The following is a 57,065-nucleotide window of genomic DNA, read 5'->3' on the forward strand; positions in this document are numbered from 1 at the left end:
CCTGCAGGGTTTCTATACGTGCGCGTTCAAATGTGCTAAGGTGTTGATAGCTCATGACAGCACCTCCGTGATTTGTTTGTGTGGTAACTAACATTTTACACGAAGCTGTCATGAGCTGCTTTTTTGGGGAGGGCTCTCCTTTCCCACCCTTATGGTTAAGCCGTTCAAAACGATCTATCGTCGCTTTGAACGCCGCTTCCAAGGGTGGGAAGCAGATAAGCCGTCAAGACCTTTCGCGGCATATCCTCGTTTCACTCCGGTATTCCACGATATCTTGACGCCTCCCCCAAAACTTAAAGAGTGTTGCACTTGATATTACAATCTGTCTTAACTAAAAAAGATCACCCCACCACAGATCAGGCTGTTGGCGGGGCTGTATCAAAAGACCGTTTACAGTCAAAAGAATCGATGAACAAGGAGGGATGCGCTGCAGGCGGACATTCTTTCCGTTCATTCCTTCCGTTTCCCTGTTTTAAAAGGATGTGTGGACTTCTGTTCCGCTATTTTTCTTTTTGTTTTAGGAAAGCAGGAGTTCTTTCAACTTCTCCGGATTGACGGTCACATCCTGCAGGGTGTAACGGTCCAGAACCTGTAGGTAGGCGTAGAGTGCTTCATGGAGAATGCTCTGCAGCCGGCAGCTGCCGGTGAGAACACACATGCTGTTTTCCGGATCAAAACATTCCACCAGATCGAGGTTATCCTCCGTCCGTCTTACCACCCAGCCGATATTAATATCTTCGGGGCTCTTAGCAAGGCGGATCCCCCCGTTTCTTCCTTTCACTGTTTCAATCAGTCCCAGTTTGGATAGTTCATGTCCCACCTTTGTCAGATGGTTATATGATATGTGGTAGGCATTAGAAATCTGCTTAATGCTTGATAGTTTCGGGTGGTCGACAGCTGCAAGGTAAATCAGCATACGCAGGGAATAATCGGTATATGACGTCAATTGCATGATAAACTCTCCAATGTCTCATCTTGTTATTGCTACAATCGTACCACATTTTCGCAGAATCGCCACATCATCTGCTTGTTGTCTGTGCTACAATTAAATATGTATTATATATGCATATTTAAAGGAGGAGAACAAAGATGTCTTCAAATCAGACCTTACTTAAAGAGAGCACCATAGAAACCGTAAAGGCAACGGCTCCTGTACTGAGGGAAAGAGGAGCAGAAATTACCAACCACTTTTATAAAAGAATGTTTGAACAGCATCCGGAACTTCTTCATATTTTCAACCAGACAAACCAGGAAAGCAAAAGGCAGCCGGAAGCACTGGCAGGAACGGTCCTTGCTGCGGCAGAAAATATTGATCAACTGGAAACAATACTTCCGGTGGTCCGGGAAATTGCCCATAAACATCGGAGTCTGCAGGTGAAGCCTGAGCATTATCCAATTGTTGGAGAGAATCTTCTGGCTGCCATGAGGGAAGTATTGGGAGAAGCAGCAACGGATGACATCATTGCAGCGTGGGGGGAAGCTTACAATGTGATCGCCGATGTGTTTATTTCGGTGGAGCAGGAGATGTATCAGGAGGCAGCTGCTCAGACAGGCGGATGGGATGGTTTTCGTACCTTTACCGTGTCACAGAAAGTCAAGGAAAGCGACGTCATTACGTCCTTCTATTTAAAGCCGGTGGATGGCGGAACGCTGCCGTCATTTTATCCAGGACAGTATGTTACCGTCAAAGCTGACATTCCCGGTGAAAAATACCTGCATCTGCGGCAGTATTCCATGTCGGATGCACCGGGGCAGAATCATCTTCGTATCAGCGTAAAGCGTGAAGACGGAACAGATACGCTGCCTGATGGAAAAGTATCGACCTTTTTGCATCGACAGGTAGAAAAGGGAGATACGATGGAGCTGACGGCTCCTGCTGGTGATTTCCAGCTTCAGGATGGAGAGCGGCCGGTTGTTCTCATCAGCGGCGGCGTTGGTCTGACTCCGTTAATGAGCATGTTCCGCACGCTTGTTTCTGAAACGTCCCGGCCTGTCACTTTTATTCAGACAGCACGATCCCGCTCTATACATGCTATGCATGCGCACACCTCAAAAGCAGCGGAGGAACATGACCACGTATCGTACCATGTCTGCTATGATACGTGGACAGAGGAAGATCATGGCGATGTTTATGTACAAAAAGAAGGACATCTCGACGCGCAGTGGCTTCGTTCCATTGTCCCGGACGAAGAGGCGGATTATTATTTCTGCGGTCCCATTCCGTTTTTACAGGCGGTGAACAAAATGCTGAAAGAAGAACTTAACATTCCTGCTGAGCGCAGACATTTTGAATTCTTTGGTCCTGCTGCCGACCTGGACGGGTGATAGATAAGAAAACGCCAGTTTCCCGGGGTTTTTATCGTATCCGGAAAAGAAAAAACCGGTCCGCTTTCCACGGCGGCCCGGTTTTTCTGCATTATTTTTTCAGCAAAAGAGGTTGGGTTTACGTGTTTTCTTCAAACCGTTTCAGGTCATTTTTGTGGCCGATGACGATAAGAATATCATTCGCCTGTATCTCGTCTTCCGCCCGCGGGGAAATATTGAACTGTTTTCCGCGTTTAAGCCCGAGAATGGTGACGCCGAATTTAGCCCGGATATCCAGATCAATGAGAGATTTCTGGTTCATAAACGAAGGTGCCGCAATTTCTGCAATCGAGAAATCATCGGAGAGTTCGATATAGTCGATTACTTTGTCCGATACCAGGTGCTGGGCAATCCGGTTTCCCATGTCATGTTCGGGGTGGATGATTTTATCTGCGCCGATTTTATCGAGTACTTTATGATGATAATAGTTCTGGGCTTTCACCCAAACGGATTCAATACCCATTTCTTTTAACAGCAGTGTACATAGAATGCTTGCCTGGATGTTGTCTCCGATGGCAACGATGACATGGTCAAAGTTTGTAATGCCGAGGCTGCGCAGGGATTTTTCGTCGGCGCCGTCGGCCACGGAGCTGTAGGTGGAATCGTTGACCATCTCATTCACTTTTGTTTCATTAATGTCGACCGCCAGTACTTCGTGACCGAGCTTATGCAGCTCTGTGCTCACACTGACGCCGAATCGTCCCAATCCGATAATGGCAAATTGTTTTTTCACGGTTCCTGTCTCCTCCTCCGTCTGCCTGTATTATTTCACGGGCAGAGTAACGAACGCGATGCAGCAAAGATAATTGTAATGTACTCTTTGCGTCCGTCGTTTGTCAATCGTAGATAAAACGAAATATTCTTCCAGTGATTTCAGCTCACTCATGGAGGATAGAGTCTGAATGAAGCGGGGAACGTTTCGAAAAATAAACATCCATACAACGTCGGGCCTGTCGTTTTAAATTGGCGTTCAGGTAGCTGCTGGTTCCTTCGTAGCCCCGGCAGACGTAGGAGTAGCGTGAAAATATCCCGTCATTTTGCTCAAACTGAACCCTCATTCGGTGTTTTTGCATATACGCTTTGATGGTGCGCATATCCTGATGAAGCAGCTGCAGCGCCTCCTGTATGACGCCGAGATACGGATCTTTTACTTTGAATGCTCCATGTACGAACAATTCTCTGTCCTTTTCGAGCACTTTTTTGACAAGAGGAAGCAGAATATAGTAGTGAACCGTAATATGCTCTTCTTCTTTGATCTGCATGACAGCCCTCCTGATAAGAACGTTTGTTTGTGTTTATTATACCGAATGTACGTTCCTTTATACAAGTGTTTCTTTTTGGTTAGAGTGGACAAACATTCCGGTTTGGGAAAAAGATTTTTTTTATGAACCGGGCATTTGATTCTTTTAAAGGAGCAGGGGGATGCGTTATACTATAAGAAAGCGCATACAAAAACGTTTGAGGAATAACACATGTGGGTATGTTACCAGTAAGCACATAAAATAACACAGAGTCAGACGTAATGTATGTGGAAAAAACAGGAACAGCAGTCGACCAGCCGGCTTAAAATCGGTGGAAAAGATAGGGGGTTCCGCGAAAATGTTACATCCTACGCATGAACAGCATTTCATGAAGAAAGTAAAATCCGATAAACATGGAAAAAGACCGTCAAGACAGGTTCTCCAGTCTTTGTATGCACAGATGATGATGGAACACGCCGTGTATCATTTTAATGAAGAACGTCTGCGCCGCTTGATTGATGAAGCACTGGATGCCGGGGATCCGGAACTGTTTCAGGAACTGACATCACACTACAATGCGTTAATTGGCGAATATAGAGAGGGAAAAGTCATTTCCGAACAGGGATATGAACTGGAACTCGATTTTAAAACGAAGTAAACAGTACAGTAAAGGGAATCTGGGACAAAAGTAAAATAGGTGGAGGACAACACGAATGTCTTGCATCGTTGCTCAACAGTCGAATGGTAGCGGAGCCAAAATGCTTCGACTCCTGCGGGAACAGCACGAGTCTCGGGGACCCCGCAGGAAGCGGTTTTCTTCCGAGGAGGCTTGAGCCGTGCCCGCGGCAAAGAAGACACGGTGAGCCCCAGCGAACCGATGTCGCCCTTGTACTCTGGAGTGAAAGCGAAGCATTTTGGCGCAGCGGTTTGTCTCAGCAACGAAAAATGCCGAACGATTTTTTAAAATCGTTCGGCATTTTTCTATCTTATACAGGTTTTGTCCCAGACTCTTTTTTTGGTATACAGGAAAACACTATGTTTCCGCCCGGCAGCCAAGGCGTGCGGACGTCCTTTTACCGGTATGTAGTGTTCAAATCCGCTCTTCCATTCTGAAAAAGCACAGGGGATTCAGACACAGGGTCCCGCGCATCCAAAAATGTAATATACTGTAACATGTAAGAACGGAAAGACCTTTCGCGCTGGATGTTCTCTTTTTCCGGCTTGTCTCATAAAATAATTGAAGCTGGAAAAAAGGAGAGTCTGTCATGTCCTCCGTACTATGGAAAAATATATGGCTGCTGATGGGAGCGGCACTGCTCGGAGAGTGTCTGGAATTTACCATTAATATTGTGCTGGCACGGGAGCTTGGGGAGACAGGGTTGGGGCTTTATATGTCGATCCTTCCGGTTATTATGTTTCTTGCGGTCATTGCCGGTCTGGAGCTTCCTGCCTCTCTTTCTAAAGCAACGGCGGAAAAAGATCCAATGTATCACCGCAGTATACTGCAGCACACGTTTTACTTTGCATCAGGATTCACTATTGTCTGCCTGGCTGTTGGTACACTCATTTTTCCGCTGCTTCCAGTTTTCAATGATTACCACCCGCTGCTTTCCTACCTTCTTTTGCTGCTTGTTCCCATCACTTCTTTTTCCTCTGTGGCCAGAGGGTATTTTATGGGCGCGAAGTACATGGGGAAGATTGCAGCAGCTAATGTATTACAACGGGTCACGCAGCTTGTGCTTCTTGTTATCGTATTCCGTTTTTTTCATGTTGAAACAGAGGCCGCGATTCTGCTCAGTCTGGTTACGCTGATTGCATCAGAGCTTGCGGTATGTATGTACTTGCTGCCGGCCTGTTTTCGCAGCATCAGACAGATGAAACAAAAGCCTCGGAAGCCGATTGAAAAAAGATCGGTTCTGCGTCTTTTACTGTCGGTGTCCCTGCCGGCTACGGGGCTTCGAATTTTTCACGCAGCTTCATTTGCGGTGAAACCTTTTTTGATAAAAGCAGCGCTGGTGCAGGCAGGAGTGGGGGTAGAAATGGCTGTCGTTCAATACGGGAAGCTGGCCGGGGTGGCATTTACAATCGGCTTTTTTCCCGCGTTTATCGCCCATTCGCTGCTTCTTGTTCTTATCCCAGCCGTATCTGAAGCGTATGCCAAAAAAGAAATTCATCAACTGGAAACGATGCTCCGCCGGATGGCTGGTTTTACGCTTATTTACGCAGTGCCGGCAGTGTGTCTGTTTTTCTTCTTTGCGGACGAATTGACAGCTCTTTTCTTTGAAGAGTCTCCCGCATCAGTTTATCTACAGCTCCTGACCCCTTATTTTTTCTTTCATTTTTTCGTTATTCCGATGCAGGCGTTTCTTATCGGGCTTGGGCTCGTGACAGATGCGTTTGTTCATTCAGTCTGGTCAACTTCTGTATCCTTTCTTCTTATGTATGTTCTTGGATCCATGCCTGAGCTTCGGATGGACGGCATTATTCTCGGGATGAACACGGGGGTTGTTCTGTTGGCAGGACTTCATGCAGCAACCATTCGGCACCGCCTGCAGGAGCCGATCGGCTGGAAGCTTCGGGAAATCTAAAAAATATCCGTACCGTGCATGGCGTTTCCCGGCAGAAATCGTTATACTGGTGAATAGTAGAATGACATGTAAACAGGGGGCATACCGGTGATCTTATCAGATCAGACGATAAAGCAGATGATAGAACAGGAGACATTGCAGATTGACCCGGTGGATGATCATCAGATTCAGCCGGCTTCCGTGGACATCCGTTTAGGAACCCACTTTCTTAAAATAGATGAAAATGCGATAGAGGCGATTGCTCTTGATGAACCAGCACGTTATGTAGAATTCGAAAGCGAGGAAGTCATTATCCCGCCTCATTCGTTTCTGCTCGCGACAACAAAAGAATACATCCGCCTGCCGCATCACGTCACAGCGTTTGTGGAAGGCCGGAGTTCCATCGGGCGGATGGGGCTTTTTATTCAGAATGCCGGCTGGGTGGATCCAGGCTTCGAAGGCGAAATCACACTTGAATTGTATAATGCCAACCGGCTTCCCATACGGCTGAAAGCACAGCGCCGGATTGCCCAGCTCGTTTTTGCATTTATGGATCAGAAAGCTTCATCCCCTTATGACGGGAAGTACCAGGGACAAAAGAAAGCGGTCGGAAGTCAGGTTTATTTAGATAAAGACTCCGACTGATCTGGTCTTCACCGGAAAGGGGTTTTCTGTGCGCGGAAATCTCACTTCACGCTTAAAAAAATACAATTCCTTCATAATTTTCTTCATATGTCCGAAATAAAGAGTAGGACGAACCTGCTGTTTTCAGCAGAGAGGAGTAAAGAATGAGAAAGAAGGCTTTGTTTATTACGGGTTTTTATTTTGCAGCAGGACTGTTATGGATTGTGATGAGCGATCGTCTGCTGCCTGGGGAAACCGCCCTGCAGACACTCAAAGGGTGTCTGTTTGTCGGAGCTGCTGCTATGCTTCTTTACTTCGTACTGCAAAACCGGCTGGCAGCCAATCAGAGGCACCGCGAAGATAAAGAAAAAGCAGACCTTATGTATGAAGCGGTGTTTGACAACGTCACGGATTTTCTGTTTATTGCGCACCTGCCGGAAAAAAACGCCCCGCTTCGTTTCCATAAATGGAACAAACGGGCGTCGGAATGGCTCGGTGAAAAGGGAGTACGCCCCTATTTGACTTTTCAGGAACTTTCCAGCAGAACCTGGGAAAAGGAAGCACTTCTGCAGCAGCACCGAATACTGGATAATAAACAGCTGACCTTTGACTGGGAGATTACAGACGATTCAGCCCGGGAACTGCCGGTAAGAGTGAAAACCACCAAAACAGGGTTTTCAGACAGCCAGGTCATTATTGCAGCCTTCAAAGATGTGAGTGCCTATCAGGAAGCAGTACATAATATCTATGAGTTATCTTATTATGATAGAGCAACACAACTGCCGAATAAAGATTTCTTTGTAAGACACCTTCAGGAAATGGACACAAGACAGAACCGGATGGTCATAGCCATTTCTTTTCACCATTTCCGCCGTATCAGTGAAACAATGGGGGTGGACACAGAGCACAGGGCAGCAGCTGCAACAGCCGCAAAGCTCCAATCTGTCATTGGGGAGCAGGAAGCACTCGCCCGTAAGAACAATCATGAATTTCTGATGCTTCTTCTTCCGGAGAAAAACAGTACAGAGCAGATTGTACATGCGTTGGACCGCGCCTTTGAAAAGCCGGTAAAAATAAACGGCCGGGAGATTTTTGTATCCTTTACAGCTGGTATTACGCAGGATGAAGATGGAAGCAGGAAAGCAGATCTTCTGCTTCAGCAGGCTGATATTGCTTATTCCCACGCGGAGCGGAGCAATCAGCGGTACGGGGTTTACCGGCCTGGTATCGAACAGGAAGCCCGAAAAAAATACGAGTTAGAAAATGATTTATATTTTGCAGTGGAGCGCGGGGAACTGTTCGTCATGTACCAGCCGTTTGTTTACGGTAATAAGAGTGAAATCAAAGGAATGGAAGCGCTTCTTAGATGGAGGCATCCGGTCCACGGAATGATTCCTCCGTCCACGTTCATCCCGATGGCTGAAGAGAACGGATTGATTCATCAACTGGGATGGTGGGTGCTGAAGGAAGTATGCAGAGAAGCTGGTCCTGTACTGAAGCGTCACCGAAACTGGACAGCAGCTGTGAATCTTTCCAGCAGGCAGCTCGAGCATTCAGGCTTTATCAAAAAGCTCCCTGACCTTGTCCACGCTTATGAAATTGCGCCGCATCAGCTGGAACTTGAAATCACCGAGCGTACGATGATGCAGCCGGACCGGATGCTGCCTGTGCTAAAGCGTCTGAAAGAATACGGGTTCCGCCTGAGTCTTGATGATTTCGGGACAGGATACAGTTCATTGAGCCAGTTAAAAGAACTTCCGGTCGACACATTGAAAATCGACCGGTCTTTCATCGAAGACATGAATGAAAAACAGAAGAACGCTGCGATTGTCAAAACGATTATCCACGCGGCCGGAAATCTGAATATGAAAGTGGTAGCCGAAGGAATCGAAAAAGCAGAGCAGGCACAGGAACTGCTGGCGATGGATTGTTTTTACTTCCAGGGGTACTATTTTTCCGTGCCGAAAACGATACAGGAGTTTTCGTGGAGCAGGGAAGCGTAATTTTCAAGCGGTCCGGAGCTTTAATAAGCCGGACCGTTGTTTTTATGTGTGCAGAGGCACACAAAAAGCCGGGGTTGCGTGAAAATGTTATAATGGGTTCGTTACAAAACACAGAATGGTACCCGGTACCGGGATTAGATAGAAAGAGGGATGGAAATTGAGTTTTGCAGAGGAAAAGGCGGTAGTCGTATTCAGCGGCGGCCAGGACAGTACGACCTGCCTGTTCTGGGCGCTTGAAAGGTTTCAGGAAGTAACAGCTGTTACATTCGATTACGGTCAGCGGCATGACAACGAAATACAAACGGCCAGGGACATTGCGGCTGATCTTGATGTGGAACATCACGTGCTCGACATGAGCTTGTTGAATCAGCTTGCTCCGAATGCCCTGACGCGGGATGACATGGAAGTGAAAGAAGGGGAGGAAGGAGAACTTCCGTCGACGTTTGTGGAAGGACGGAACCTGCTGTTTTTCTCCTTTGCTTCGATCCTTGCTTCGCAAAAAGGCGCAAAACATGTCGTGACCGGCGTATGTGAAACAGACTACAGCGGTTATCCGGACTGCCGCGACGTATTTGTGAAATCATTGAACGTGACGCTGAACCTGGCAGTGGGCAAAGAGTTTGTTCTTCACACTCCGCTTATGTGGCTTGATAAAAAAGAAACGTGGGAACTTGCTGATAACCTTGGCAGGTTGACGTATGTGAAAGAGAACACATTGACATGCTACCACGGCATCCGCGGCAGCGGCTGCGGGGAGTGTCCGGCCTGTAAGCTGCGTCAGGCCGGCTATGAGCAGTATATACAGGAAAAGGAACGGGAACTCGGATGATTCACCAATTTTATCCACAGGTGCCGCACACCTACCGCTATGAACTGAATAAGGATATGCAGCTTGCCGCTGCGCATTTTATTCCGGCAGCAGCTGCCGGGAAATGCGCGAATATACACGGGCATACGTACGTGATTAACGTGACGATAGCGGGAGACGAGCTGGATGATACCGGATTTTTAGTTGATTTTAAAATGATAAAAGAACTTGTTCATGACCGCTTTGATCATTCGCTTTTCAATGACGATGATGCTTTTGCTGATACGCCTGACAGTGATTCAGAAACGTTTCCAACGACGGAGGTCGTCGCGCGTACCATCTGGCAGAGCATCCAGAAAGAACTGGATACACGCTTCAATCAGCCCCGCTGTCTCCAGGTTATTGTCCGGGAAACGCCGACAAGTTATGTTGTGTACCGGGCAAAGGAAGGAGATTTCACGTCATGAAGAAGGTTCCTGTACTTGAAATATTCGGTCCGACGATTCAGGGGGAAGGGATGGTCATCGGCCGGAAAACGATGTTTCTGCGCACCGGCGGTTGTGATTACCGCTGCTCCTGGTGTGATTCGGCGTTCACATGGGACGGCTCGCAGAAACCGGATCTTCTGGAGGCTTCTGATATTGTGGAACGGCTGGAAATGGAAGGAGGATCCTTTTTCAATCACGTTACCATTTCCGGCGGCAACCCGGCCCTCCACGAAGGTCTTGGTGAAGTGAACCGCCTGCTGCAGGAGAAAGGCATTCAAACAGCAGTGGAAACCCAGGGGAGTTTCTGGCAGGAATGGATGACAGAAATTGATGATGTGACGATTTCTCCTAAACCTCCCAGTTCCGGCATGAAGACAAACTGGGAGCAGCTGGATGCGTATATCAGACGCCTGAAAGACCGGGATACAAAAAAGGTGAGCCTGAAAGTTGTTATATTTGATGACACCGATCTTTCCTATGCAGCTGATGTTCATGAGAGGTACCCGGAAGTAGAGATGTTTCTGCAGACGGGAAATGACGAATTAAGTACAGCCGATGATCAGTGGCTGCTCTCTCATCTTTTGACCCGATATGAGTGGCTGGTGGAGCAGGTACTGCATGCCAACCGGCTGAATGATGTAAAAGTACTGCCGCAGCTGCACACACTGCTGTGGGGAAATAAACAGGGGGTATAATCCATGCCGGAACGAAACGATATCGAGAACCTTTCCCATCTGGGGCAGGAAGAGACGTCCTATACGTTTCATTATGATCCTTCGCTCCTTGAAACATTTGAAAACGGTCATCCAAACCGGGATTACTTCGTTAAATTCAACTGCCCGGAATTTACAACACTTTGTCCGAAAACAGGACAGCCTGATTTTGCTGCGCTGTATATCAGTTATATACCTGATGTACACATGGTGGAGAGTAAGTCATTGAAGCTGTACTTGTTCAGTTTCCGCAACCACGGCGGATTTCATGAAGATGCCATCAACACGATTGTTAATGATCTTGTCGATCTGATGAATCCTCGCTATCTTGAAGTGCTCGGGAGATTCACTCCGCGCGGAGGAATCTCCATTGATCCGTATGCCAATTACGGGCGCGCCGGCACAAAATATGAACAAATGGCAGAGACGAGACTGCTGTATCACGACATGTATCCCGAAAACATTAATAACCGTTAAATGGATCTGGCAGCAATACGATTAATAAATAGTCAAAAAGAGACTGGGACAAAACCTGTATAAGATAGAAAAATGCCGAACGATTTTAAAAAATCGTTCGGCATTTTTCGTTGCTGAGACAAACCGCTGCGCCAAAATGCTTCGCTTTCCGCGGGCACGGCTCAAGCCTCCTCGGAAGAAAATCGCTTCCTGCGGGGTCTTGAGACTCGTGCTGTTCCCGCAGGAGTCGAAGCATTTTGGCTCCGCTGCCATTAGACTGTTGATCAACGATGCAAGACATTCGTGTTGTTCTCCATCTATTTTACTTTTGTCCCAGACCCTTTTTTGTGTCTAAAACAAACAGCTGCAAACACCTGGATCCGCCTGGAATCCGGGTGTTGTTTATGGTTATGATTCTTTGTCGGCATCGGCAGCGGCCTGCTTTGCTTCTTTTTTCAGAGCATTTAAATCTTCGGTCCATTGTTTGTACCGCCCTCTGCCGAATTCATACGTTTTTTCCCTGCGGCCGCGGTAAGCAGCATTTACTTTGGAAGGAACATTGACTGTCCATTCCCACAGCCCGGCCATTTGTCTGCGTGTTGTTTTTCCATTCTGGGGAGCCGTCAGAAGCGCAGCGGTAAAAGCGGAAAAAAAACCTGCGGCAGCACTAATCCACCGTACCTGTTTACTCATGATGTTTCGTTGCCTTCTTTAAATCCTTTGAGTGCCTTGCGCTTTTGAAACAGATAGTAGACAAGAGCAGCACCGCCATACAGCCCGCCTAAATCCCGGTTATCCGCTTTTTCTTTGGCTTCGTCCGTATTTTTCTTCATGGAATCTGTCATATCGACAAGAGAAGAGGATAACTTTCTTGAAGCTTCACCGGCATCCCCGAGAATATAGAATAACGGATTCAATGTGCGCATTTTTTCATTTAAATCAAGGAGCGTCTCATTACTGTTATGAATGACCACACCGGTTTCTTTCATTACGTCATCAAGCTGATCCGGGAGTTTTTCAACTGTTTTATTTACTCCTCCGAGCACGTTGGTAAGATTGTGAAGCGTGCGTGCAAGGAAGATGACGAGTACGGCAAATGCAATAGCAATAATAAGTACACTAATTCCTACTAAATCCAACATAATCCCTCCTAATGTATCTTTTTCCTATTCTATCATGAAACGCACAGTCTATGTTTATGATTCCCTTTGATTTGCAACAATATCCAGCATATTTCTGATGTATTCACCAACAACCGGTATTCCCGCCAGCTGGGTAAGAAGAAAAAACAATAAAGCAAGAAAAAGGGCGGTGCCAAGTGTTAACCCGACGCCGCGTGAGACACCGGCAATCAGATTCGTTTTAATAACCTCCGATGTTTTCGTATAATGATAGGCTAAATCTTTCATCCGTGAGTTTGTTGTTATTTCTTCCAGTTTACTCACCAGCATCTCCATTTTTTTCATTTCATCCCGTTCCGGCGGCTCCCTGCGTTTTTCAAGTTTTCTGTTTTTTGTCTCCTGTTCTTCAGACATACTCATCCCCCTTCATACATTCGACAAATTCCAATCTTCACATACCCCTTTTCTGCTGTACGTAAACGAAAAAAAACTCCGGAAAAATCCGGAGAAAAACACTTTAGGATGTTATTTCGCTGAAAATCCGGTTGCAGGCTGCGGCGGAATCCATATCTTTTTCAGTAATGCCGCCCTGATCGTGCGTGGAATACCGGATGGTAATGGTTGTATGGTCAATCGTAACATGAGGGTGATGCTGTACTTCTTCGGCGTATTCCGCTACTTTGTTGACAAATGAAATACCTGTCAGAAATTCTTCAAAAGAAAAGGTCCGTTCAATGGTCTTCGCATCAGAACGTTTCCAACCGTCCAGTTCATTGAGTCTGCGTTCGATGGCTTCATTGTCGAGTGTACTCATGGAACACCTCCTTCATTATATTCACAGCAAAACTCTTCCCTGAAACAAACTGTCTTAAACCTCAAAGGTGCATACTAAACCATGCGTAGGAAATAAAAGAACAGGGAACCTTTTATGTATAGAAGGAAAGGAGAGAAACATTCAGTTATGCAACATGGATTTGCAGAAAATGAATACGGACGTCTGACGGAAGTGCTGATGTGCAGTCCCGAGCAGATGAAAATCGTGGAAGTTATCAATGACACTCAGAAAAGATATAAAATGAAGAACATTAATCAGGAAAAGGCGGCAGCCCAGCATCAGGAACTAAGAACCGTCCTTGAAAATCACGGGGTACGTGTGCATCTGCTCCACCCAAAAGAAAATATGCCGGAACAGGTATTTACAAGGGATCTTGGATTTACATCAAGCAAAGGAATTCTTATCGGAAACATGAAGGAAAAAATAAGAGAGCCGGAAACAGCAAGTGTGAAACAATGGCTGGATGCAAATAGCTGGAGTTATAAAGAAATGGAAAAAGGAGCCATGGAAGGGGGGGATATTATTGTTGATGACCCCCTGCTCTTTGCTGGAGAAAGCAGCCGGACGACCCCGGACGCGCTGGATGAACTCGAAAGCTGGTTTCCGGAGAAAAAACTGGTCCGCATTCCACTGAAAAAGCATTATCTGCATCTGGACTGTGTATTTAATATCCTTTCTCCAGGCACGGCTGTCATTTATGAACCGGCATTGACCGATGAGGCGCTGCGTCATATCAGAATGCATTACCGGACGATTTCCATAGGGAAGGACGAACAGTTCCACCTGGCTGCAAATGTGCTTGGAATCGGTGCTCACACTGTTATCGCCCTCCCGAAGAATAAAAGGGTGAACGATCACTTGAAACAATGGGGATTTCACGTTATCGAAGTCGACCTTTCAGAAATTATAAAGTCCGGGGGCGCATTTCGCTGCGTAACATTCCCTCTCAAGAGGATGACCGAGATATGAGAATGTTCTATATGGTTAAAGAGATAACGGCAGACGGCTCTAAGGTGTACAATGAACACGTATCGGTAAAATGTGCATCTTACCCCTCTGCTATCTTTTACAATGCGGCCATCCTGACAAAAAAGGGACTCTTGGAATCCGCCTGAGCGGCACAATCTCCAGGTATTTGTTCCAATGAACACGGTATAACCCAAATCAGCGCTGATTTGGGCCGCGATGCCGTGTTACCGGGTACTTACCATTTGAAAATGTCCGGTATTCTAAAAAAACACTTGTAATAAAGCAGAATGGTACGTAAAATATGAAAGGAAAACTTGTCTTTATAGACGAAATAAGTGTTTCTTCTGTTATAGACAGACTGACCAGTCGGTCTTTTTTAGATTTGGAAGCAATGGAGAGAAGGTGCTCAAATGTTTAAAAGAGTATTGATCGCAAATCGTGGAGAGATAGCAGTGCGTATTATACGGGCATGCAGGGAGCTTGGAATTGAAACTGTAGCCGTCCATTCGGATGCAGACCGCGAAGCTCTGCATGTTCTTATGGCCGATGAATCATACTGTATCGGGCCGAAGTCCTCTACGGAAAGCTATTTAAACAAAACCAATTTGATAGCCACAGCCCTGAAAACGGGGGCGGATGCAGTACATCCGGGATACGGCTTTTTGTCCGAGAACGCGGAATTCGCGGAGATTTGTGCCGACCACAACCTGACGTTTATCGGGCCGTCAGCAGAAGCCATCAGTAAGATGGGAGCGAAAGCCGTTGCCAGGGAAACGATGAAGCATGCAGGTGTTCCAGTTGTTCCTGGAACGGAAGGAATTATTGAAAATGAGCAGGAAGCCTTGAATACTGCAGAAGATATAGGCTATCCAGTCATAGTAAAAGCGACAGCCGGCGGCGGTGGAAAAGGCATGCGGACAGCCGGTGATGCCGAGGGCCTGCAGCAGGCTGTCCAGATGGCCCAGCAGGAAGCGGCTACTTCGTTTGGCAACCCATCCGTATATATGGAGAAATTTGTTGAAGAACCAAGGCACGTTGAAATTCAAATCATGGCAGACAGGCACGGCAACGTTATTCATTTAGGTGAAAGAGACTGTACCATCCAGCGGAGACACCAGAAGCTTGTCGAAGAAGCACCGTCTCCGGCCCTGGATGAAGAAACCCGCCAGGAGATGGGACGTGCTGCGGTGAATGCAGCCAAAGCCGTGGATTACTGCGGTGCAGGTACGGTTGAATTTCTGCTGGATAAACATAATCAGTTTTATTTCATGGAAATGAACACACGGATTCAGGTGGAACATCCGGTGACAGAAGAAGTGACCGGGGTTGATCTTGTGAAAGAACAGATACTGGCAGCTTCAGGGCGCCCCCTCAGTTACCAACAGGAAGATATCAGAATCGAAGGATGGGCACTTGAATGCAGAATAAACGCGGAAAATCCGAGCCGTAATTTTATGCCGTCGCCGGGAAGAATTGATACGTACCTGCCGCCGGGAGGCTTTGGAGTGAGAATAGACAGTGCGGTGTATACAGGCTACACCATTACACCTCATTACGATTCCATGGTAGCAAAGCTGATTGTAAAAGGTGCCACCAGGGAAGAAGCTGTCAGCAGAATGAAGAGGGCTTTATCAGAATTTGTAGTCGAAGGTGTTTATACTACAATTCCTTTCCACGCGGCATTAATGGATCATGATGTGTTCCGTAAAGGGGACTTCACAACAGCCTTCCTTGAAGAACACCAGGTGATGGAATCATCCTCCGACGAATAGAAAGCAGGTGATACGGTGCCGGTAACAACTACAAAACAACGGATAACGGATGCGGCCCTTCAGTTGTTTGAAGAGTCCGGATTTCATGCGGTGACTGTCGATAAGATAGTACAGAAAAGCGGAACATCCAAAGGCGGTTTTTATCATAACTTTAAATCAAAAGATGAACTGCTTTATACTATCCATGAATCTTTTATCACGTATATCATCGAAAAAGCCTATCAGGCGCATACAAGCTGGAATACTCCAGCGGAGAAGTTATATGAGACGGTTCATTCGTTTGTGCGTATGTTTGAAGTATACCAGGCCCATGTGACGGTCTTTTATCAGGAGAGTCTGTATTTATCTCCAGTTTATTTTGACAGTATAAAAAAGAAACGGGATCGTTACAAAGACATGATGTTTTCTGTCGTTGAAGATGGAAAAAACCAGGGGGATTTCCGACAGGAACTTCCCGTACCTATTACCTCTATGGCGATATTTGGTATGATAAACTGGACATATAAATGGTATAAATCCGATGGGGCGTATTCGGTACGGGAAATAGCTGATATTTATGCGGATTTAATTATGCAGGCGGTATTGACTGAAAAAGCCCGGAATAAACCGGAATACCAGCGCTTTTTTCTGGGGCATAAAGTAGGTTGAAAAATTTTATGAAATAGAGGACAAGGAGTGTAGTAAATGTTTACGATGGATGAAATTAAAGAGTTAATCCGGGCGGTGGATGAATCTTCTGTCGGCGAATTAAAAATTCAGGGAGAAACACAGGAAAAAATCACAATTAAAAAAGAAGGTGCTTCCGGCGCGGCCGTCCAGCCTGCACCTTCGGTACAGCCGGTACAACCGGTGCAGCAGGCAGCACCGGCCCCTGCTGTGGAACCTGAAGATAAAGACCACGGTGCCCCGCAGAAAAATGATAATTTGAAAGAGATTGTATCTCCTATGGTCGGCACGTTTTACCGTGCTCCTTCTCCCGAAGCAAGCATATATGTCAAAGAAGGAGACCAGGTCAAGGAAGATAGTGTTGTTTGTATCGTTGAGGCTATGAAGCTGATGAACGAACTTGAAGCGGAAATGTCCGGAGAAATTGTTGAAGTTCTAGTGGATGACGGAGAACTGGTGGAATACGGTCAGCCGTTGTTCCTTGTAGATCCAAAGTAAAGCATATAACAGGGGAAGCCCTGGAGCAGAAAAGAGACGGTTCCGTTTTTCCGTCTCTTTTCGTCATCATAAAAGGGGGAAGCGGCAATGAAGCGAGTACTGATCTGGTTTATGCACCCGGATCGAAACAGTTTTAATGGGACTGTACTGAAGACGCTGCAGCAGAGGTTGGAGCTGTGGGGTGTACAGACTCAGGTGCGCTGGATTCCGGAAATGGATATCTCCTTTCAGCTGACGAAAAACGAGTATCATGAATCCCTGAGCGGGAGATACCCGGAAGAGATACAATATGAACACTCCTGGATCAACTGGGCGGATGCTGTCCTTTTAATATTCCCCCTATGGTGGGGCGGTTTCCCTGCAGCAGGCAAAGGTTTTATGGACCGCGTGCTCTCTTATGGGTTTGCCTACACTATGGAGGGAGAAACCCCGGTGCCTAAAATGGAAGGGAAAAAGGTCGGGGCAGTATATACTACCGGTGCGCCGAAGGAAGATTTTTGTTCATCGCGGGAACGTCTTGAAGCACTGTGGGATGAACAGATTTTTGCTTTCTGCGGCTTTGAGACCCTCCCCTTTCTACACCTTGGCAATGTTGTCCAGACCGATGAAGCCGGGCGCGACAAACGTCTTGGAAACGTAGAGAAGTATGCAGAAGAGCTTATTTCCACTACACCGTAAATCTTCCGTTTTGAGGGTGCGGCGAAAGAAGTGATATGATAGATAACTGGATACGCTGTACGTTTTTATTGATTGAAAAAAGGATGAGATACAGATGATTTGGATGTTGGATACCTGGCTTTTTTACCTGCTGTTGTCCGTGCTGCTTCTTGGCATCACTTTTTCAGTGGGAATTGTACTGCACCGGTTGATTCAGAAGAAAGAAAAAAAGACGAAGATGATAGAACGCGCAGCTGCGGTCATTCTTGCTGCTGTGATGGCAGCTTTATATTTATACGCTTCCGAGTGGTTCACAGACAGAGCGGCTATGGGTGAACGTGTAGTAACAACTGATGGTATACAGGAAACACAGAGGGAACAAAGCGTGGTCATCCCCTTTGGATCGTATGCCGTTGTGGAGCGTCTTTACGATTTCGGCTATACACGGGACGAAGAACGCAGCGGCGAAACCATTCGTTATACATTCACCATTACTGATGCAGAAGTATTTCTCAAAGAGTATGAAAATTATATAGAAGGAAACGGTGTTTTCATCAATCGCGGGCGGATTGCTTTTGAGCAGCTTTATGAAGAAGAATGGCGGCCGCAACTGCCGCCTCGTTCGGAAGACAGCAGCACCGCTTTCCGCGGCGTAAAGGTAGAGCAAAGTGTGATTTCCCCTTAACTTCTACTGAACGCTCGTTCCTTCCTCCTGCGGCAATAAGCGGGAGGATTTTTAAATATATCGGAGCCTTCCCTGCTTTGATGATAAGGTCTTTGCATTAACGCTTTACTGTAGAAAAATTTCATATTTACAAGAATTGATCCATCTTATAAGATAAGTATAACTATAAGAAAAGCATACATATAAGAGGGGGAAAAGTACAGATGGTGATTCGTCATTGGGGAAAAGTATTATTGACAGGTCTGCTGTCCACTTCCGTATTGGCTGCCTGCGGGCAGGATGAAGGAAGTTCAGAAAATTCGGGGGAAGCAGAATCATCACAGGAAGAAGTTGTTCAGGTGGGAGCGACACAGATTGTGGAGCATCCTTCACTGGATGCAGCGTATAAAGGATTCAAACAGGGGCTTGAAGACAATGGCTATACAGAAGGCGAAAATATTGAATATGATATGCAGAATGCGCAGGACGATATGAGTAATGCTCAAACAATTGCCAATAATTTTATTTCAAGCGGAGTGGACCTTATTTTCGCCAATTCCACGCCGAGTGCGCAATCGGCTAAACAGGCCAGTTCTGAAACTCCTATCGTCTTCACTTCGGTAACAGATGCTGCAGAAGCTGGTCTCATAGAAAGCCCGGAATCCCCGGGAGAAATAATTACCGGGGTGATGGATCTTCACCCGGAAATGATTAACAAGACTGTGGATTTCATATCTGAAAACTTTCCACAAGCCAGTGTCGGCATGGTGTACAACGCCGGGGAACAGAATTCGGTGACGCAGGTGGAAGAAGTGAAGACCGCTATGGAAGGTACGGGGCTTGAAGCCGTAACACGCAGTGTTTCCTCCTCTGCAGAAGTACAGCAGGCAGCGCAGTCTCTTGCAGGTGAGGCTGATGTCATGTATATTGTGACCGATAACACGGTCGTTTCGGCGCTGGAATCTGTAGTGGGAGTTGCAAATGAGCAGGATATCCCTGTGGTGGTAAGTGAACCGGATTCCCTGGAACGCGGCGGTCTTGTCACCTACGGTATTGATTACGAGCAGATTGGGCACCGCGCGGGAGAAATGGCGGCCCGCATTCTGGACGGAGAAGCGTCCCCTTCTGATATTCCGGCGGAGTATCCCAAGGAAATGCAGCTGATGATCAACCGGGACGCGGCTTCGGAACAGGGAGTAGAGATAAAGGAAGCATGGAAAGAAGAAGCAGAATTTATTAATTAATGATAAATCTGGTCCGGTCTGTGTTTACAAAGTAACGGACCGGACATTTTCATGTATAATAAGAAATGAAGTATCAGAGTGTTCCGAGTACCGCGTTTCCCGCGGGCAATCTGAATTTTCTGGTGACCAAAGGAAAGGAGGGCGCATGCAGATATGTCGACCGCATTGTTCGGTTCTGTAGAAACCGGAATCATTTACGCATTAATGGCGCTTGGTGTTTACATATCGTTCCGGGTACTTGATTTTCCTGATCTCACAGTAGATGGAAGTTTTGTAACGGGATCTGCTATCGCCGCGGTGCTTATCACGAGCGGGCAGTCCCCGATTATTGCAACAGCAGCCGGGACGGCAGGGGGGTTTCTGGCGGGGTGCATTACCGGAATTCTCCATACGAAAGGAAAAATTAATCCTCTGTTATCAGGGATCTTAATGATGATTGCTTTATACTCCATCAATTTACGCATTATGGGGGGGCAGTCTAATGTGCCGCTCTTAAATGAACAAACAATATTCACTATGATAACAGAATTCTGGACAAGTCTTGGCATCAGTCAGCCGGTTAACCAGTCTCTGGCCGGAATTGGCATTATGGATCCTGCCATTATTTTCACGGCTTTGATACTGACATTCATCGTGAAGTTTATCACCGATTATTTTCTTAAAACAGAAGTCGGCATGGCCCTGCGCGCCACCGGTGACAATAAGTCTATGATTCGCAGCTTTTCCGCCAATACGGATGGACTGATTATCCTCGGTATCGGTCTTTCCAATGCACTGGTCGCTTTATCTGGTGCCCTTGTTGCACAGCAGGGAGGCTTTGCTGATGCCGGTATGGGAGTCGGCATGATCATTATCGGACTGGCGTCTGTTATTATCGGGGAAGCTTTGTTTGGAACGAAGTCCATAGCACGTACTACTTTCGCCGTCATTATCGGTGCTGTTATATACCGCATTGTTGTAACCATGGCTCTTTTGGCTGATTTTCTTGAGACAGGCGACATGAAACTCATTACAGCGGTGATTGTTATCGGCGCGCTGATCACACCTAAGCTTATTGAATCACGCAGGGAAAAGAAAAGGCGGCTCCGGAAGAAAGCAGAGCTTTCCAGAGCAGCACCGGCGGAAGAAAGGAGCGGGCAGAATGCTTCGACTTGAACAGGTATCCCTGACATTTAACGAAGGAACGATGGATGAGAAAAAAGCCCTTCAAAACGCCAATATTGAACTGAAAAGCGGTGAATTTCTGACAGTTATCGGCAGTAACGGGGCAGGGAAATCAACGCTGATGAATGTGATTTCCGGGTCGGTCATTCCAGATACAGGAAACATTTTCATTAATGGACAGGCTGTTACTCCTATGCAGGAATATAAGCGGTCACAGATGATCGGCCGGGTTTTTCAAAACCCATCGGCCGGAACCGCTCCTTCCATGACGATTGAAGAAAATTTATCTATGGCATGGTCCCGCAACAAAAAACGCACCTTGAAGCCGGGTGTTAATAAAAAGAAAAAAGAAGTATTCCAGGAACATTTGAAAACATTGAATCTGGGACTGGAAGACCGCATGACGGCACAGGTGGGACTTCTTTCCGGCGGAGAACGCCAGGCATTATCGTTGTTAATGGCAACATTTACAGAACCTGACATATTAATGCTGGATGAACATACCGCCGCGCTCGATCCCTCGCGAGCGGAGCTGATTACCGGCATTACCGCAGATGTAGTGGAGAAGTTCCAGCTTACGACACTTATGGTAACACATAACATGCAGCAGGCTCTGGATCTTGGAACACGCCTGATTATGATGGATCAGGGCCAGATTATTCTGGATGTGGCAGGAGAGGAGAAACAGAATCTGACTGTCGAAAAGCTGCTCGAAGAATTTCAACGTCTCCGTGGTGAAAAAATGGCGAATGATAAAGCAGTGCTGGGCTGATAAGACACATTCGAAACAGGAGGAGAATATATGAAAACAGCTACCGTTAAGATAAAAGAAAAAGAGACCCCGGCTGTCATAACAGAAGATGAACAAGTAGTGGATATAACGGCTGCTGCTATGAAAAACGGTTCGGCTTATCAGGTTCCGGCCTCCATGATTCAGGCAGCCGCAGACGGAGAAAAGTTTTGGAAAGAAGCAAAGAACCTCGCAGAATGGGTTCTCGATAACAACCACAGCGACTGTGTTTATCCGCTCGAAGATGTCATTTTGTGCGCACCGGTCCCTGTCCCTCAAAAAAACATCATGTGTGCCGGCAAGAATTATAAAGACCATGCTGTAGAAATGGGAAGTGAAGCGGACATACCGGATGATCCAATAATATTTACTAAAGCACCCACCACTGTCATAGGACCTGGAGAGGGAATAGACACGCATCCAGTTGTCACAAATGAAGTGGACTATGAAGGAGAAATAGCAGTCATCATTGGAAAAGGTGGAACAGGCATCCCCAAGGAGCAGGCTGCTGACCATATTTTCGGGTATACACTCGTCAATGATGTGACCGCAAGAGATCTCCAGCATAAACACAGTCAGTTTTTTCTCAGTAAAAGTATGGACACCTTCTGTCCTATGGGTCCATGGATTGTGGAGCCGGCAGAACTGGAGAGAAAAGATACGTTTCTGGAAACATATGTTAACGGAGAGCGCTGGCAGCGGGCAGCGATGTCCCAAATGATTTTTTCGGTTACCGACCTTATTGCAATTATTTCCCGGGCAATGACGCTTCAGCCGGGTGATATTATTGCCACCGGCACGCCTGCTGGAGTCGGAAAAGCATTTGATCCGCCTCGTCTTCTTCAGCCTGGAGATGAAGTGGTGGTCACTGCCCAAGGATTGGGACGGCTGACAAACCGGGTGAAACCATCATTATGATACAGGGAGAACGAAAGGGAGCTCCCATTCCAACGGTTCCGTTCTGGACCGACCTGCCGTGATGGAGAATCGGTCCGCCGGTTGAAAGGCGAACTCCAAAGACCCTTCGTACGTTCCATTATTGTTCACGACAGTGTTTGTGAAAGCCGGGTAAATTTTTTCTCCTTCTACGTTCATGGACCAATCCAGTTTTCCGTCGGATATATGATCTTCAGCCTGAAAGTTCAACGTTTTCCCGTTTCTTTCCATGTTTGTTATTGTCAGTTCTTCTCTCGTAAGAGGAAAAGAATCAGCAGTGACATTTTGAAAGAGTACTTCCTCTGCATTGTTATCAATGACCATGAGAAGCGGGGCTGTGAGATGACGGCTCTCTTCATGAAGGGGACCGGAAAATGACTGTTCAACCTTCACGATATGGCTTTGCTGCTGTTTTTGGCTGTAATGCGGGTCTCCGGTCGTCTGGTAGCTGTTTCCCTGATCATCTGACAACCGCTCGGGAAAACGTAACGTCACATCGGAAGAATCGATTTGTCTTGTTTCATCTTCTGCAGCAATCGAAAAAGAGAGGGAAAAGTTCGAGCCGTCGTTTTCGGTTCGAATTGTACTTTCATATGCTACGGTGTACAATTCATTGGAAAACGTTGACACCTCTTCGGTAGATGAGGTGTCAGCATTGCTGCAGGCTTCAAGAAGTATAACAGCGGGAAGAAAAACGGCCAGAAACCGCTTCATAACGTAACACCCTTTTATTTATAATATGACAGGGACAGTTTAACATATTTACGCGGTTTTCGGGATGCAGCAGCAGACGGACCTGATGGTATAATAGGCTATAAACAATACAAAACGCTTCCGGTTATCCAAAAAAGGGCAGCCGGAAGCGTTTCTTCAGAAATCTAATAAAATGTTTTATCTGGAAGCGACCCGGGATCGTTTGTTTGGTTTCTGCGGAATATCGGGCATGTCATTGACCGATACAACGTCTTCCGCTTTTTTCTCCGGCTGCTCCCAGTATTGTTCATTGCCGGGAAGGTCATCAAACCAGGAAGCATCATCCGGACAGTCGAGCACCATAAATTTGCCGTACTGACCATCCCTGGATTGGTGATATTTCAAATATGCTTTACCATGCTCAACCGCCAGTATTTCAATTTTTCCGGAAGTATGACTCATGGACAAACGTATACGTTTCCCAAGGCCGCTCGTTCTTGCTTTGGCTTCTTCCACCGCCTCGTAGGCTTCTTTGAGGGTGAGTACGAAATCATTGTTACCGGCAACGGGACGATTAATAAAGAAATAGTACGGAGTGACACCGGCCCAGGATAATGTATCAAGCAGTTCGGTCAGATCATCGGGATGATCATTGATTCCTTTCAGCACCGGGGTCTGGTTTACAATAACAGCACCAGCGTCATGGAGTGCCTGAAACCCCTTTTTTGCTTCTTCGGTTATTTCACGCGGATGGTTCACGTGGGCCATGATATAAATGCGGTGATCCGGTGTAGAATATTCACGAATCAGCTTCAACAGTTCTTCATCTTCGTAAAAGCGCATTGGATTGAAGACAGGAAGTTTGGAGCCGATCCGGATAATTTTCACGTGTGGTATACGGCGGAGTTCTTCAATAATATAACGCAGTTTTTTGGTTGCAAGTATAAGAGGGTCTCCGCCTGTGAGGAGCACGTTATTGATTTCAGGGTGTTCTCTAATGTATTCAAGTCCTGGATCGACATCAATCATTGCTTCTTTAACATCATTACGGAAAAGTCGTTTTCGGAAACAATAACGGCAGTAAGCCCCGCAGACTTCTGAACAGATGAGAAGAGCTGTGGTTTCGTATTTATGCTGACATCCTGGTACGACATAATTAGTATCTTCATCCGATGCATCCCACCGCCCGTATTCTTCAAGCTCTCCTTCATTAGGTATCACGAGGTTCTTAATAGGGTCATTCGGATCTTCCCAGTTAATCAGGTTTAGATAGTACTCATTCACCCGGAATACAAACTTTTCTGTTATTTTTTTCAGGCGTTCTCTTTCTTCTTCCGGAATCTGCTCAATCTGATCAATCTTCGTCAAGTACTTGGGCTGTGCCATGTTTCGTATCATCACCTTTCTTTTGAGAATCCACAAACGTAAAATGTACTGGCATAAACAGTAAAAGTATAACAATTATTGTTCATAATAGTCAAAAAATAAACAGGAAACATTCCAGTAATCTTTTGCATCAAAAGCCGGCCTGATAAAAAAATGTGAGCAGTGAAAAAAAGCCTTTCGAAATAGTATCGAAAGGCTTTTTTCAAGGTCTGACAGCGGGGCGGGAAAATATCAGCGGATACGTGCTTCTGATTCCGGATCGAAGAAGTGCACTTTATTCATGTCAAAGGCCATTTCGACCGTGGTGTCCGCTTCAATTTCCGAACGGGAGTCAACTCTCGCTATCAGCTGTTGTCCTCCGATTGTGCTGTAAAGAATAATTTCAGCGCCGTTCATCTCCGCTACCTCAATCGGAAGGGACACTTTCGACTCTGGTGATGATTCGAGAAATAATGGCTCGTCGTGGATATCTTCCGGACGCATTCCCATGAGAAGCGATTTGTTTTCAAACCCTTGATCGCGGAGTATTTTCATTTTTCCTTCCGGAACACCGATGGATATATTGTTCCCGATATTAAAGTAATTTCCTTCGAGTTTTCCTTCGAGAAAGTTCATAGCCGGGGAACCGATGAAACCGCCGACAAAAATGTTTTCCGGGCTTTCATATACTTCCTTTGGACTTCCTACCTGCTGGATAATGCCGTCTTTTAAAATGACAATACGGGTTGCCATCGTCATAGCTTCAGTCTGGTCGTGGGTAACGTATATTGTAGTAGAATCCAGGCGTTTATGGAGCTTAATGATTTCTGCACGCATCTGCACACGCAGCTTGGCGTCCAGGTTGGACAGAGGCTCATCCATGAGGAAGACCTTTGGATCACGGACGATTGCGCGGCCAAGAGCAACACGCTGACGCTGACCACCGGACAGTGCTTTTGGTTTCCGGTCCAGATATTCTTCAAGTCCTAGAATGGATGCAGCATTATCGACTCGTTCTTTTATGTCTTCTTTTTTGAATTTTCGCAGTTTCAGGCCGAACCCCATATTGTCATATACGTTCATATGGGGATACAATGCATAGTTCTGAAACACCATTGCAATGTCCCGGTCTTTTGGTGGAATTTCATTCATTCGCTTGTCATCAATCAGCAGGTCTCCTTCTGTAATATCCTCGAGTCCTGCAATCATCCGCAGAGTGGTTGACTTTCCGCACCCGGAAGGGCCGACAAACACGATGAATTCCTTATCTTCCACTTTGAGATTAAAATCATCAACCGCTGCTTCTCCGCCATCATATACTTTCTTGATCTGGTTCATTGCAATTTCCGCCATCTTTTCCCCGCTCCTTTTTGTTGTTATTTTAATGGATTAATTCGTAGTATAGCGTAACAGGAAGCGTTTTCATATAGAATAGTTGACCAAAATGAAAGCGGTATCTTTTGTGCATCGTGCATAAACTCTGTGTTACCGCCTATTTTTCAAGTTTTCTAATCAGCACATATAAGGCAGCAGCGTTGGCAAACTTTTTCATGTCGATGCCGATTCTCTCAAAAATTTTATCGAGTCTGTACTGCAGAGTGTTCCGGTGCATGTGAAGTTCCTTTGCCGTAAGGCTCCGGTTTAAGTTGCAAAGGAAGAAGTGATACAGAGTTTCAACCAGTTCTGACTCCTTTTCAAGTCCGGCGAATGCATAGTGATAGAGTTCTCTCTGTTCATGCTCTTCCAGAAGCAAAAGGACAAAAGGAAGCATGTCATACTCCTGAAAGGTTCGTTCTTTTGGAAAAAGGGAACGTGAAAGCCGGAAAAGCCTTTTTTCTTGTGCAAAAATCTTTTTTATATCTTCTTCCGCGTGAACGCGCCTGCCTGCATAAATAAATACGTCCAGCAGTAAATCCGCAGCGAGGATACCGGCAAGCTCACCGGCATCAAATAAGGAGGTGTCTTCGGATGAATGCTCAGGCACGAGTACAAGAAGAAATTCCCTGGTGATGAAAACAGTCCGGACATGTTCATTGAAATAATACTGAATGGTTTCTCCAAGGTCGGACTGATTTTCATAAAGTTTTCGTCCTTCAAGATAGTACAACCGGAACGAAGCATACTGAGACAGCGAATCCGGCCGTTCGCCGCCGTCTGCAAAGTAGGTGAACCATTCACGATTTCCGCTTTGAAACGGAGCTTCTTTGTTCTGAAGGTCAAAAGAAAGCAAAAGCAGCTGTTGATCCCTTTCACTCAATTCCCTGGTTTTAATCGCAAAGGCTTCGGGAAAACGGCTGGAGTGAAAAATAGTGTGATATTCGCGCTCGGAGGCGGTGAGCTCTTTTTCATACACGGCGGAGGGAAAAAGACGTTTCAATGTGTTCAGCATGACAGGACGATCCTTTCTTCATCATTGTTACATTCATGCTACTAAGAATCGACGAATTTATCCATAGAAAAGCGTAAACATACCCATATGTGCAAGTAAATATATGGTACAATGGAACAATAAAATCATTAAGTAATGTGGTGATGGCATGCCGGAGGGAAAATATTTTCGACTCGGCTACGGGTTGATTATTGTATTATTGATTGTATATCTTGCAACATTGGTGGATTTCATATTCCAGCCCCTGGTTGTTCTGTTTTCCACCTTGTTTGGTCCTATCGTGATTGCAGGGGTGCTGTTTTATCTGTTTCGGCCGGTGGTGAACATCCTTTCCTGGAAACTGCCGAAAAGCCTGGCCATTCTTCTGCTGTATATTATTATTATTGGACTGCTGGTGCTGCTTGTCTTCGCGGTGGGACCGTCGCTTCAGAACCAGTTCAATAATCTCGTGAAGAATGCACCTTCTCTTATGAATGAAGCACAACGGATGATTGTTAATCTGCAGAATCAGGAATGGTTCAACAACTTTATCGCTGAAATGGATTTTTCGTGGCGGGAAGTAACGACACGGGCAGGTGAATATGCCAATCAACTGTTTTCAGATATTGGGAGTAATATTGCAAATGTAGTAGGAATGATCACAAATGCTGTTATTATCATTCTCATTCTGCCGTTCATTTTGTACTACATGCTCAAAGAAGGAAAAAAAGCACCAAATTTCATTCTGAGGCTTCTGCCTGCTAAACAGGAAAAAGAAGGACGCCGTATTCTTGGAGACATGGATGAAGCGTTAAGCTCCTACATCCAGGGACAGATTATCGTCAGCTTTTTTGTAGGTATCTGTGTGTTTATCGGATATGTGATCATCGGACTCGATTATCCGCTTGTACTGGCTGCGGCAGCGATGTTTTTTAATATTATTCCATTTTTGGGTCCGTGGATCGGAACTCTTCCAGGCGTCATCGTTGGACTGCTCACCTCCCCTTTTATGGCACTGCTTGTCATTATCGTGGTTGTCATTGTGCAGCAGATTGAGAGTAACCTCATTTCTCCGCAGGTTATGGGGCGTAAACTTGATATCCACCCTTTAACTATTATCCTGCTGCTTCTGGTTGCTTCCAATTTCGCCGGTATTGTCGGACTTCTTCTGGCAGTTCCGGCCTATGCGGTCGGCAAAGTAGTTGTCAGTCACACGTACAGATTGTTAAAGTTAAGGAACAAACCGCCGGAAGATACAACGTAACGGAAAGGTTTTTTAAGAGAAAGGAGATAAACATGGGATACGAATTGGACGGTATTGAACAGCTGGAAAAAGAAGAAGTGAAAAGTATCAGCGGAAAAAATGAAAAAAATCCGATTGTCATTGATGTACGGGAACCTTCGGAATACGTCGAAGGTCATATTCCGGGAGTGCCGCTGCTTCCCATGAATCAGGTTCCGGAAGTCGTTGACCAGCTTGATAAAGACAGAGAGTATCTTCTCGTCTGCCGCAGCGGCGGGCGGAGCCAGCATACAGCTCTTTATTTTAAGGATAACGGCATCGAGAATGTAAAGAATTTCGCCGGTGGAATGCTCGCATGGGATGAAGAAATGAATACCGGCATGGAAAACCCGGTGCAGGATGATATAGGCAGATTGTATAAGTAGAAAAAAAGGCTCTATGCGGGCCTTTTTTTTCTAAAAGAAACATAAATACAAAGGGACGGGGGAGAATGGCACGTGAACATTAGAATAGTGTTGGGATGTTTGATGACACTTGGCCTTTTGTTTTCTGCAGTGGAGGCGGATGCCCGCACTCTGTTTCAGACAGACACAGGGCATAGAGGAGATAATGAGCAGAAGCAGCTGGAAGAAGAAACGGAAGAAAACAGACTGGAGCATGATTTGTACATAGACGGGCAGCTCCAGACGCACACCGGAGGTCCGGTCTTTCAATCAGGTATACTGTATGTTCCTATACAAGCGGCAGTACAGGTGATGAATGATAAGGAAGATATAGACCGTAGTGTGCCGTATGAAGGAGAATCATCAATTGATTTCCTGAAAGAGCAGGACTATATTGAAGAGGTGGATAATCAGGACGTGGTGAGAGTTTCCAACCTGCAAAAACTGGATATCCGGGCCGAATGGATAGATAATCCCGGGCGTCTGCATCTTGAAACCGCGGACCTCTTGACGGCAGGGGATATGCGTATTGGTGATTCAATGGAAGAAGTGGATAACACTCTGGATATCAACTGGAATACCGGGTTTGGAAAACCTTCAGACTACATCGGTTTTCACGGGAACATGCATGAATTTACTTACACGAATCGTTACGGAGAAGAACGCTCCGGCGAAGTACCTGATATGCAGCTGGAAATCATAGACGATGAGTTGACATACATGATTTTTTCGTCCACTGATTTTGAGACTGCAAAGGGAGCAGCGGTTGGGGATACACTGTTTGATGTCCGGCGCCTTCACGGTTCTGAATATATCGAACAGAAGATCGATGGCAAGACGGTGCACATTTATCACGTCAATGACGGCAGTTTATGGTTCATTGCCAATGAGGAAGAGGAAGTGGAGAGAATCGGTATATGGGGTTTTCAGCTCGAAGGGTATGAAAGATAAACAGAGGTTTAGTGTGAAGCAAACGGGGAAAAAGAGTAAGAGCGGAAATTGAACATTCATTCAGGCACAAAACGGAGGTGTAAACATGAAAAAACGAAGTTTGCTTATACCCTCAGTAGTAGCAGGCGCTGTTGGAACCGCCACTTATTTCTTGACTGATGAGAAAAAAAGAGAAAAAGTGAAGGATGTGTCAAAACATACTGTTGCGAAATGGACAGGGAAAACAAAAGAAGATGAAGACCAGGAACTAAACGAAAAAGTCGGGCACTCGGGACCTTATGATTTCGAAGACAATGAAATGGTATCAGAAGGTGCCATGCACTCTGTGCATCATTTCGATAAAGCGGAAGAAAAAGGGGAAGAGCCGGTTCGAACAACGATAAAGGATAACAAATAGAACCAGATTGTTACTGCTGTGCCGGAATGAAAGACGGTACAGCAGTTTTTACATAACAAAACGGCAGGGCCGGTCCTGCCCCCAAAAACCCGGGTGGGAAGAAAAGAGAATGGTTTTTCCTTTTAACCCTGTAAGGTTTAAAGTACAATGGAACGGGATAGGTTGTTTCAAAACAATAATCAAACATAATACGAGCCGATGGTACAGGATTTAAAATCGAATCTTATGATACAGGAATACATATTGAGCATTACGTTTTGATTAAAGAATCCGGCAGGAACAACGACAGCATATCAAACCGGTGAAGCGTGCTGTCCTTAAATCAAACTATCTTTGACCGTCCGGGCGGTTCAACATATTCAGCAGCAAGCTGTAAGGTGGTGGATATTCCATGATTACAAGAAATTCAACAATACTGAAAGAATTGCAGAAAGTTATAATCATCGTTATTTCCACCTTGGTGATGGCCGTCGGATTGAACACATTTTTGATACCCGCCGATGTCTTTTCAAACGGTGCTACAGGGGTTGCACAGTTGCTTGCTGCCCTTTTTCCACTTTCCACCGGTGCGTTTTTGCTGCTTGTCAATATTCCAATCGCACTCTTAGGCTGGTACAAGGTAGGGAAACTGTTTACTTTTTACAGTTTCCTGCACGTTGCACTGACCACGTTCTTTCTTGAAATCGTGCCTGTAAATGCCCCGTCGGAAGACATCCTTCTAAACGCTGTGTTCGGTGGTGTCATTACGGCAATGGGGGCGGCTTTCCCATTGAAATGGGGGGCTTCTGCCGGAGGACTGGACATTGTAGCGCTTGTGCTTGCGCGATTCAGTGACCGGCCGGTTGGAACCTATTTCTTTATGTTGAACGGTATCATTGTGCTCGCGGCCGGTCTATTATTTAACTGGGAAAGTGCGCTTTACACCCTGCTGGCTGTATATGTCAGTTCCCGTGTGATTGACACCATTCATACGCGCCACGTAAAAGTCACAGCTATGATTGTGACAAAGCAGCCGGATGTTCTGCGCGAAGCGATTCATCAGCATATCACCCGCGGGATTACAAGAATCCCTGCTAAAGGCGGCTATGATTACAGTGAAAAAGAAGTGTTGATGATTGTTATTACAAGGTATGAGCTCTTTGCTTTGCGGGAGGTCATTGAAGAAGTGGATCCAAGTGCTTTCACTAATATTGTTACGACAACCGAAATCTTTGGCATGTTCCGTAAAGATAATTAAAATAAACTTCCCTGAAATAAAGGGGTGAGAATGGTAAGAACAGCGATGGAGCCAAGTACAACCACAATTAACCCACCTCCGGTAAGTGAAATCAGAAAGGCTGCGGCAATACCGGTGATTCCAAACAATGGATTGTCGTGAATGAAGACTGCTCCCGGGAAAATAAGAGCTCCTAGTGCAGCATACGGCACATTTTTTAGAATCCCTTCTATTTTCGGAGGGATTTTTTCAGTACGAAAAAAAACAAACGGAAGCATTCTTGGAATGTAGGTTACCAGGGCCATGCCAACAATGATAATGATTATTTCCCGGGACATTTAAAACTCCTCCTTTGCATCCTGATGCGTTTTGATTTGATGCGGCGCAGCCCACTCTATAAGTACTGCGGACAAAGTAACGGAAAGAATCAGTGCCCAGCCTTCGGCCAACCATAACGAAAAGAGACTGTTCATTACCGCAGCGGAGCAGGCTAGAAAAATCACTTTTCGGTGCTTTTTCAAGGAAGGAGTGAGTAGTGCGATAAATAGAGCGTACAGTGCAAATGTCAGGCTCTGTTGTAAAATGGAAGGAAGCAGATCGCCGATACCATGCCCCGCTGCTGAAAAGCCGGCCCAGCTTAAGTAAGAAATCAAAAAAACACCATATACGTAAGCGGAGCTGATTGTCCCTTCTTTCATGGAAGTGACAGCAAAGACTTCATCCGTAATACCAAAGGCGTAACCCGCTTTTTTAAACGGGTGGTCCGGGAGTACCTTTTCATTTAAAGAAGCACTCATAAGTAAATGCCGGATATTGACGATGAAGGTCGTGAAAATGATTTCAAACGCCCCGGTACCTGCTGCAAGCAGGCTGAGAGCCATGTACTGGGCGGCACCAGCAAACACGAGCATGCTCATAAGCAGTGTTTCCAGGGTTGTTAATGGAACGGTCTGGGCAATGAATCCAAAAGTTATGGCAGCCGGGACATAGCCAAGTGCAATGGAAGATCCGTCTTTTAAACCGTATATAAATGGGTGGAATGACCCGGTTACAGATAATTCTTTCAACAGAGGCATCCTTTCTAACATGTGAAACTTCTGTTTCACAGTGTGCAAGCAGGGTAGCGTTCACGAATGTATTATAGTATGATAATTGTATGTTATAACATACAATACGTCAAGGTGGTGCACATGAAAAAAGATCAGCTCAATGCTCATATCGGAAAGAAACTCCGGGAGGTTAGAAACAGAAAAGGTTTCAGTCTTGATGAAACAGCAGAGCGGACAGGAGTCAGTAAACCAATGCTTGGACAAATGGAGCGCGGGGTTTCCAATCCAACCGTAGGGACTCTCTGGAAGATAGCCGACGGCCTGCAGGTCCCTTTTACAACATTTGTAGAAGTAGAACGTCCCCCCGCTGCAAAAATCAGTTATGATGAATTGGAAATACTGGAAGGGGAACGGGGAGGATTCGATGTAAAGCCTGTATTTTCCAAAGACAGCCACACGCCATTTGAAGTGTTCTATGTCGATTTGTCCCCGAACCGTCACTATTATTCCGATGCCCACCAGGAAGGGGTGGAGGAATATATTTTTCTTAATAAAGGAGAGCTTTGTGTTGTCGTCGGCAGCGATACATTTCATTTGCAGCAGGGAGATGCTCTTCGTTTTGAAGCAGACTTTGACCACGGTTACATCAATGAAACAAAAGAAACGGTGCACTTTATGATGATCATCTACTATTCGTAAAAATGTGTTAGTTCACGCCTGTTGATTTACCATATAAAGGAATGGGAAAGGGTTCTATGAGGAGGGGGGATCTGTGATCAAAGCATGTATCCTCTTTCTTTTTCGTTGGACGGAGCCGTCTGCCCGACTCCAGCGGGAGAAGCGTCAGCCGAAGATCACCGGAGGCTCATACGAGGTGAGTCAGATCGGCGTTGGCACAGGACGTGCCGAACTTAGCCGATCCTCCTTTACCACGATATAGCTGAGGCGACGCCCGCGGAAAGCGGGCAGGAAAGGCGGAGTCTAACGAATCGAATCCTATATTTGGAAATAAACAGCCGTGGTGTCAGTTAGAAGCGGAACCCGTACCGTTTGGAGACAACATCATAGAACCCAAGAGAGTTGTACAGTGCTTTGGTTGCTGCGTTACTGACCCCGGTTTCCAGTTCAATCCCTTTAATGCCCTGGTTTTCGGCCCAGTATATAATTTTCAGTAGAAGATTTTTGGCTATACCTTGGTTACGGTGTTCTTTATGTACGTATAAATCATTCAGCCAGATATAATAACCGCCTTTCTCAAGGGAAATGCTGAGGTTGAAAAAAGCTGCTCCAACAACAGCACCGTCAGATTCAGCGACAAAAATATGGGCGCCTGAGTGTTCTTGAAGGGTGAGATGGATGGATTCTTTTAATAATTCGCAGGCATTATCCCGCCCGATGGAAGCCATCTGCTCCATCAGCAGATCCGTCACTTCTTCGCGCAGGCTTTCCGGTGCATTTTTAGGTATTTCGTAAATGTTCATGAGTCAGGTCTCCTCCTTTACCTGTATTATTTCTGTTTTTCAAATTTTTTCTTATCGGTCAAATGGAGGCGCTCCTCCAAATAAACAGCAATCCCTTCGTCTTCATTGCTGTATGTCACTTCTGCCGCTGCCTGTTTCGCTTCCGGTGAAGCATTTCCCATAGCAACGCCGCTTCCTGCTTCGGACAGCATTTCAATGTCGTTATCCTCGTCACCAAAAGCAATCACATCATCCAGCGTCAGCCCGCAGTAACGAGCTGCTTTCTCAAGGCCCGCTGCTTTATTGTTGCCTGTACTGATAATTTCAATCATGTGATGCGGCGCCCCCCAGGATCGTTGTTCAATCCCCTGCGCGTGTTCTCCGGAGATGAGGTGACGGAGCTCCTCGGCATGCTCCAGTTTCGGGTAGACAAGAAGAGAAGTGGGGCCGCTCTTAAGCAGTGTCTTCAGATCACCGCACGCTGCAGGATCCGTGTGGAGTGCGAACATATCAAGAAATGTTTCATCATAGTCGTGGAGGAACACATCATCCACCACTTCCGCCATCATATTATTTACCTGAAATGCCTTACACGTATCAATAATGGTTTTTGCCGTTTCCAGATCAAGCGGAGAATGGTAAGTCTGAAAAGAAGCGTCCCCCGGGTGATGTACATACGCCCCGTTGAAATTAACGATAGGAGTGTCCAGGCCAAGCTGCTGGTAATACATTTTACTGGCCCGGTAAGGCCTTCCGGTAGCAATCGCAATGAGGTGCCCCATTTTTTTTGCTTCCTGGAGCGTTTTGTACGTTCTGGTCGAGATGGTCTTGTCTTCTTTCAGCAGGGTGCCGTCTAAATCCAGTACAATTAAATGTTTTTCCATGGCGCTTACCCTCGCCTTTCTGTCAGGAAGTCACTGCTGCTCCAAAGTCTTGTTCCATGCCTGTTGATTTACCATATAAAGGAACGGGGAAGGGTTCTATGAGGAGGGTGCATCTGTGATCAAAGCATCTATCCCCCTTTCTTTTTCGTTGGACGGAGCCGTCTGCCCGACTCCAGCAGGAGAAGCGTCAGCCGAAGATCACCGGAGGCTCATACGAGGTGAGTCAGATCGGCGCCCGGCAGGACGTGCCGAACTTAGCCGATCCTCCTTTACCACGATATAGCTGAGGCGACGCCTGCGGAAAGCGGGCAGGAAAGGCGGAGTCCGACGAAACGCTTCCTATATTTGCATAATCAACAGCCGTGGTCTTGTTCATCAGATTGTAAGAAATAACTTAAAAATGTACCATGAATCATGAGTATAATGCGCCTCAAATATGCTAATATGATGAAAAGAGTGTGCGTGTCCTATTTTACTTCAGCTGGCGTTGAAATGAAAGTTTCTGCTTAAATTGAAGAAGAAGGAGGTGGACGGCAATCGCGGATTTTTTTTCGACCTATTCTTTTCGTGCGTTGTGGACTCCGGAACTTATAGTCGTTCTGGCTCTTACAGCTTTCATTTATTACAGTATAATTTTGAAAAAAAGGCATAATTTCAAAGGAACGGACAAGTATTTTGTCCGCCGGAATATATACTTTCTGCTTGGTTTGGCTGCTTTGTATCTCGGTTGGGGCAGTCCATTGTATGTAGCAGGTCACTCTATTATTACACTCCATATGACACAGATGGTATTCGCCTACTTTGCAGCGGTGCCGTTGTTCATTCTCGCGATTCCGAAATGGCTCCTGCAATCAGGAATCGATTGGTGGAGGAAAAAAGCGGAATGGATCTACCGTGTTTTGCTGCACCCGGTTATTGGTTTGATTACATTCAATGCTTTGTTTTCTTTTTATCATATTCCCGTCGTTTTTGATGAAGTGATGCAGGCGCCGGTGATTCACAGTCTTTATCAGGGAGCGCTGTTTGCCTCCGCTTGGCTGATGTGGTGGCACATGCTTTCACCGCTTCCATCCGGATATAAGCTCCCGGACCTGCGCCGGATTGTCTACATTTTTGCAAACGGTATTCTGATCACACCGGCCTGCGCGATGATTATTTTTGCAGGCAGCCCGCTTTATGAAACGTATACGAATCCTGCTGTATGGTCGGAAGTAATGGCCTACTGCCTGCCGCCGGGCACTTCACCTCCGACATCGATGATGAATGACGGGGCAGGCACGATGTCGTTTCTGGATGCTCATTCTGATCAGCAGCTGGCCGGGGTGGTTATGAAGATATCGCAGGAATTGGTGTATGTCACAACCATTGGATATGTATTCAAACAGTGGCTTGCCAAAGAACAGCCGAAAGAGGGAGAATGGACCATCAGCGATATCCCGGCCGATACAGATCATTTAAAATGAGAAAGTTTGAAAGAAGGGTGAAGCGATGAAGCGTATCATGCTATTGGCAGGTGCAGGGCTTTTGCTGGCGGTGCTTGGCGGCTGCGGCTGGTTGTATCAGATCGGCCAGCCGCAGGGAGCTCAGAATGGCAGCAGTTTGACGGACGCAGACCTGTCCCTCCCCTCCTTTTCCTTTACAAACCAGGACGGGGAAACAGTGACAAACGAGGATCTTCAAGGGGAGTACGTGATTGCTGATATGATTTTCACGAACTGTCCGACCGTCTGTAATACGATGACCCCGAATATGCTCAACCTGCAGGGTCAGATTGAACAAGCAGGACTGGAAGACGTAAGAATGGTGTCATTCACAGTTGATCCAAAACGCGACGATCCGGAGACATTAACGAAGTACGGCCAAAACTACGGGGCCGATTTCAGCAACTGGGATTTTCTCACCGGCTATTCGGTGGAAGAAATCAAACAGTTATCGAAGAATTCCTTTCTAAGTGCATTGAACCAGGATACCGGTGACCAAAATATTATCCATGCAACCGCCTTTTTCCTTATTGACCCAAAAGGGAATGTCGTAAGAAAATACGATGGTCTGGAAAACGACACAGAACCTATACTGGATGACCTGAAACGTTTGACGCCCGTTAATCGGTAACATTTGTACAGAAAGGAGGTGGGAACGTGCGGTCACTGAAGAAATATACCGGGTTCCTTGTGATGACGGTGTTGGCAGTTTTGGCTGCCGCTGCCTGCGGACAGGAAGAAGGCGGTGGTGAGATGTCGCTGGATAACGAAAACTGGGAATCTGTCAACCTCGCAGATAAAGAAAACCCTACTGTGCTTTTTCATTTCACCGGTGTCAATTGAAGCCACTGTGTTTCGCAGCTCGTGCAGCTGCAGGAGAATATGGAATTGTTTGAAGACATGGAAGCTGATATTTATACCATCAGCAATGATTCCCCGGAAGCACATAAAGAATTAAAAGAGCAGATGGGTTTTACCTTTACCATGTTGTCTGATGCTTCCCTTGATGTTGTAGAAAAAGCCGATATGGCCGGAGAAGGAATGTCGGTAAGAGGCTACTCGGTCTTTAATGGAGACGGAGAGCTCATCACATCACAAGAAGATGATTTATGGGGAACGAACATTGAAAGCACTGCTGAAAAAATAAAGAATGCATTAAATTAAACAGAAGCTGGCCCCGTAACATGGGACCAGCTCTTTTTTGGTTTGACGGGAATACTTTCATTACAGGAAGTCTAAGCTTATCTTCATAAGAATGACTTTTCCCGCGCTGCGCATTTTATACCACGTTGTGTATATACATACATTTATGCGCAAAAAGACCATTAAGGTAAAAAGCTTAAATAACATTGCCAGGGCGGATACCGAATCATTGAAAAATGAGTATAGAAAAATATAAAAATACAGTTGCATTAATATATATTCACACTTATAATAATAAGAAAAGAGGATGTATAAAGATAAAACGAGGTGCAAGTTTATGAAAGCAGCGATCGTGGGAGCAACTGGATACGGAGGAATAGAATTAATACGCCTGCTTCACAGTCATCCTGATATAGAGAGCATGACCGTATTCTCTTCTTCTCAGGAAGGGAAACAGATGGCGGAAAGTTATCCTCATGTCACAGGTATTGTAGAACTCACCCTGAAAGATATCGAACCAGAAAGGCTGAAGGAACACGATGTCGTATTTCTATCTACGCCACCCGGGGTGTCCGCTGAACTAAGCGCAACATTGAATGGTGGAGTCAGAATAATTGATCTTTCCGGAGATCTCCGGTTAAAGAATGCGGATACTTACCGCCATTGGTATGGACGGGAAAGTGCACCGGACGCTCTTCTTCAGGAAGCGGTATATGGATTGACCGAATGGCATAGAGAAGAAGTCCGTACAGCGGGACTGCTTTCCAATCCGGGATGCTACGCGACCACGGTGCTAACAGGCATTCTGCCGCTTATACAAAAACAGGCTGCAGAAGCAGGTGACTTGATTATAGATGCAAAATCGGGAACGACAGGAGCAGGACGCTCTCCATCGGCGATGACGCATTTCAGTGAAATGAACGACAACCTTAAAATTTACAAAGTCAATGAGCATAAACATACACCTGAGATGGAACAGGAACTTACACGTTTCAGTGGAAAGGAAGCCCCCGTTACATTCAGTCCTCATCTTGTGCCAATGACACGCGGCATTATGGCGACAATGTACGTTCCGCTGTCACCAGGGTGGCAGCAAAAGGACCTGGAGAATCTGTTTGAACAGTGTTACAGAAACAGTCCTTTCGTAAGGATTCGAAAAGACGGGGCGCTGCCGTTCACAAAAGAGGTGTATGGGACCAATTACTGTGATATAGGCTTTACTGTGGATGAACGCACCGGGCGCGCCACTATTGTTTCTGTCATTGATAATTTAATGAAAGGTGCCTCCGGCCAGGCCGTCCAGAATATGAATCTGATGTTCGGCTTTCCGGAGACCAGAGGACTTGACTATATTCCAATGTATCCATAGCCAGCATGTCATTAATAGATTAACAGGGGAGAGAGAAGCATGGGAACGGTATACAAAACCGAAAACATTACAGAAATAAGCGGTGGAAGCATTATCACCCCGAAAGGTTTTAAAGCAGCAGGCATTCATACGCAGGTGAAGCGGAAACGAAATGATCTTGGGGCCATTCTGTGTGATGTGCCGGCTTCGAGTGCAGCTGTCTATACGTTAAACAAAATACAGGCCGCTCCCCTGCAGGTAACAAAAGAAAGTATCGCCGAAGAAGGGAAACTGCGCGCCATTATTATTAACAGCGGAAATGCCAATGCCTGTACCGGAGAGGAAGGACTGCAGGACGCTTATACGATGCGCAGCGCAGCGGCAGAAACGTTTCAGCTCCCGGTCCACCAAGTGGCTGTGAACTCTACCGGCGTCATCGGTGAACGACTTTCGATGGACAAAATTGTGCCGGGCATCCAGGAGTTGCAGCCCATGCCCGCCTTTAAAGATGCGGACCAGTTCAATGAAGCTATCATGACGACCGATACGGTGAAAAAGCATGCCTGCTTTCAAACGACGATTGATCATACACAGGTCACGTTCGGCGGCGCCGCCAAAGGGTCCGGCATGATTCATCCCAACATGGCTACCATGCTCGGTTTTGTCACAACAGATGCTGTAATCGAGCCGGAGTATCTTCAGCAGGCTTTGTCGGAAGTGACCAACAGAACATTCAACTGTATTACAGTAGACGGCGATACGTCGACCAATGATAATGTGATTGTGATGGCGAGCGGACATGCGGGAAATGAACCGTTGACCCCGTCCCACCCGGAATGGGATACGTTCCTTCACGGCCTGCAGATCACCTGCGAGGAACTTGCCCAAAAAATAGCCCGGGACGGAGAAGGAGCTACGAAACTGGTAGAGGTGAAAGTGGACGGAGCACTGAATGATCATGAAGCAGCAAAGGCTGCGAAACAGATTGTCGGAAGTGACCTGGTGAAGACAGCCATTTACGGCACCGATGCCAACTGGGGCCGGATTATCGTTGCCCTTGGATACAGCGGTGTAGACCTGGACCCGGAAGCCATAGACATTTCTCTCGGTCCGATTAAAACATTAGAAAACAGTCGTCCTGTCTCCTTTTCGGAAGAAGATGCCAAAGCGTATCTTGAAAAGGAAGAAATAACCATTAAGGTGAATCTGCATTCAGGAAGCGGATCCGGAAAAGCCTGGGGATGTGATCTCAGTTATGAGTATGTCAGAATAAACGCCGGTTACCGGACGTGATGCAGGAAGGAGGAAGCGGGATGAAACATGTTATTGTCCTTAAGTGCGGAGGTTCCACTCTTGAGAATCTAAAGGCGGATTTTTTTGAAAGCATAGCAGCTATGCAGAAGAAAGGACTGCACCCTGTCATCGTTCACGGCGGCGGGCCTGCAATTAACCGCAGATTAGAAAAAGACCATGTTCCCACCGAATTTGTGGAAGGTCTTAGAAAGACAACACCTCAAGTGCTGGAAGCAGTAGAAAAAGCATTGACAGGCGAAGTGCGCCGCAAACTGGTGCAGGCCCTTGAAGAGAGCGGTGCCCCGGCACACGGAGTCACAGGTAGTGAGAATGACCTGCTTCAGGCTTCCCCGGTGGATGTAGAGACCCTGGGACTTGTCGGAGCCGTTGACACTGTTCATACAAAACGGCTGGAAGAGCTTATAGAAAGTGGCTGTATTCCTGTCATCGCTCCCATCGCTTCCTCTGAAAGTCACGGCCGGCTGAATGTGAATGCCGACGCTGCTGCTGCCGCTGTGGCAACAGCGCTTGGAGCCGGAGAACTGGTTTTTGTTACGGATGTAGACGGTGTACTGCGGGACGGCAGGCTGGAAGAAACACTTACAGAGTCATCTGTCACAAAATACATCGATCAAGGTATTATTTACGGTGGGATGATACCGAAAGTTAAAGCCGCAGCCGCGTGCCTCAAAGGATCCATTAATAAAGTAACCATCGCCAACGGAAACGGAAAAAACAAGAATGAAGATGGAACTTTGAAAGGGACGACCGTTGTAAAAGAACCTACTTCAACCGATCATAAGATAGAGATGCTGGATAACTAGGAGGGGCAGCAATGGAAAATCAGGAAGATACCGTCTGGGCAGACGAAGAGTTATTTCCAACCTACAAACGGTGGGATGTAACATTTGCGAAGGCAGAAGATACTACAATTACGGACACAAACGGAAAGACGTACCAGGATTTCATGGCCGGTATTGGAGTCGTCAATCTCGGACACAGTCATCCCTATGTCGTGCAGGCAGTGGAAAAACAGCTGCATGAGGGCTGGCATGCGTCGAACTTTTTCCACTACAATCAGCAGCAGGAAGCAGCGCATCTTTTGACATCACACTCATGCGGGGATCTTGTTTTCTTTGCAAACAGCGGGGCGGAAGCTAATGAAGCTGCCATTAAGCTGGCAAGAAAACATACAGGCCGCAAAAAAATCATCAGTTTTGTCCAGTCTTTTCACGGCAGAACATTCGGGAGCATGGCCGCTACCGGACAGACAGCGGTTCAGGAAGGATTCGGACCGATGCCGGAAGGGTTTGTCCGGCTTCCTTTCAATGACGTGAGTGAACTGGAGAAAGCCATTGATGAAGACACCGCTGCTGTACTGATTGAAATGGTCCAGGGAGAAGGCGGAGTACGTCCGGCTGATCAAGCGTTTGTCACGGCGGTGGAAGAAAAGGTGAAAAAAAGTGGAGGACTGCTTGTCTGCGATGAAATTCAGACCGGCATCGGCCGCACCGGCACTCTTTTTGCCCACGAACAATACGAAATCGAGCCGGACATCATAACAAGTGCTAAAGGACTTGGGAACGGGTTTCCGGTAGGTGCGATGATCGGAAAACAGTTTTTGAAAGAATCTTTTGGACCAGGCAGCCATGGCACAACATTCGGTGGGAACCCGCTGGCGATGGCGGCTGTCAAAGCGACGCTGCAGACACTCTTTGAAGAAAAGTGGATAAAAGCGGCAGCCGCAAAGGGAGAACGATTCCTGAACGAACTCGACCAGGAGCTCCGTTCTCTTCCGGTTGTCAAAGACGTCAGAGGCATGGGAATGATGGCTGGAGTAGAATTGACAGAGTCATCAGCACCCGTTATTAAGGAACTTCGGGATAAAGGGATGCTTGTTATTGGAGCGGGGCCGAATGTCATCCGTATGCTTCCTCCTCTGACAATGAAAGAAGAAACGCTTCTGGAGGGTGTTCAGGATATCAAAGAAGCCCTTTCTTCCATACAGTCATAGATTATAAGCAGGATTTGAGGAGGATTTGTATCAATGAAGGGATATATAAAGCTCGAAAATGAGGAACTATTTGAAGGTACGATTGAAACAGAAGAGCAGCAGGACATTTACGGAGAAATTGTCTTTTTCACCGGAATGACCGGTTATCAGGAAGTGATGACGGATCCGTCTTTTTATGGTCAGATTGTCGTTTTTACTTATCCCCTCATCGGAAATTACGGGTGGAACCCGTCGGACTATGAAAGTCATCATCCGCAGCCGGCCGGTTTAGTTATAAGCGAAGCCTCCCCGGATGCTTTTCATTACGAAGCCGAACAGACAATAAAAGAAGCCGCAGAACATGCAGGGATTCCACTCGTCACAGGTGTCGACACCAGGACACTCGTGAAAAATATCCGGGAGAAAGGGGATATGGGAGCCGTTATTACGACATCTCCTGCCAAAGCAGATCCCGGGAGTTATGAACCAATCGGCAGTAAAATGCTGATAGATGACGTAACAGTTCAGGCTCCTGAAACAATCGGGAGTGGAGAAGAGCACATTGTACTGCTGGATTTTGGATATAAACATTCCATGGCGCATCGTTTAAAAGAAAAAGGATGCAAGGTGACTGTTGTACCATATGACACGGATCAGAGAGAAATTGCGTCTCTTCATCCGGACGGTCTGCTGTTTTCCAACGGACCGGGGAACCCGAAACAGCTTCATCATCTTCTGGATCATTACCGTGAACTCTCCCGGCTGTACCCGAGTCTTGGTATATGTATGGGACACCAGCTGCTTGCCCTTGCATACGGCGCCGATACTGAAAAGCTCCGCTTTGGGCACCGCGGGGCGAATCAGCCGGTACAAGACACCACAACGGGCAGAGTGTTCATGACGTCACAGAATCACAGTTATGTAGTGAAGGAAGATTCTCTTCCCGCTGGTGAATTCGCCGTGCGTTTCAAAAATATTAATGATCAGTCCATTGAAGGGCTGTCTCACACATCACGTGATATTACGACGGTTCAGTTCCACCCTGAAGCTCATCCGGGACCTGCTGACAGCGAAGAAATACTGGACCAGTTCCTTGAACATCTGAAGAACAAAGGGAGAGAAAAAACCTATGCCTAAAGATACAACGATAGAGAAAGTGCTTGTCATCGGATCCGGGCCGATTGTTATCGGTCAGGCGGCTGAATTTGATTATTCCGGAACCCAGGCTTGTCTGGCACTGCGTGAAGAAGGAATCGAGGTCATTTTGGTAAACAATAATCCTGCAACGGTCATGACCGATGAAGCCTGTGCCGATAAAGTCTATTTCGAACCGCTTACAGTCGAATCTGTGGAAAAGATCATACAGAAAGAAAAACCTGACGGACTGCTTGCCACACTCGGTGGTCAAACCGGGTTGAACCTTGCCTTTTCTCTTGAAGATGAAGGCATTTTCGAAAAATACAGCCTGAAGCTGCTGGGGACACCGGTAAGTTCCATCAAGCAGGGAGAAGACCGGGAGGCATTCCGCGGGCTTATGCATGAACTGGGTGAGCCTGTTCCAGAGAGCGACATCGTGGAAAAAGAGGAAGAAGCGCTGCAGTTTGCCAAAACGGCAGGTTATCCGATTATTGTACGTCCTGCCTATACGCTTGGAGGCGGCGGAGGAGGTATCGCTTATAATGAAGAAGAACTCCGCTATATCATTGGCGGCGGTCTTGAAGCAAGCCCCATACACCAGTGCCTCGTTGAAAAAAGTATCGCCGGGTTCAAAGAAGTGGAGTACGAAGTCATGCGTGATGCCAATGACACCTGTATTACAGTATGCAACATGGAAAACATTGATCCGGTCGGTGTTCATACAGGGGATTCCATCGTAACGGCTCCGTCCCAGACATTGACGGACGTAGAGTATCAAATGCTGCGGGCTTCTTCACTGAAAGTAATCCGCGCCCTTGGTATTGTAGGCGGATGTAATATTCAATTTGCTCTGGATCCACACAGCAAATCATATTATTTAATCGAAGTGAATCCGCGGGTCAGCCGGTCTTCGGCTCTTGCTTCCAAGGCTACCGGGTATCCTATTGCGCGTATGGCAGCGAAAATCAGCGTCGGCTATCATCTGCATGAACTGCTGAATCCGGTAACCGGACATACGTATGCCAGTTTTGAACCGGCGCTGGATTATGTGGTCGTCAAATTTCCGCGGTGGCCGTTTGATAAATTCGTTCATGCCGACAAACAGCTCGGCACACAGATGAAAGCTACCGGAGAAGTCATGGCGATAGAACGAAACCTTGAAGCGGCTATGCAGAAAGCGGTTCGTTCACTGGAAATTAAAACGACGGGACTTGAAGTCCCAGGGATGAACAAAAAAGAAAAAGATACCCTTTACGCGGAATTGAACCGCCAGGATGATCAACGCTTTTTTATCCTGCTGGAGCTTCTCCGCAGAGGAGAAACAACCCTTGAGCTTCACCGCCTCACCGGCATCGACCTGTTCTTCCTGCGCTCGTTTGAGAAACTCGTATCACTGGAAAATGACATCCGCAGCAAAGCCTGGGAAAATGTAACGAAAGAACAGTTATATACTTGGAAAAAGGCAGGCTTTACCGACGGATGGATGGCTCTTCAGTGGAATGTAGATCCGGCTGCGGTGTACCGCAAACGCAAGCAGTGGAATCTGATGCCGTCCTATCACATGGTGGATACGTGCGCAGCCGAGTTCACGGCGGAAACTCCTTACTACTATTCCAGCTGGTATACAGAAGGAGACGAAAAAAAGGAAACCGGTAAACCGAAACTGCTCATTGCCGGGTCCGGTCCCATCCGGATCGGGCAGGGAATAGAATTTGATTACTGCTCGGTACATGGTGCAATGGAAGTGCAGAAAGCAGGGTTTGAAGCGGTCATTGTCAATAACAATCCTGAAACCGTAAGTACTGATTTTGAGATGGCTGATCATTTGTATTTTGAACCGCTCACCCCGGAAGATGTGATACATGTTGCTGAAACAGAGCAGGTGGAAGGAATCATTGTGCAGCTTGGCGGACAGACTGGTATTTCGCTCACCGAAGAACTGGAAAAGGCAGGCTGGAAGGTGCTCGGAACATCTTCGGATACCATCGACCAACTTGAAGACCGCGGTCGTTTTTACGAGTTTATGAATGAGGTGGGGGTACCTCACATTCCAGGAAAAACGGCTTATAACCAGGAAGATGTCATAGAAAAAGCTGCACAGATCGGATATCCGGTCCTGGTCCGCCCGTCTTATGTCATCGGAGGACAGGGCATGGCTGTTCGTACAACGGAAGCAGAGCTGCTTGAATACCTTAATGACAGTGGAAAAGAAGTGGAGTATCCTGTACTTATTGACGCCTACCTGCCGGGTACGGAGCTCGAGGTGGATGTGCTCACTGATGGAACAGATATTTTCATCCCGGGGGTTTTTGAGCATGTGGAACGGGCGGGAGTGCACTCCGGTGACTCGATGGCTGTCACGCCGCCTTTTTCCATATCACTGGAAGTGAAACAAAAACTCGCAGCGTACACCGAAAGAATTGCCAAAGGAATGGATTTTAAAGGAATCTTTAACATTCAATTTGTTTATGACGGAGATGCCCTCTATGTTATAGAGATTAATCCGCGCGCATCCCGGACCGTTCCGATTTTTTCAAAAGTGACGGGCATTCACATGGTGGAAGGTGCAGTGGAAATGTTTCTTGGAACGCCGCTTAAAGAATGGAGCAATGGACGGACCGGCCTGCATACAGAGACGTCATATTACACCGTGAAAGCACCGGTCTTTTCCAACGACAGGCTTCCTGGTATTGACCCGCTTTTGGAAGCGGAAATGAAATCGACCGGGGAACTGATCAGTATCGCTCGGGATAAGGATGAAGCATTTAATAAGGCGTTTGCCTGGTCGGAAGCGCAGGTACCGGTCCTATTTAAGAAAAAGGGATTGATTTTCTGCGACATTGATGAAACAGTCAGCACCGCCGCTGCTCCGTCTCTGAAAACGCTGGAGGACAAAGGGTATATCATCGTGACCCGTCACGATATGACATTTGAGGAGTGGCTTCATCATCCAGATGCTGTGGCCCTGTTCAGCATTCCAAAAACCGGTTATTCAACAGGAAAAGAGATGCGCCAGGAAGCCCTCAAACAACGGAAAACGATTGTCACCAATTCTGATACGCTGACGGTCATGGTGCAGGCGATGATCGGAACAGCAGAAGAACCCCGTTCAATAGAAGAATGGCTGGAGACAAATACAATGGCTGATGAAGGAGTTTGAAAAATGAATAATGCAGAACGGGTACAACCGTTAAATAACCTTAAAAACAGAGACGTTCTGACGCTGCTGGACTTCACGGCAGAGGAAATACACGATCTGCTTCATCTGGCGGAATCCTTAAAGGAAGACAAAAAATCAAGACCCGTGCACCCCTTGCTCGAAGGGAAATCGCTCGGGATGATTTTTGAAAATGCTTCGACGAGAACAAGAGTCTCTTTTGAAACAGGAATGACGCAGCTTGGAGGACATGCGTTGTTTTTAAGTCCAAGAGATATGCAGATCGGCCGCGGTGAGCCGGTGAAAGATACCGCCAACGTTCTTTCGCGGTATGTAGACGGTATTATGATCCGGACAAACTCTCATGAAACAGTGGAGGAACTGGCAGCTCACGCAGATGTTCCGGTTATCAATGCACTTACGGACGCGTATCACCCCTGCCAGGCTCTGGCTGATTTACTTACAATCAAGGAGCATAAAGGAAAACTCAAAGGATTGAAAACTGCTTTTGTCGGTGATGGCAACAATGTCGCTCATTCTTTTTTGATTGCCTGCCTGAAAGCAGGGATGGAAGCGTCCCTTGCTGTACCAAAAGGGTATGAACCGGATGAAGAAATATGGAAAGAAATCGAAAAGACAGCAAAGCACCATCAGGCGGCCTTGACGCTCACCTATTCTCCGCAGGAGGCGGTGAAAGATGCGGATGTGATCTATACAGATGTGTGGGCCAGTATGGGATTTGAAGAAGAGCAGGGAACACGGGAAAAAGATTTTTCCGGGTTTCAGATTAATGAAACGTTGTGCGCAGACGCTGATCCTTCTTTCCTTTTCATGCACTGTCTGCCAGCACACCGCGGGGAGGAAGTATCAGCCGGGATCATTGACGGCATCCATTCGGTTGTGTATGATGAAGCAGAAAATCGTCTTCATGCTCAGAAGGCGCTGCTTGCTTCCATTATGTAATCAGGAACATGAAAGCTGCTTTGACAGCAACGCTGCTGTTAAGGCAGCTTTTTGAAATGGAAAGGAACGAAACGGTGGCGGTGAAAGTAGGTGGAAAGATGAAATCATTGTATACAGGGGCCTTTATTTTTTGTGTGGTTCTTTTACTTACGTTCAGTATCCTCCGCTATGCAGTAAATACGGGAGAAGGAATGGCTGTTATCGGAGCGCTTCTCATAGCGGTCCTTTCAGAATGGTGGTACCGGAAAAGGTGTTCATAGGCACGACGGGACGAGCATAATTGTCTAAGCAGAGGTGTCTGTATGAAACAGGAAAGGGAGTGGCGGTGTATGCATGGAGCAGGAACCGCGTGGAAAATATGGGTGCTTTGCTCTACGCTGATAGGGTCGGCCCTGCTTATTGGATGTGAAAATCCTGTATCGAGCGAATCCGAAGAAAATCGAGCTGCCCTGCTGCTTGAACATACCATTGATGAGCAGAGCTGGAACCGTAAAGGGTATCAGGGGCTGCTTAAGATTCAGTCGGAGCTTGGAATGGAAGTAAGTTATCATGAGAATATTTCAAACTTGCCGGAGCTGAAAGAAGAAGTAAAACATCTTCACCAAGAAGGAGTGGACCTTGTTTTCGGTCACGGAAAAAGGTTCGGAGACAGGTTTATGAAAATCCAGGAATCGTATCCTGACATTCGTTTTGTCAGTATCAATGGCAGTACCGGCGCCAAAAACGTTACATCGGTCCAGCTTAAAGGGTATGCCATGGGATATTTTGCCGGCAGGCTGGCCGGAGAAATGACCGGAACAGATACCATTGCTGTCATTGCAGCCCGGTCATGGCAGCCGGAAGTCAACGGATTTAAAGAAGGAGCAAAAAGCAGTAAGCCGTCGGTTGAAGTCATATCAACGACAACGGGAAGTTGGAATGATAAAGAGAAAGCGCTTCAGAAACTGCAGAAGGTTACAGAGGAGCATGCTGATATTGTATACCCTGCCGGAAATGGATTTCACGTTGATGTTATAAACAAGGCGAAAGAACAGGGACAAAAAGCAATCGGTTATATAGGGGATCAATCGGACCTTGGAGAAGCGGCTGTACTGACAAGTACGATACAGCATGTGGAAAACGTGTATCGGATGGTTGCTGAAAAGCATCAACAAGGGGAGCTCAAAAACGGGGTGGAAACGTATGGTTTTGAAGAAGGTGCCGTATCTCTCGGCCCTTTCAGTCCGGAAGTTCCCGAAGAACTCCGCCAACAGCTCAACAAAGAAATGGATCATTATAAGAAAACAGGGGAACTACCTGGTGTCCGCAGGGAAACGGGAAACCAGCGGCAGGAGAAAAAGTAACAAAAACATGCACTATTATATTATATATCACGACCTGCCTGTTTTCGGCAGGTTTATCTTATGCTATGAACATCTCTGTATTATGCTGCATTTACTTGAGGAAGACGAACGTCATTTCTGAAGTGGTGTAGTGGACATTCCATATTGGATGATATAAAATTAAAACCAGGTCATAAGATGAAGTGTAAACTCTATAGGTGGTTATCAACCTGTGGTCTTTGAACAAAGAGGAGGAACGATAAATGAAACAATCAGGAATCTGGGGTATGGGCTCATTTACCGAAGGTCGGGTAGTGACAAATACAGAACTGGAAAAAACGCTGGATACAAGTGATGAATGGATTCGGACGAGAACGGGTATTGAAAGAAGAGTGTTCGCCGAGGATGACGTTGACACCTCGGATATGGCATACTATTCATCAATAGAGGCTTTACAGGAAGCAGGCCTGGACGCGTCCGACCTTGATCTGATTCTGGTTGCCACTGTTACGCCCGATTATCCTTTTCCATCGGTTTCTTCCCTGCTGCAGGAGCGGCTTGGTGCTCACAAAGCAGCGGCTATGGATATAGGGGCGGCCTGCGCCGGATTTATATATGGTCTGGCGACAGCGGATCAATTTATCAAAACAGGCATGTATGAGCACATTCTTATTGTTGGAGCGGAGAAACTATCTAAAGCCACTGATATGAATGACCGCAATACAGCTGTACTCTTCGGTGATGGAGCCGGGGCTGCTGTAGTGGGACCAACATCGGAGAGCAGAGGTTTTTTCTCGTTTGAATTAGGTTCCGACGGAAGTGGTGCAATGCATATCCGGCAGGATCCGCAGATTATTATGAATGGGCGTGAAGTGTTTAAGTTCGCTGTCCGGCAAATGGGCGAGTCTTCCATCAATGTATTGGAAAAAGCCGGACTAACCAAAGACGATGTGGATTTTCTCGTGCCGCACCAGGCTAATATCCGCATTATGGAGGCGGCCAGGGAAAGACTGGAACTTCCAAAAGAAAAAATGGCAACCACCGTCCAGTACTACGGAAATACTTCTTCTTCTTCCATACCAATTGCTCTCGTCGAGGAATTAAAAAATGGTAAAATAAAGGACGGAGATCTTGTTGTTATGGTAGGTTTTGGTTCGGGGCTTGTCTGGGGAGCTACAGCAATGCGCTGGGGACGCTGATCCACCAATCAAATCAGAGAAAAGAACGCAGAACAAAGGAGAGGAAAGACATGAGTGAAAATAACCGTGTAGTGATAACCGGAATGGGGACTGTAAATCCAGTCGGTCTTGATGCCGCCTCATCCTGGAAAAATATAACCGACGGAATGAACGGCATCGGGGAACTTACGCGGCTTAATAAAGAAGAGTTTCCAATGAAAGTAGCTGCAGAAGTCCAGGACTTTGAGGCTTCCGATTTCTTTGATGGAAAAGATGCCAGAAAAATGGACCGCTTCACCCAGTTTGCCGTTGCTTCTGCAAAAATGGCTCTGAAGGATGCGGATTATACGATAACTGACGATAATGCCGAACATGTAGGAGTATGGATAGGATCTGGAATCGGTGGTATGGAAACGTACGAAGAGCAGTTTAAGAAATTTAACGAAAAAGGATACAAACGGGTCAGTCCATTTTTCGTACCGATGATGATTCCGGACATGGCTTCCGGACAGGTGTCGATTATGACTGGTGCCAAAGGAATTAACTCTTGTACAGTAACAGCCTGCGCGTCCGGTACCAACTCCATCGGTGACGCCTTTAAAGTCATCCAGCGGGGAGATGCCAAGGTGATGATTACCGGCGGAGCGGAAGCACCGATTACGAATATGGCGGTAGCCGGCTTCAGTACAGCAAAGGCCATCACAACCAGTGATGATCCAGCTTCTGCTTCACGTCCGTTCGACAAAAACCGCGACGGCTTTGTTATGGGAGAAGGCGCAGGGGTGTTAATTCTGGAATCCCTGGAGTCTGCCAAAAGCCGCGGCGCGCACATTTATGCAGAAATCAAAGGCTACGGTGCCACCGGGGATGCCTATCATCTGACAGCTCCCGCCCCGGAAGGAGAAGGCGCTGTCCGGTCGATGCAGAAAGCGTTGGAGGACGCAGATTTGCAGCCTGAAGATATCGAATACGTCAATGCACATGGAACCAGTACCGCCTACAATGATGAATATGAAACAACCGCTCTGAAAACGGTATTCGGTGAACACGCGTATCAGATGGATGTCAGCTCCACAAAATCCATGACCGGGCACCTGCTTGGCGCTGCCGGAGCCATTGAAGCCATCTTCACGTTGAAAGCTATTGAGGAAGGTGTTGTCCCTCCTACGATCAACTATGAAGAAGAAGACCCGGCGTGTGACCTTCATTATGTTCCGAATGAAAAGAAAGAACGGGAAGTCAAAGCGGCGCTGAGTAACTCCCTCGGCTTTGGCGGTCACAACGCCACTCTCATCTTTCAGAAATATGAAGAGTAGAACAAAAGAGACCCAGCCGTCGGCACGGCTGGGTCTCTTTTGTATTTGTATACTCTTAATAACTGCTTTCTTCTTCATCGTCCTCTTCGGAAGCGGTTTGTATGTCTTCTGAGGAAGAAGACTGGTTCAAAAACTGCTGAAGTTTTTCCTTGTTGGCCTGTTTATCCATTTCAAGCACAAGGCCTGCATGGGTGTATCGTGCATTTTGATACGTATCTTCAAGCGGAACCCGCATCGTGTTGATATCATTAATATCACTCAGCAGGACGTCTTTTCCAAGGCTGAGCATTTTCCCGGTAGAGACATCCGTATCAATGTTCGGGCGGACAGCGCCGATCAGCTGCGGAATTTTTGTCACACTGCTGAAGGACAGCACTTCGTCTTTCAGGAGACTCAGCATCTTCTGCTGGCGTTCCACTCTGCCGAAATCATTGTTTTCTCCCCCTCGGTAACGCACGTATTCCAGTGCTTCTTCCCCGTCCAGCTTCTGTGTTCCCGGCTGAAAATCAATATTTACATTACCGGAATGGTCGTTATAATACATCCGTTCCTGTATGTCTACTTCTATTCCGTCAGGAGCCACTGTATCGACAACTTCTACGAAACCATCAAAATTGACTGTGGCATAATGATCGATCGCAATATCGAAATTTTCCTCTATTGTGTCACTCAGGAGATCAACACCCCCGTAGGCAAAAGAGGCATTAATTTTATTGTTCTCATAACCGGGAATATCTACATAAGAATCCCGTAGAATAGAAGCAAGGTGGACATTATTGTTTGAAGGGTTATAATTTGCGAGCATAATCGTATCCGTGCGCTGAGATCCTGACTCCTCTTCATCATCTACGCCGACCAGAAGAAAAGTAAGGTTCTCATCGGATGCATGATCAGCGTCATTATTTGAACCGTTACCGCTGTTTTCTTTCGAAGAGTCCGGTGGTGATTCTCCGCTGTTTTCACTGGAGTTATTATCTATCTGCTCTGTAGACGTATTGTTATCCTGTTCTTGTGTCGCGAATGGCCGGCCGTCTTTGGAAAGCGTGGTGAATGTGGCAGTGACAGCCAGCACCGCAATAAGAAATGTTAAGAAGTAAAACTTCTTCTTTGCTGATGATGATCTGCGGTATCGTTTTTTCTCTCTTGCCACTATATTAACCCCCTCAGACATTCAACCATGATTATAACAGAAAAAAAGGTAACTTTTGAATGAAAAATTGAAAAAATAAAACACCATTTGATGAACAATGCAAAAAAATCATTCCTGCTGTCGAATATAACGCAGTGCTTCGTCCCGTGTTGTAATCTCTTTGTCCAGCATTTTCTGTTCGAGTGAAAATAAATAATCCCGGAAATCCGGACCGGGCGCGAGCCCTGCAGCTTTTAAATCATGACCATTCAGAAGCGGCTTGAGTTCACTCCGCTTTTTTCTGTATTGCAAAAGAAATCCGGCTTGCTTTTGGTCTGTGGCAATGGATGCAAAGAAAAGGGCCTCGTCCGACACGCGGGAAGCATGGAAGTGGAAATTTCCCAGACTGATCCATTCTTTCTCATCCAGAAGGTAAAACAGATAGGACGTATTCTCCACAACGCTTTTCTGTTTCTTGGTGACAGCTGCTGCTTCTGCTGATTTAACCGTGTCTGTGTGCGTCAAATACAGACAGAAGAGGATGCAGAACCATTCCGGCAGATCTCCCGGCTGTTCCGGGGAATGTAGATAAAGCTGCAGCACGTCCTTTGTTTGACGGGTCCAGGCGGCACCGGGGAAAAAAATAGGGAGAACACCAAGTTCATCAAGACGCGACAGACTTTGAACAGGATCAGCTTCCTTTAATAATGTCTGGAACTCAGCGGTGATTCTCGTGCGCGACAACGAAGAAACGGCTGATACCGAATAATGGATAAATGCCGTTGTTTCTTTGCTCATACGGAACTGAAAACGCTGTTCAAAACGAATGCCTCGTAGTATTCTGGTCGGATCTTCGACAAAACTCAGGTTATGGAGCACACGCAGTTTCTTTTGGTTCATATCCTCTCTACCGTGAAAATAATCAATCAGATCCCCGAAATGGGATGGGTGGAGAGAGGCAGCCATGGCATTCATTGTGAAATCCCTGCGGTACAGATCTTCTTTAATGTTGGAGCGTGATACGGTTGGAAGAGCCGCGGGTGTTTCGTAGTATTCGGTGCGTGACGTTGTAAAATCTACACGCCGCCCGGATGGAAGGGTCACAGTAGCCGTTCCGAATGTTTCATGAACTGCAACGGTTCCATCAAACCGGTTTGCTGTCTTTTCAGCAAGTGACATCCCATTGCCTTCCACCACGATATCGATATCTTCCCCTTTCTGTCCCAGCAGAATGTCTCTTACCATTCCTCCGATAATGAAGGCATTCATATGATCTGCGGCCGCTGTCTCACCGACGGTTTTCAACAGCTGAACAACATCTGTAGAAAGAAGAGTTTCTATCTGCGTTTTTACATTGACCTTTTCATATGATTTATCAAAAGACTGCTGCTGCAGTTGTTCAATAACGTCGGTTCGTGAGACGATACCGAGGATTTTTCCATTATTCATGACAGGAACACGTCCAATGTTATGCCGGATGAATATATTCTGTATTTCCTCAAATGATGCCGTTTGGGAGACGGTGATGCAGTCGGTGCTCATATATCCTTTAACAGGTGCATGTCCAAGGTTATGCTGAACAGCTTTATCGATGTCACGGCGGGAGATGATACCGATCAGCTTGTCTTTTGTATTCACAACAGGAAATCCGTTATGGCCGTAGTAAATGAGACGTTTTTTTGCTTCATCGACCCGGACGTCTTCCGTGATGGTCTTTACAGGAGCAGACATAATCGTTTCAGCGGTGATCGGGGAAGAGATGGACTGTAAAAGAAGCTTATTCACTGTTTTGAGAATATCAGCTGGATCTCCATCTTTCACAGAAGCCGAGGCTGCGCGGTTATGACCACCTCCGCCGAAATGCTGCATGACCGGAAGCAGGCTGATTCGGGTGGAGGCGGAACGACCGATGATGAACACTTTGTTTTTCATGGCGGTCACGGTGACTACAGCATCAGCACCTGTCGTTTCCATCAGCCGGGATGTTATAACATTCAGGCTTCCTGCGTAATGTTCGGTTTCAATCATGGAAGTGATGACATCAAGCCCTTTTCCGCCGATATGTTCACAAGAGTCAAGGTACTTGCGGAAGACCTCCTGCTGCCGGGCAGAAAGCGTATTTTCAGAAAACTGCTGTACAAGTTCAAGGTCCAGGCCGTGCTCCATCAGAAATACTCCTGCTTTTAAATCACGCAGCGTCGTTCCGGGGTAGGAAAAGGAGCCTGTATCAGTATACAGACCGAGTGCAAATAGTGTTATCTCGGACTCAGACGGTACCCATTCCCGCTTTATCCATTCTTCGAGCAAAATGGTAATACACGCTCCAGTGTTATCAAGATAATAGGTGCTGTGCCTGCGTTTTTCTTCTTCCGAAAGAGTGTGGTGGTCAAAAACGGTAACCAGAATATCATCTTCTTCCAAAAACGCACCAGGAGTACGTTCGAGAGACGGTGTATCGGTTACAATAATGTGATTAACGTCATCCCACGGAGCGTCTTCTTCAGGGATAAAGGGAAAATGATCACGGTATATGGCAAGGTATTGTTTCACCTGTTCAGATTGTCTGCCGGAAAGTACCATAACAGCATTGGGGTATAAAGCAGATGCCGCTGCCATAGAAGCCAGGGCGTCAAAATCCATGTTTTCATGGGAAAGAATCACTTCCATTATTATTCCTCCGGATTGTCGTTTTTGATGTGCATCAGCTGCCGGTGAAATTCTTTCAGCGCAAGCGGAAGTATATATTCAACGGTTTGGTTGGATCGGGGCATACCAACCTGTTCGAAATAAGATTGGATATCCTGAATTTGTTCCTGCTGTTCCCGGTAAAGCCTTATCGAAGAGACATACGTTTCATTTCCAAGGTGGGCGGCTGTTTCGTTAATGTCCTTGGCCAGCTCGTCCAGCTGCGCTATTTTTCGGTACAGTTCCTGTTGTTGTTTTTCCCGGTGGGTTCCCACTATTCCATCCTCCTGCATAGACTGGTATGACTTAGTAATGAAGTATTGTTTCATACAAATTTCCGCTGAAAAAAGGATTCAGGTTACAGTTTGACGAAAGTTTTCTTATTTATACTGGTACTGCGGCATACAGCCGTGATGAGTCTGCCTGTATGATTTATATACAAGTATAAAACATACATCCTTGTTGTGTCGTGGAAGGCGAATGGAAAAAGGAGAGAATACTCATGATTGTCAGAGTACTCGTACTCGTTACAGGGTTTGGCCTGGCCTCTGCGGGAGGAGTTAGTATTATAGCTTTCCTGAACTACATTCCGGCGGGTTTGTCAGCGGTTGAATTTGTGATTTTTCTTCTGCAGCGCTCGGAATCCGCCCTGTTTATTTTAGGGTGTGTTTTGATTACAGGGAGTATATACTGGCCCGAAAATTCATGAGAATATTCCATCCGGTCATGAGAATAAAACAATTTTTGTCTGACTATACTGTTGATACAAATGGATAGCAAGGAGGGTGTAAGAATGCCCCGAATCCGTGATGTGTGGATTAACTGGTTTGAAGGGGAAGAAAATGGATACAATGTCTGTCCTTTTCATGAATGGAATGCAGAAGACCGGATTGAAGTGCTTGATCAGGCAGAGATTGTGAAAGTATCAGAACGATTGTACGATTATGTAGAGAATCGGCTGGAAGATATTCCTGAACCGCTGCTGCATGAAGTATTTCAAAAAAGTACGCTGCGAAAAAAGATGACAAGGATAACGCTGGATTATTGTTTTGTAATGTTTGATGGGTGGAGGGTGCTGGCTGTTGATACGCTTGGGTATAAAACGCCGATCCGAAAAAGCCGCCTTGCTCCGAAACATGAAAGAACCGTGAGAGAAATTATGGAACATGACAAATCTTCCGTATTTGACATCAAGGACATCGTTGATGAAAAAGAGTACCATATCCTTTCGCCGCACCCGGATTATATGACCGGTTTAACGAGAAAAGAACGGCAGCTTAAACAGCTCCTTTTCATGGCGATGGACCAATTGTATACATCCGGAGAATCAGCAGAAGTGCGGTATTGGTTCACAGAGTGGGACCCTGCCGTTTATGAAGAAATCCAATGCAGCATAAATAAAGAAACGATGTGGCAGCAGTTTTTTGATCAAGTGAGAGACGGATGGTCCGTTCATCACTATGAATTATGCAGGAAAATGATAAAAGGTCACCCGTTTTTTGAAAAGCTGTGGAATATGCAGCACGAAGAAGAGGTGAAATGAAAAGGCTTTACACTTACGCTGTTGTTCCATATAATAATAAGCAGAAAAAGTTTGTAAAGCAGGTGATGACATGGATGGACTGGCTTATGCTGTCATGCAGGGATTTACAATTCTCTTCGCAGTGGGAACCATAGGTTTTAGTGTATTGATAGGGAAAATCTGGAGAAAACAAAAGGGATACTAAAAACGGCTGAAGTCCGGTTAGTATGACCGAAACCCCCGTGCGATTCTTCGAAGAATCGTGCGGGGTTTTATTTTTAGACCGGTGTTTTTGAGGAGCCGGATCCAGCGTTGATACCGTTTGAATGAGAATCAATCGAGAAACTTGGAGAATCGATCGAGAAATTATGGGAATCAATCGAGAAAAGTGAAAAAATAGAGAGAATCGATGCAGAAATGACAGAATCGATGCAGAAATACCGAGAATCGATTCATAAAGGTGTCCGTAAGTAATAAGGTGGGGAGAATAAAAGAAAACCTTCTCAGCACGCCTGTCGATTTACCATATAAAGGAATGGGGGCAGGTTCTATGAGGAGGGTGTATTTGTGATCAAAGCATGTATCCCCCCTTTCTTTTTCGTTGGACGGAGCCGTCTGCCCGACTCCAGCGGGAGAAGCGTCAGCCGAAGATCACCGGGTGATTTTCCCGGTAGCTGAGGCGACGCCCGCGGAAAGCGGGCAGGAAAGGCGGAGTCCAACGAAACGCTTCCTATATTTGGATAATTAAT

The 57,065-nt window shown here is 46.5% G+C and carries 60 protein-coding genes and 1 pseudogene; 43 read left to right on the top strand and 18 right to left on the bottom strand.

The features are described 5' to 3' along the window. Nucleotides 1–517: 517 nt before the first annotated feature. Nucleotides 518–952: an Rrf2 family transcriptional regulator gene (locus BM058_RS01570; protein ID WP_090925288.1), complete on the bottom strand. Its 435-nt coding sequence runs from the start codon at nt 950–952 to the stop codon at nt 518–520. A 137-nt stretch (nt 953–1,089) separates the two neighbouring features. Between BM058_RS01570 and hmpA the strand changes: the two genes are divergently transcribed. Next, nucleotides 1,090–2,325 (top strand): NO-inducible flavohemoprotein, encoded by a 1,236-nt coding sequence (gene hmpA / locus BM058_RS01575; protein ID WP_090925289.1) that lies wholly within the window; start codon nt 1,090–1,092, stop codon nt 2,323–2,325. A gap of 118 nt (nt 2,326–2,443) precedes the next feature. Here the strand turns inward: hmpA and BM058_RS01580 are convergent, their stop codons facing one another. After that, complete coding sequence (locus BM058_RS01580; RefSeq protein WP_090925290.1) at nt 2,444–3,097, bottom strand: potassium channel family protein; 654 nt, start codon at nt 3,095–3,097, stop codon at nt 2,444–2,446. 145 nt (nt 3,098–3,242) lie between these two features. Next, entirely contained in the window at nt 3,243–3,626 is a 384-nt protein-coding gene (locus tag BM058_RS01585) for a hypothetical protein (RefSeq protein ID WP_090925291.1), read from the bottom strand. Nucleotides 3,627–3,963: 337 nt separating this feature from the next. On the opposite strand from BM058_RS01585, the gene BM058_RS01590 reads away from it, so the two are divergent. The 8 genes from BM058_RS01590 (at nt 3,964) to queF (ending at nt 11,285) form a co-directional block, all read left to right on the top strand. Continuing rightward, a complete protein-coding gene (locus tag BM058_RS01590) occupies nt 3,964–4,263 on the top strand; it encodes an IDEAL domain-containing protein (RefSeq protein WP_245736781.1) in 300 nt (99 codons plus the stop codon). A gap of 607 nt (nt 4,264–4,870) precedes the next feature. After that, nucleotides 4,871–6,193, top strand: coding sequence for an oligosaccharide flippase family protein (locus BM058_RS01600; RefSeq protein WP_090925293.1), 1,323 nt, complete (start codon nt 4,871–4,873; stop codon nt 6,191–6,193). Nucleotides 6,194–6,280: 87 nt separating this feature from the next. After that, nucleotides 6,281–6,817, top strand: coding sequence for a dCTP deaminase (dcd, locus tag BM058_RS01605; protein WP_090925294.1), 537 nt, complete (start codon nt 6,281–6,283; stop codon nt 6,815–6,817). A 143-nt stretch (nt 6,818–6,960) separates the two neighbouring features. Next, nucleotides 6,961–8,799, top strand: coding sequence for a putative bifunctional diguanylate cyclase/phosphodiesterase (locus tag BM058_RS01610; RefSeq protein WP_090925295.1), 1,839 nt, complete (start codon nt 6,961–6,963; stop codon nt 8,797–8,799). Nucleotides 8,800–8,956: 157 nt separating this feature from the next. Further along, nucleotides 8,957–9,628 carry a 7-cyano-7-deazaguanine synthase QueC gene (queC, locus tag BM058_RS01615; protein WP_090925296.1) on the top strand — a complete coding sequence of 224 codons (672 nt, stop codon included), beginning with the start codon at nt 8,957–8,959 and terminating at the stop codon, nt 9,626–9,628. Continuing rightward, complete coding sequence (queD, locus tag BM058_RS01620) at nt 9,625–10,074, top strand: 6-carboxytetrahydropterin synthase QueD (protein ID WP_090925297.1); 450 nt, start codon at nt 9,625–9,627, stop codon at nt 10,072–10,074. The genes queC and queD overlap by 4 nt, the downstream gene beginning before the upstream one ends. Then, a complete protein-coding gene (gene queE / locus BM058_RS01625) occupies nt 10,071–10,790 on the top strand; it encodes a 7-carboxy-7-deazaguanine synthase QueE (protein WP_090925298.1) in 720 nt (239 codons plus the stop codon). Before queD ends, queE begins: the two co-directional genes overlap by 4 nt. A 3-nt stretch (nt 10,791–10,793) precedes the next feature. Then, complete coding sequence (gene queF / locus BM058_RS01630) at nt 10,794–11,285, top strand: preQ(1) synthase (protein WP_090925299.1); 492 nt, start codon at nt 10,794–10,796, stop codon at nt 11,283–11,285. Between the two features lie 387 nt (nt 11,286–11,672). On the opposite strand, the gene BM058_RS01635 is transcribed toward queF, so the two are convergent. From BM058_RS01635 to BM058_RS01650, 4 genes are all read right to left on the bottom strand, one after another. Further along, entirely contained in the window at nt 11,673–11,957 is a 285-nt protein-coding gene (locus BM058_RS01635) for a YtxH domain-containing protein (protein WP_090925300.1), read from the bottom strand. Next, nucleotides 11,954–12,406, bottom strand: a complete 453-nt coding sequence (locus BM058_RS01640; RefSeq protein WP_322787866.1) for a DUF948 domain-containing protein — start codon at nt 12,404–12,406, stop codon at nt 11,954–11,956. Before BM058_RS01640 ends, BM058_RS01635 begins: the two co-directional genes overlap by 4 nt. Nucleotides 12,407–12,460: 54 nt before the next feature. Further along, nucleotides 12,461–12,799 (bottom strand): DUF5665 domain-containing protein, encoded by a 339-nt coding sequence (locus BM058_RS01645; RefSeq protein WP_245736782.1) that lies wholly within the window; start codon nt 12,797–12,799, stop codon nt 12,461–12,463. Between the two features lie 103 nt (nt 12,800–12,902). Then, nucleotides 12,903–13,199, bottom strand: coding sequence for a 4a-hydroxytetrahydrobiopterin dehydratase (locus BM058_RS01650; RefSeq protein ID WP_090925303.1), 297 nt, complete (start codon nt 13,197–13,199; stop codon nt 12,903–12,905). A gap of 147 nt (nt 13,200–13,346) precedes the next feature. Here BM058_RS01650 and BM058_RS01655 point away from each other — a divergent pair, with 147 nt between their 5' ends. The 10 genes from BM058_RS01655 to BM058_RS01700 all read left to right on the top strand — a co-directional run bounded on the left by BM058_RS01655 (nt 13,347) and on the right by BM058_RS01700 (nt 22,562). Then, nucleotides 13,347–14,189: a dimethylarginine dimethylaminohydrolase family protein gene (locus BM058_RS01655; protein ID WP_177195381.1), complete on the top strand. Its 843-nt coding sequence runs from the start codon at nt 13,347–13,349 to the stop codon at nt 14,187–14,189. A 410-nt stretch (nt 14,190–14,599) separates the two neighbouring features. Continuing rightward, the gene (gene accC, locus BM058_RS01660; RefSeq protein WP_090925305.1) at nt 14,600–15,961 is read left to right on the top strand and encodes an acetyl-CoA carboxylase biotin carboxylase subunit; all 1,362 of its coding nucleotides are present in this window, start codon (nt 14,600–14,602) and stop codon (nt 15,959–15,961) included. Nucleotides 15,962–15,976: 15 nt separating this feature from the next. Further along, nucleotides 15,977–16,609, top strand: a complete 633-nt coding sequence (locus BM058_RS01665; RefSeq protein WP_090925306.1) for a TetR/AcrR family transcriptional regulator — start codon at nt 15,977–15,979, stop codon at nt 16,607–16,609. A gap of 36 nt (nt 16,610–16,645) precedes the next feature. Then, complete coding sequence (gene accB / locus BM058_RS01670; RefSeq protein ID WP_090925307.1) at nt 16,646–17,125, top strand: acetyl-CoA carboxylase biotin carboxyl carrier protein; 480 nt, start codon at nt 16,646–16,648, stop codon at nt 17,123–17,125. 87 nt (nt 17,126–17,212) lie between these two features. Next, on the top strand, nt 17,213–17,803 hold the full coding sequence (locus BM058_RS01675) for an NAD(P)H-dependent oxidoreductase (protein ID WP_090925308.1): 591 nt from the start codon (nt 17,213–17,215) through the stop codon (nt 17,801–17,803). A 94-nt stretch (nt 17,804–17,897) separates the two neighbouring features. Next, a complete protein-coding gene (locus BM058_RS01680) occupies nt 17,898–18,467 on the top strand; it encodes a hypothetical protein (RefSeq protein ID WP_090925309.1) in 570 nt (189 codons plus the stop codon). Between the two features lie 203 nt (nt 18,468–18,670). Further along, entirely contained in the window at nt 18,671–19,690 is a 1,020-nt protein-coding gene (locus tag BM058_RS01685) for an ABC transporter substrate-binding protein (protein ID WP_090925310.1), read from the top strand. 153 nt (nt 19,691–19,843) lie between these two features. Next, the gene (locus tag BM058_RS01690; RefSeq protein WP_090925311.1) at nt 19,844–20,845 is read left to right on the top strand and encodes an ABC transporter permease; all 1,002 of its coding nucleotides are present in this window, start codon (nt 19,844–19,846) and stop codon (nt 20,843–20,845) included. Next, on the top strand, nt 20,832–21,626 hold the full coding sequence (locus tag BM058_RS01695) for an ABC transporter ATP-binding protein (RefSeq protein ID WP_090925312.1): 795 nt from the start codon (nt 20,832–20,834) through the stop codon (nt 21,624–21,626). Before BM058_RS01690 ends, BM058_RS01695 begins: the two co-directional genes overlap by 14 nt. A 30-nt stretch (nt 21,627–21,656) precedes the next feature. Then, on the top strand, nt 21,657–22,562 hold the full coding sequence (locus BM058_RS01700) for a fumarylacetoacetate hydrolase family protein (protein ID WP_090925313.1): 906 nt from the start codon (nt 21,657–21,659) through the stop codon (nt 22,560–22,562). Here BM058_RS01700 and BM058_RS01705 read toward each other — a convergent pair. From BM058_RS01705 to BM058_RS01720, 4 genes are all read right to left on the bottom strand, one after another. Continuing rightward, nucleotides 22,557–23,294, bottom strand: a complete 738-nt coding sequence (locus BM058_RS01705; protein WP_090925314.1) for a hypothetical protein — start codon at nt 23,292–23,294, stop codon at nt 22,557–22,559. The two genes, BM058_RS01700 and BM058_RS01705, sit on opposite strands and share 6 nt — an antisense overlap. Nucleotides 23,295–23,471: 177 nt before the next feature. Beyond that, nucleotides 23,472–24,659 (bottom strand): KamA family radical SAM protein, encoded by a 1,188-nt coding sequence (locus tag BM058_RS01710; protein WP_090925315.1) that lies wholly within the window; start codon nt 24,657–24,659, stop codon nt 23,472–23,474. A 231-nt stretch (nt 24,660–24,890) separates the two neighbouring features. Continuing rightward, the gene (locus BM058_RS01715) at nt 24,891–25,991 is read right to left on the bottom strand and encodes an ABC transporter ATP-binding protein (protein ID WP_090925316.1); all 1,101 of its coding nucleotides are present in this window, start codon (nt 25,989–25,991) and stop codon (nt 24,891–24,893) included. Nucleotides 25,992–26,130: 139 nt separating this feature from the next. Continuing rightward, nucleotides 26,131–27,027, bottom strand: a complete 897-nt coding sequence (locus tag BM058_RS01720; RefSeq protein ID WP_090925317.1) for a PucR family transcriptional regulator — start codon at nt 27,025–27,027, stop codon at nt 26,131–26,133. 148 nt (nt 27,028–27,175) lie between these two features. Here BM058_RS01720 and BM058_RS01725 point away from each other — a divergent pair, with 148 nt between their 5' ends. The 5 genes from BM058_RS01725 (at nt 27,176) to BM058_RS01745 (ending at nt 31,277) form a co-directional block, all read left to right on the top strand. Then, the gene (locus BM058_RS01725; RefSeq protein ID WP_090925318.1) at nt 27,176–28,270 is read left to right on the top strand and encodes an AI-2E family transporter; all 1,095 of its coding nucleotides are present in this window, start codon (nt 27,176–27,178) and stop codon (nt 28,268–28,270) included. A 32-nt stretch (nt 28,271–28,302) separates the two neighbouring features. Beyond that, entirely contained in the window at nt 28,303–28,674 is a 372-nt protein-coding gene (locus BM058_RS01730; protein ID WP_090925319.1) for a rhodanese-like domain-containing protein, read from the top strand. 72 nt (nt 28,675–28,746) lie between these two features. Continuing rightward, nucleotides 28,747–29,643 (top strand): hypothetical protein, encoded by an 897-nt coding sequence (locus tag BM058_RS01735; RefSeq protein ID WP_143082961.1) that lies wholly within the window; start codon nt 28,747–28,749, stop codon nt 29,641–29,643. Between the two features lie 85 nt (nt 29,644–29,728). Continuing rightward, nucleotides 29,729–30,040 (top strand): hypothetical protein, encoded by a 312-nt coding sequence (locus BM058_RS01740; protein ID WP_090925321.1) that lies wholly within the window; start codon nt 29,729–29,731, stop codon nt 30,038–30,040. Between the two features lie 391 nt (nt 30,041–30,431). Continuing rightward, nucleotides 30,432–31,277: a YitT family protein gene (locus BM058_RS01745; protein ID WP_090925322.1), complete on the top strand. Its 846-nt coding sequence runs from the start codon at nt 30,432–30,434 to the stop codon at nt 31,275–31,277. Here the strand turns inward: BM058_RS01745 and BM058_RS01750 are convergent. Together BM058_RS01750 and BM058_RS01755 are read right to left on the bottom strand one after the other, a co-directional pair. Next, on the bottom strand, nt 31,274–31,594 hold the full coding sequence (locus BM058_RS01750) for an AzlD domain-containing protein (RefSeq protein WP_090925323.1): 321 nt from the start codon (nt 31,592–31,594) through the stop codon (nt 31,274–31,276). The two genes, BM058_RS01745 and BM058_RS01750, sit on opposite strands and share 4 nt — an antisense overlap. Continuing rightward, nucleotides 31,595–32,323, bottom strand: a complete 729-nt coding sequence (locus BM058_RS01755) for an AzlC family ABC transporter permease (RefSeq protein WP_407690156.1) — start codon at nt 32,321–32,323, stop codon at nt 31,595–31,597. It abuts the gene before it with no gap. Nucleotides 32,324–32,446: 123 nt separating this feature from the next. On the opposite strand from BM058_RS01755, the gene BM058_RS01760 reads away from it, so the two are divergent. Further along, nucleotides 32,447–33,004 carry a helix-turn-helix domain-containing protein gene (locus tag BM058_RS01760; protein WP_177195382.1) on the top strand — a complete coding sequence of 186 codons (558 nt, stop codon included), beginning with the start codon at nt 32,447–32,449 and terminating at the stop codon, nt 33,002–33,004. A gap of 329 nt (nt 33,005–33,333) precedes the next feature. On the opposite strand, the gene BM058_RS01765 is transcribed toward BM058_RS01760, so the two are convergent. Then, on the bottom strand, nt 33,334–33,786 hold the full coding sequence (locus BM058_RS01765; RefSeq protein WP_090925325.1) for a GNAT family N-acetyltransferase: 453 nt from the start codon (nt 33,784–33,786) through the stop codon (nt 33,334–33,336). Between the two features lie 26 nt (nt 33,787–33,812). After that, complete coding sequence (locus BM058_RS01770) at nt 33,813–34,649, bottom strand: Cof-type HAD-IIB family hydrolase (RefSeq protein WP_090925326.1); 837 nt, start codon at nt 34,647–34,649, stop codon at nt 33,813–33,815. Nucleotides 34,650–34,764: 115 nt separating this feature from the next. Here BM058_RS01770 and BM058_RS18090 point away from each other — a divergent pair, with 115 nt between their 5' ends. The 16 genes and pseudogenes from BM058_RS18090 (at nt 34,765) to fabF (ending at nt 50,980) form a co-directional block, all read left to right on the top strand. Continuing rightward, the gene (locus BM058_RS18090; protein ID WP_177195383.1) at nt 34,765–34,932 is read left to right on the top strand and encodes a hypothetical protein; all 168 of its coding nucleotides are present in this window, start codon (nt 34,765–34,767) and stop codon (nt 34,930–34,932) included. 253 nt (nt 34,933–35,185) lie between these two features. Beyond that, complete coding sequence (gene ctaG / locus BM058_RS01775) at nt 35,186–36,112, top strand: cytochrome c oxidase assembly factor CtaG (RefSeq protein WP_090925327.1); 927 nt, start codon at nt 35,186–35,188, stop codon at nt 36,110–36,112. A 25-nt stretch (nt 36,113–36,137) separates the two neighbouring features. After that, entirely contained in the window at nt 36,138–36,761 is a 624-nt protein-coding gene (locus BM058_RS01780) for an SCO family protein (protein WP_090925328.1), read from the top strand. Between the two features lie 26 nt (nt 36,762–36,787). Continuing rightward, on the top strand, nt 36,788–36,973 hold the full coding sequence (locus tag BM058_RS01785) for a hypothetical protein (protein ID WP_090925329.1): 186 nt from the start codon (nt 36,788–36,790) through the stop codon (nt 36,971–36,973). A gap of 15 nt (nt 36,974–36,988) precedes the next feature. Continuing rightward, a pseudogene (locus tag BM058_RS01790) lies at nt 36,989–37,294 on the top strand (redoxin domain-containing protein); the annotation flags it as partial. A gap of 316 nt (nt 37,295–37,610) precedes the next feature. Then, nucleotides 37,611–38,642, top strand: a complete 1,032-nt coding sequence (gene argC / locus BM058_RS01795; protein WP_090925331.1) for an N-acetyl-gamma-glutamyl-phosphate reductase — start codon at nt 37,611–37,613, stop codon at nt 38,640–38,642. Between the two features lie 39 nt (nt 38,643–38,681). Next, a complete protein-coding gene (gene argJ, locus BM058_RS01800; RefSeq protein ID WP_090925332.1) occupies nt 38,682–39,914 on the top strand; it encodes a bifunctional glutamate N-acetyltransferase/amino-acid acetyltransferase ArgJ in 1,233 nt (410 codons plus the stop codon). A 20-nt stretch (nt 39,915–39,934) separates the two neighbouring features. After that, nucleotides 39,935–40,738 (top strand): acetylglutamate kinase, encoded by an 804-nt coding sequence (gene argB, locus BM058_RS01805; protein ID WP_177195385.1) that lies wholly within the window; start codon nt 39,935–39,937, stop codon nt 40,736–40,738. An 11-nt stretch (nt 40,739–40,749) separates the two neighbouring features. Further along, nucleotides 40,750–41,928 carry an acetylornithine transaminase gene (locus BM058_RS01810; RefSeq protein WP_090925334.1) on the top strand — a complete coding sequence of 393 codons (1,179 nt, stop codon included), beginning with the start codon at nt 40,750–40,752 and terminating at the stop codon, nt 41,926–41,928. Between the two features lie 33 nt (nt 41,929–41,961). Continuing rightward, nucleotides 41,962–43,044 carry a carbamoyl phosphate synthase small subunit gene (locus BM058_RS01815; RefSeq protein WP_090925335.1) on the top strand — a complete coding sequence of 361 codons (1,083 nt, stop codon included), beginning with the start codon at nt 41,962–41,964 and terminating at the stop codon, nt 43,042–43,044. After that, nucleotides 43,037–46,204: a carbamoyl phosphate synthase large subunit gene (locus BM058_RS01820; protein WP_090925336.1), complete on the top strand. Its 3,168-nt coding sequence runs from the start codon at nt 43,037–43,039 to the stop codon at nt 46,202–46,204. Before BM058_RS01815 ends, BM058_RS01820 begins: the two co-directional genes overlap by 8 nt. 3 nt (nt 46,205–46,207) lie before the next feature. Further along, complete coding sequence (gene argF, locus BM058_RS01825; RefSeq protein WP_090925337.1) at nt 46,208–47,164, top strand: ornithine carbamoyltransferase; 957 nt, start codon at nt 46,208–46,210, stop codon at nt 47,162–47,164. 8 nt (nt 47,165–47,172) lie between these two features. Further along, nucleotides 47,173–47,424, top strand: a complete 252-nt coding sequence (locus BM058_RS01830) for a hypothetical protein (protein WP_090925338.1) — start codon at nt 47,173–47,175, stop codon at nt 47,422–47,424. Nucleotides 47,425–47,493: 69 nt separating this feature from the next. Beyond that, nucleotides 47,494–48,507, top strand: a complete 1,014-nt coding sequence (locus tag BM058_RS01835) for a BMP family ABC transporter substrate-binding protein (protein WP_177195386.1) — start codon at nt 47,494–47,496, stop codon at nt 48,505–48,507. A 242-nt stretch (nt 48,508–48,749) separates the two neighbouring features. Next, nucleotides 48,750–49,685: a beta-ketoacyl-ACP synthase III gene (locus BM058_RS01840; RefSeq protein WP_090925340.1), complete on the top strand. Its 936-nt coding sequence runs from the start codon at nt 48,750–48,752 to the stop codon at nt 49,683–49,685. A gap of 50 nt (nt 49,686–49,735) precedes the next feature. Continuing rightward, entirely contained in the window at nt 49,736–50,980 is a 1,245-nt protein-coding gene (gene fabF, locus BM058_RS01845) for a beta-ketoacyl-ACP synthase II (protein ID WP_090925341.1), read from the top strand. Nucleotides 50,981–51,035: 55 nt separating this feature from the next. Here fabF and BM058_RS01850 read toward each other — a convergent pair whose 3' ends face one another. From BM058_RS01850 to BM058_RS01860, 3 genes are all read right to left on the bottom strand, one after another. Further along, on the bottom strand, nt 51,036–52,130 hold the full coding sequence (locus BM058_RS01850) for an LCP family protein (RefSeq protein WP_177195387.1): 1,095 nt from the start codon (nt 52,128–52,130) through the stop codon (nt 51,036–51,038). A gap of 108 nt (nt 52,131–52,238) precedes the next feature. After that, a complete protein-coding gene (locus BM058_RS01855; RefSeq protein WP_090925343.1) occupies nt 52,239–54,776 on the bottom strand; it encodes a CBS domain-containing protein in 2,538 nt (845 codons plus the stop codon). A 2-nt stretch (nt 54,777–54,778) separates the two neighbouring features. Next, entirely contained in the window at nt 54,779–55,069 is a 291-nt protein-coding gene (locus tag BM058_RS01860; protein WP_090925344.1) for a hypothetical protein, read from the bottom strand. Nucleotides 55,070–55,296: 227 nt separating this feature from the next. Here BM058_RS01860 and BM058_RS01865 point away from each other — a divergent pair, with 227 nt between their 5' ends. Together BM058_RS01865 and BM058_RS01870 are read left to right on the top strand one after the other, a co-directional pair. Continuing rightward, nucleotides 55,297–55,503: a hypothetical protein gene (locus BM058_RS01865; RefSeq protein ID WP_090925345.1), complete on the top strand. Its 207-nt coding sequence runs from the start codon at nt 55,297–55,299 to the stop codon at nt 55,501–55,503. Nucleotides 55,504–55,587: 84 nt separating this feature from the next. Beyond that, on the top strand, nt 55,588–56,337 hold the full coding sequence (locus tag BM058_RS01870; protein WP_090925346.1) for a DUF3603 family protein: 750 nt from the start codon (nt 55,588–55,590) through the stop codon (nt 56,335–56,337). The last annotated feature ends 728 nt before the right edge of the window (nt 56,338–57,065 follow it).

It is taken from the genome of Salibacterium qingdaonense (assembly GCF_900114715.1).
GTDB lineage: Bacteria > Bacillota > Bacilli > Bacillales > Marinococcaceae > Salibacterium > Salibacterium qingdaonense.

Bases quoted from the DNA above. Each gene is read 5' to 3' on its own strand.
- BM058_RS01585 (WP_090925291.1), bottom strand. From the start codon at position 3,626: ATGCAGATCAAAGAAGAAGAGCATATTACGGTTCACTACTATATTCTG.
- BM058_RS01835 (WP_177195386.1), top strand. From the start codon at position 47,494: ATGCATGGAGCAGGAACCGCGTGGAAAATATGGGTGCTTTGCTCTACG.
- BM058_RS01675 (WP_090925308.1), top strand. From the start codon at position 17,213: ATGAAGCGAGTACTGATCTGGTTTATGCACCCGGATCGAAACAGTTTT.
- BM058_RS01650 (WP_090925303.1), bottom strand. From the start codon at position 13,199: ATGAGTACACTCGACAATGAAGCCATCGAACGCAGACTCAATGAACTG.
- queF (WP_090925299.1), top strand. From the start codon at position 10,794: ATGCCGGAACGAAACGATATCGAGAACCTTTCCCATCTGGGGCAGGAA.
- BM058_RS01600 (WP_090925293.1), top strand. From the start codon at position 4,871: ATGTCCTCCGTACTATGGAAAAATATATGGCTGCTGATGGGAGCGGCA.
- BM058_RS01855 (WP_090925343.1), bottom strand. From the start codon at position 54,776: ATGGAAGTGATTCTTTCCCATGAAAACATGGATTTTGACGCCCTGGCT.
- BM058_RS01750 (WP_090925323.1), bottom strand. From the start codon at position 31,594: ATGTCCCGGGAAATAATCATTATCATTGTTGGCATGGCCCTGGTAACC.
- BM058_RS01640 (WP_322787866.1), bottom strand. From the start codon at position 12,406: ATGTTGGATTTAGTAGGAATTAGTGTACTTATTATTGCTATTGCATTT.
- queE (WP_090925298.1), top strand. From the start codon at position 10,071: ATGAAGAAGGTTCCTGTACTTGAAATATTCGGTCCGACGATTCAGGGG.
- BM058_RS01700 (WP_090925313.1), top strand. From the start codon at position 21,657: ATGAAAACAGCTACCGTTAAGATAAAAGAAAAAGAGACCCCGGCTGTC.
- argJ (WP_090925332.1), top strand. From the start codon at position 38,682: ATGGGAACGGTATACAAAACCGAAAACATTACAGAAATAAGCGGTGGA.
- argB (WP_177195385.1), top strand. From the start codon at position 39,935: ATGAAACATGTTATTGTCCTTAAGTGCGGAGGTTCCACTCTTGAGAAT.
- BM058_RS01705 (WP_090925314.1), bottom strand. From the start codon at position 23,294: ATGAAGCGGTTTCTGGCCGTTTTTCTTCCCGCTGTTATACTTCTTGAA.
- BM058_RS01725 (WP_090925318.1), top strand. From the start codon at position 27,176: ATGCCGGAGGGAAAATATTTTCGACTCGGCTACGGGTTGATTATTGTA.
- BM058_RS01745 (WP_090925322.1), top strand. From the start codon at position 30,432: ATGATTACAAGAAATTCAACAATACTGAAAGAATTGCAGAAAGTTATA.
- BM058_RS01715 (WP_090925316.1), bottom strand. From the start codon at position 25,991: ATGGCGGAAATTGCAATGAACCAGATCAAGAAAGTATATGATGGCGGA.
- BM058_RS01810 (WP_090925334.1), top strand. From the start codon at position 40,750: ATGGAAAATCAGGAAGATACCGTCTGGGCAGACGAAGAGTTATTTCCA.
- argF (WP_090925337.1), top strand. From the start codon at position 46,208: ATGAATAATGCAGAACGGGTACAACCGTTAAATAACCTTAAAAACAGA.
- BM058_RS01655 (WP_177195381.1), top strand. From the start codon at position 13,347: ATGCAACATGGATTTGCAGAAAATGAATACGGACGTCTGACGGAAGTG.
- BM058_RS01610 (WP_090925295.1), top strand. From the start codon at position 6,961: ATGAGAAAGAAGGCTTTGTTTATTACGGGTTTTTATTTTGCAGCAGGA.
- BM058_RS01765 (WP_090925325.1), bottom strand. From the start codon at position 33,786: ATGAACATTTACGAAATACCTAAAAATGCACCGGAAAGCCTGCGCGAA.
- BM058_RS01570 (WP_090925288.1), bottom strand. From the start codon at position 952: ATGCAATTGACGTCATATACCGATTATTCCCTGCGTATGCTGATTTAC.
- BM058_RS01695 (WP_090925312.1), top strand. From the start codon at position 20,832: ATGCTTCGACTTGAACAGGTATCCCTGACATTTAACGAAGGAACGATG.
- fabF (WP_090925341.1), top strand. From the start codon at position 49,736: ATGAGTGAAAATAACCGTGTAGTGATAACCGGAATGGGGACTGTAAAT.
- BM058_RS01830 (WP_090925338.1), top strand. From the start codon at position 47,173: ATGAAAGCTGCTTTGACAGCAACGCTGCTGTTAAGGCAGCTTTTTGAA.
- BM058_RS01730 (WP_090925319.1), top strand. From the start codon at position 28,303: ATGGGATACGAATTGGACGGTATTGAACAGCTGGAAAAAGAAGAAGTG.
- accB (WP_090925307.1), top strand. From the start codon at position 16,646: ATGTTTACGATGGATGAAATTAAAGAGTTAATCCGGGCGGTGGATGAA.
- BM058_RS01815 (WP_090925335.1), top strand. From the start codon at position 41,962: ATGAAGGGATATATAAAGCTCGAAAATGAGGAACTATTTGAAGGTACG.
- argC (WP_090925331.1), top strand. From the start codon at position 37,611: ATGAAAGCAGCGATCGTGGGAGCAACTGGATACGGAGGAATAGAATTA.
- BM058_RS01720 (WP_090925317.1), bottom strand. From the start codon at position 27,027: ATGCTGAACACATTGAAACGTCTTTTTCCCTCCGCCGTGTATGAAAAA.
- hmpA (WP_090925289.1), top strand. From the start codon at position 1,090: ATGTCTTCAAATCAGACCTTACTTAAAGAGAGCACCATAGAAACCGTA.
- BM058_RS01685 (WP_090925310.1), top strand. From the start codon at position 18,671: ATGGTGATTCGTCATTGGGGAAAAGTATTATTGACAGGTCTGCTGTCC.
- BM058_RS01740 (WP_090925321.1), top strand. From the start codon at position 29,729: ATGAAAAAACGAAGTTTGCTTATACCCTCAGTAGTAGCAGGCGCTGTT.
- BM058_RS01710 (WP_090925315.1), bottom strand. From the start codon at position 24,659: ATGGCACAGCCCAAGTACTTGACGAAGATTGATCAGATTGAGCAGATT.
- accC (WP_090925305.1), top strand. From the start codon at position 14,600: ATGTTTAAAAGAGTATTGATCGCAAATCGTGGAGAGATAGCAGTGCGT.
- BM058_RS01840 (WP_090925340.1), top strand. From the start codon at position 48,750: ATGAAACAATCAGGAATCTGGGGTATGGGCTCATTTACCGAAGGTCGG.
- BM058_RS01865 (WP_090925345.1), top strand. From the start codon at position 55,297: ATGATTGTCAGAGTACTCGTACTCGTTACAGGGTTTGGCCTGGCCTCT.
- queD (WP_090925297.1), top strand. From the start codon at position 9,625: ATGATTCACCAATTTTATCCACAGGTGCCGCACACCTACCGCTATGAA.
- BM058_RS01870 (WP_090925346.1), top strand. From the start codon at position 55,588: ATGCCCCGAATCCGTGATGTGTGGATTAACTGGTTTGAAGGGGAAGAA.
- BM058_RS01780 (WP_090925328.1), top strand. From the start codon at position 36,138: ATGAAGCGTATCATGCTATTGGCAGGTGCAGGGCTTTTGCTGGCGGTG.
- BM058_RS01820 (WP_090925336.1), top strand. From the start codon at position 43,037: ATGCCTAAAGATACAACGATAGAGAAAGTGCTTGTCATCGGATCCGGG.
- BM058_RS01635 (WP_090925300.1), bottom strand. From the start codon at position 11,957: ATGAGTAAACAGGTACGGTGGATTAGTGCTGCCGCAGGTTTTTTTTCC.
- BM058_RS01680 (WP_090925309.1), top strand. From the start codon at position 17,898: ATGATTTGGATGTTGGATACCTGGCTTTTTTACCTGCTGTTGTCCGTG.
- BM058_RS01645 (WP_245736782.1), bottom strand. From the start codon at position 12,799: ATGTCTGAAGAACAGGAGACAAAAAACAGAAAACTTGAAAAACGCAGG.
- BM058_RS01760 (WP_177195382.1), top strand. From the start codon at position 32,447: ATGAAAAAAGATCAGCTCAATGCTCATATCGGAAAGAAACTCCGGGAG.
- BM058_RS01690 (WP_090925311.1), top strand. From the start codon at position 19,844: ATGTCGACCGCATTGTTCGGTTCTGTAGAAACCGGAATCATTTACGCA.
- BM058_RS01770 (WP_090925326.1), bottom strand. From the start codon at position 34,649: ATGGAAAAACATTTAATTGTACTGGATTTAGACGGCACCCTGCTGAAA.
- BM058_RS01590 (WP_245736781.1), top strand. From the start codon at position 3,964: ATGTTACATCCTACGCATGAACAGCATTTCATGAAGAAAGTAAAATCC.